Below are 57,671 nucleotides of genomic sequence, written 5' to 3'. Positions count from 1 at the left end.
GTCGCTTTGTGCTCGCAAGGGCTGCCGCTCCTCGGCGGTGTCCTAGCCTCACCGGGAGATCAGAGCGAGGAGAGCCCGCAGCATGAGTTTCCTTCCCCCGCCCGGCCCCGCCCGGCTCCTCACCGTCATCACCATGGTGATGTCGCTGGGACAGGGCCTGTGGATGGCGCTCAGCGCGATCTACGCGGTGACGGTGCTGCGTCTGACGCCGGGCCAGCTCGGTATCAGCGTGAGTGTCGCCGCGGCGATCGTCCTCGTGTTCAGCATTCCGCTCGGGCACCTCGCCGACAGGAGCGGGCCGCGCACGGTGCAGATGTGGTCGTTCCTGATACTGGCCGCGCTGACCGTGGGGCTTGTGTTCGCCGACGACTTCTGGACGTACCTCGCCATCGTGTCCGCCCAGGGCATCGCCTACCGGGCGGGCCGCAGCGCCCGCAAGGCCATGATCGCGGGACTCGTCCCGGCCGCCGACCGGGTGAGCGTGCTCGCCTACGTACGGGCCGCCAGCAACGCCAGCGTCACGGTCGGCGCGGGGCTGGCCGGGCTCGTCCTGGCGGTCGGAACTCGGCCGGCGTACCAGGGGGCCGTGCTCTTCATCGCCTTCACCTTCCTGCTCACGGGCCTGCTCACGGTGAAGGAGCCGCGCGTACCGCCGGTCCCGCCGAAGCCGGGCCCCGCTCTCGCGGTGCTGCGTGACCGGCCGTTCCTCACGTTCGCGGTCCTGGACGGGCTGCTGACGACGCACGGGATCCTGCTCGATGTGATCCTGCCGCTGTGGGTGCTGGAGCACACGGGCGCGCCCCGCTGGATGAGCGCCACCATCCTCCTCGTCAACACGGTCCTGGTCGTGGCTCTCCAGACCCGGGCAGCCCGCGGTACGGACACGCCGGTGGCCGCGGCGAGGGCGAGCCTGCAGGGCGCGGGGTGCGTCGTGGTCGCGTGTCTGGTGTTCGCCACGAGCGGCGGGGCGGAGCTGCTGCCCGCCTGCCTGCTCCTTCTGGCCGGTGCGGTCGTGCACGCCCTCGGTGAGGTGCGGCAGGCCGCGGGCAGCTGGGGCGTCGCCTTCGACCTGGCCCCCGACGACGCCCAGGGCCAGTACCAGGCGACGCACGCGATGGGCACGGACATCGGGAGGATGTTCGCCCCGGCGCTCTTCACCTGGCTGGTCCTCGACCACGGGGCGGTCGGCTGGATCGTCCTGGCCGTGGGATTCGCCGTGATCGGTGCCGCGATACCCGCGGTCGTCTCCCGTGGCGTGCGTGGGCGCGCCGCCGCCGTTTCCAAGGACGTGACCACAACCGGATGAGCGGCCGGCGCCGTTCGAGCGGAAGGTCTGACAGGGGTTCGCTATGACGACATGGAACATCGCCCCGCGGAGTGTGAACCTTCAGGGCGTCTGCCTGGTGGACGACGCCCACGGGTGGGCCGTCGGTGACGGCGGCATGATCCTCGTGACCTGCGACGGCGGAGCCCGGTGGCTGTCGCAGGGGCATTCGGAGAAGGATCTGCGGGCCGTGTGCTTCGCCGACACGGAGCGCGGCTGGATCGCGGGCCGCGACGGGACGCTTCTGCGGACCGTGGACGGGGGCGCCCACTGGGAGGAGCGGCCCTCCGGCACCGCGCGGAACCTCTACGGGATCGCGTTCGCCCCTTCCGGCCGTACGGGCTGGGCGGTCGGTGACGGCGGGACGATCCTCGTGACGACGGACGGCGGACTGACGTGGCGGCCTCAGGAGGCCCCCGGCGACGCGGACACGCACTTCACCCGGTGCTGCGCGGTCGACGACCGGGTGGCCTGGATCGTCGGCAAGCGCGGCAGGATCCTCGCCACGACGGACGGCGGGGCGACGTGGACGGCCCTCCCCTGCGGCACGGACGCCGACCTGCGGGGCGTGTACGCGGTCTCCACCGAGGTGTGCTGGGCCGTGGGCCGCGCGGGCACCGTCCTCCGTACCCGGGACGCGGGAGCCTGCTGGGTCCGGGCGGAGAGCGGCACCGGGCTCGACATCTACGGGGTCTGGGCGTCACCGGACGGGCGCGCGGTCAGGGTGACCGGCGACGACGGCACCGTACTCGCGTCCGACGACGGCGGCGACACATGGGCGCCGCAGTCCGTCGGCACGGGCAAGGACATCGTGTCCCTCGCCTTCGCGGCGGACGCCCGCCACGGGTGGGCCGTCGGCGACGACGGCCTCGTCCTGGCCTCCCCGGACGGCGGTCGTACATGGGCCGCGCAGCTCAACGGCATGCACAAGGACCTTGTGGGCGTCCACGGCGCGGGCGCGGCCCGGTGGGCGGTCGGCCAGGACGGCGCGCTCGTGGTCACCACCGACGGGGGCGCCACCTGGCAGGGCGGCATCACGGGTGCCGACGCGCTGCTGTGGGCGGTGCACTGCCTGGATGACGGACTGCGCGGCTGGGCGGTCGGCGCGGAGGGCACGGTGGTCGCCACCGAGGACGGCGGCGTGACCTGGGAGCGGGCGGACTCCGGTACGTCGGAGGACCTCTTCGCCGTCCATTTCGACGCCCGCGGCGAGCGCGGCTGGGCGGTCGGCGCCAAGGGAACGATCCTCATGTCGCGGGACGGCGGCACCACATGGCGGACCGGCGACAGCCCCACGGCCGAACACCTCTTCACCGTCCACTTCGACACCCGCGGCGAGCGCGGCTGGGCGGCCGGCGCCGACGGGACGATCCTCATGTCCTGGGACGGCGGCACCACATGGCGGACCGGCGACAGCCCCACGACGGAACACCTTCTGGGGGTGCACGCCGTGGACGAGGACCGGGCATGGATCACCGGCCGCTCCGGCACCCTCCTGGCCACGTTCGACGGGGGCGCCACATGGTCCCGCCGGAGCAGCGGGACGGATGTGGTCCTCTGGGCCGTCACGTTCACCGCGGCGGGCGACCGGGGCTGGGCGGTCGGCGACTCGGGCACGGTACTGGCGACCCGCGACGCGGGGGCCGAGTGGCGGGTCCTGCGCACGGAGGTGCCCAACAGCCTCAAGGACGTGTGGACATCGCCCGACGGCAGGAGCGTGTACGCCGTCGGCGACGGCAGCCTGATCCTCTCCACCGAGGACGACGGCGGGACATGGCGGCCGCATGTCTCCGGCACCGGCAAGAACCTCTACGGCGTCCATGTCCTCCCGAACGGGCGGGACGGCTGGGTGGTCGGCGACGGCGGCACCGTCCTCGCGTCGCGCGGCCGCTCCCGGTGGACACCGCGCCCGAGCGGATCGGTCACGAACCTGTACGGGATCGCCGCACCCGACGCCACGACCGCCTGGGTGGCGGGCCGCGCCGGAACCATCATGGTCACATACGACGCCGGCGCCTCCTGGCGGCCCCAGGACAGCGGGACGGACAAGGACCTGCTCTCGGTCCACGTACGCCCGGACGCCCGCACGGGGTGGGCGGTCGGTGACCGCGGCACGATCGTCGCCACGCGGGACGGCGGCGCCACCTGGGAACAGCGGTCGGGGGCGCCGGCCGGCATCGCGCTCTGGACCGTGGGGTTCGCGGACGCGGACACCGGCTGGGCGGTGGGCACCGAGGGCACGGTCCTGGCCACCCGGGACGGCGGCGCCACCTGGGAGGTCCAGGACAGCGGCACCGTGGACGACCTGCTGGGCCTGCACGTCGTCGACTCCCGTACGTGCTGGGCCGTGGGCGACGGCGGCACTGTCCTCCGCACCGGGGACGGCGGGCGGACCTGGCACCACCGGGAGAGCGGCACCGCCCAGAACCTCACCGCCGTCCACTTCTCCCCCGACGGTCTCGTCGGCCGCGCGGTGGGCCGCAGCGACACCGTCCTGACCACCCACGACGGCGGGCGGACCTGGCGGACGGACGCCACGCGGTCGGGTATGTCCCTGTGGGCCGTGCACGTCTCCTCGTCCCGGCGCTCGTGGATCGTGGGTGACGAGGGGACCGTACTGTCGACCTCCGACGACGGCGCGACCTGGGACCAGCACTTCCACAGCCCGGAAAAGGACTCGATCGTCGTCCCGTTCTCCGAGGGCGGGGCGCCCGAATGAAGAAGGAAGAGCAGCAGAAAATGACCGACGTCACCGGCTTCAAGGACATCCCCCCGACCACCCTCGCCGACCTTCTGGGCCGCGAGCAGGTCATGGACATCGGCATCCGCCCGCTGTGGCCCTCGACCCCGCGCGTCGCCGGCCCGGCGTTCACCGTGAAGTGCCCTCCCGGAGACAACCTCATGCTGCACGCGGCCATCCACCGCGCGGAGCCCGGCTCGGTCGTCGTCGTCGAATCGGGCGACGTCGACCACGCGCTGGCCGGCGGTAACGTCTGCGCCGTCGCCCGACGCCGGGGCATCGCCGCGTTCGTGGCCGACGGCGTGATCCGCGACCTCGCGGAGGTACGGGAGATGGGCTTCCCCGTCTTCGCGCGAGGCGTCATCCCCATCCCCGGCACCAAGAAGGCCGTCCACCCCCTCAACGCCCAGGTGCGCTGCGGCGGCGTGACCGTGGACGCGGGCGACGTCGTGGTGGCCGACGAGGAGGGCATCGTGGTCGTACCCGGGGCGCGCCTGGACGAGGTCCTCGCCGCCGCCCGGAAGAAGCTGGCCAAGGAGGCAGGCGAGACCCTCGACGTATGGGAGGAGACCCACCGCGCCCGCATCGACAAGATCCTCGCCGAGAAGGGCTTCGAAGGCTGACCGCGTTTGCCGCGCGTCCTGGGTGCAACCCGTGCTGTGGCAGGCACGCGCCGGAGTCCGGCCCCCACAGGGCCGGAGCGGGACGAACGGAGTGGTGTCCGTGGTATGCGAGCCGGAACGTCCACGAGCGGGTCTTCCGGGCGCTCGGCGCGGCCGGGGCGGTGAGCACGATCATGTTCCGCGCGACGTACTGACAGCGGGTGACACCCATGGAGAAGACCACCCCCACGCTCGCCCCGGGCGCCGAGCCCGGCGCACCGGACGAGACGACGGACCTGGTCCGCCAGTACCTCGCCCAGATCTCCACGACCGCGCTCCTCACCGCCGACCAGGAGGTCGAGCTGGCCAAGCGCATCGAGGCGGGTGTGTACGCCGACGAGCTGCTGCGCGAGGCCGAGGCCGACCGGCGTGAGCTGCCACCGGAGTACGAGCGGGACCTGGAGGCGGTCGCCCGCGACGGGCAGCACGCCAAGGACCACATGGTCCGCGCCAATCTGCGTCTCGTCGTGGCGGTCGCCAAGCGGCACAGCCGCCGCGGCCTGCCCTTCCTCGACGTCATCCAGGACGGCAACCTCGGCCTGATCAGGGCGGTCGAGAAGTTCGACTACGCGAAGGGCTACAAGTTCTCCACGTACGCCACGTGGTGGATCCGCCAGGCCATCGAGCGGGGCCTGGCCCAGCACGCCCGCACCGTGCGGCTGCCGGTCCACCTCGTGGAGGAGCTGTCCAGGCTGGGCCGCAAGGAACGCGAACTCCAGCTGGCCCTCGGCCGCGAGCCGACCGCCGAGGAGGCCGCCGAAGCCGCCGGGATGCCGACCGAGAAGGTCACCATGCTCCGCCATGTGGGGCGCGACGCCATCAGCCTGGACACCCCGGTCGGCACGGAGGGCGACACCGTCGTCGGCGATCTGATCGAGGACGCCGAGGTCCTCCAGGCGCCGCACGTCGCGGAGTACCACGCGCTGGTCGAGCAGCTCCGCGAGACGATCGGGACCCTCGACCCGCGCGAGGCGATGGTCCTCACGCTCCGCTACGGGCTGCACGACGGTCGCGCCCATACGCGCAAGGAGGTCGCCGAGCGTGTCGCCCTGACCCCCGAGCGTGTACGCCAGCTGGAGAACCGCGCCCTGGCCCGGCTCCGCGCCCCTGAGCGGCGGCTGCCGCTCAGGGAGTGGGCGAGCTGAGCACCGGGCGCACAATGCCTCCCTGCTCCCGACCCTGCCCGGCTCCGCGCTGCCCGGCTCCCGGCCCGCACCCGGTCCTCGCTGACGGGAAGAAGGTCAGCGACTTCATGTCCACCGCGGACAACCTCGCGCCGAAGCAGACCTTCACGGACAAGGAAGCCGGCATCCTCGTGAGCACGGAGAAGCTTGAGGGTGCCAAGAAGGTGGAGTGCAAGGTCGTCACGGCCAGCCGCAACGACCTCTGACGCGGCACCCGGGCGCAACGCACGCTGCCCCCGGCCAGGAGTACTGGCCGGGGGCAGCGTGCGTGCGGGGGAGAGGTACGCCGGACCTGTCATACGGCTCAGGCCGACAGCCGGCCGCCCTTCACCGCAGCGACGAAGGACGCCCAATCGCCTGCCGGGAAGACGAGCACGGAGCCGCTCGGCGTCTTGCTGTCACGTACAGGAACAACAGCGGCGAAGTCGTCGGAGACCTCGACGCACTCGCCACCGTCGGAGTTGCTGTAAGAGCTCTTGCGCCACGTCGCGGCGCTCAGGTCGATGAGTCGCACGGTACTTCCTCCAACTGGGCCAGGACGAACCTTCGAGACTCGGCTGGGGAGAGTGCCCGGTCGCGCACCACGTCGTAGGCACGCTGCATGCGCTCAACCAGCGCGCTTTCCTCGATGAGTTCGCCACGGTATGCGTTCTCCGTGTAGGCCACGGTACGCCCGTCCACCAGCCGCAGGAACATCAGAGCCGTGCTGTCCAAGCCGTGCACCCCCGCACTCTGGAGCAGCACCTGAATGGTGACGTTCGGCCGCTCCGCCATCATCACCACGTGCTCCAACTGCTCCCTCCACGCCCTCACGTCTTGCAGCGGGGTCCTGAGCACTGCCTCCGACAGAATCGACCGGAACGGCGGCGCGTCGTCCCCCTCCAGCTGCTCCTGTCGCCCGATTCGCGCCTTCACTTGCTGCTCCAGCGCTGCACCCTTGAACCCTCCGGCCTCCAGCAATTCCGTCGCGTACCCCGGTGTCTGCAGCAACCCTGGCGGCACGGTCACGGCAAAGTGGCACAAGTTCACCGCCTCCGCCTCCAGCGCCATGTACCGCCGGTACTGCTCCTTGAACTGCGTACGGTCCCCCGCCGCCAGCTCCCACAGCGTCAGCAGCAATCCCGGCGTGCCGTAGTGCTGGTCCAGCGCCTGGACCACGTCCGGGCTGCCCAGGGTCTCTCCCTTCTCCATCTTCCCGAAGAGGGACCAGTCCCAGCCCAGCCGCTCGCCGAGCTGGCGCAGGCTCTGGCCGCGCTCCGTGCGCAGGCGGCGCAGCTCCTCCGCGTACCGCTGCCGGGGTTCCTGACTCCTGCCCGTGATCACTCGCCGCTTCCCCATGACTCTCCCCTCCGAGCGGACTCGGTCTCTGTGGAACGTGTGGAACGAACGCGCTGCGGCGGGGAATCGCAGCCCGCCGACGGGGCCGGCAGCTCCTTCCGGCGCGCATGCTCGTAGTGCCCGGACCACGCACCGTAATCCCAAGTACGTTCCATGCATGTGGAATTCAATGGAAATACACCGAAAAGGGCCACTTGCACCCTCGATGAAGACGGCGCGCGTTCTTGATCACGCGAGAGACAGCTGTCGCAAGATCAGTACAAAATTCGCCGGATGGGGTTTCGTACGACGGGGATAAGACCTCGGAGCAGCACACAGAGGAGGCAGCCTGGTGCGAGGTTTGGTAGGGGCCGTGATTCATTGGGCGGGTGGGAGTCGGTGAGCGCGTGGGGGTGGCTGCGCCGGATCGGTACTTGGGCACGGGTCGCCGGGAAGGTGGCGGGCGGAACGGCCGTGGCAGTTGTGGCGGTGTTTCTCACCGTCCTCGGGTGCGGGGTCTTCCTCGGGGGAGTCGAGGGCCTGCGCGAAGCCTCCACGGTCGCCGAGCGTGGGCGATCGGCCGACGGGATCATCCTGGAGAAGAAGAAGGTGAAAGGGCCGCCGCAGGCCGGCACCATCGAGAGGATCAAGGTACGTTTCACCATGGTCGACGGCACGTCCCACCAGTTCTGGTCAGTCGGCGACGCGAAGGTCGGCGACACGGTCCGCGTGCACTACGTGCCAGGGCGTCCTGAGACGGCGAGTACCCGCTCCGTGGCAAGCAACAGGTTCGGACACGGCTTATTGGTCTTCGCCGGGCTCGGGCTCATGATCCTCATACCACTGTTGGTACTCACGCCGGTCTGGGAAAGTCTCCGCGACCGTCGACGGGCGATGCGGAGACGGTCGGCCACGAAATGATGCCGCTGACCGGAACATCCGCGTTCTGGCGCCTCCAGGCGCCCTGCACCCCCCGCATCGGCACCGTCCCGCGGATGTGAACGCCCGATGCCGGCAAGGCGCCTGCCGCCGGCGCTTGGCCGGCGCGTCCGTCCAGGGGATCGGATGGTTCGAGAACGGCTGGAGCGGCCCGTAGTCGGCCGCCGTGCTCGTCCACCACAGCCGGGCGTCGGAGATGTCGGCGACCCTGGGCGAGAACCGGCGACCGCGACCGGTCCTGGCCTCTGATTCCGAACCAGGAGCCGCCGCCGACCCCTCCATTCACCCAGGGCGCTCCCTCCAGGCGGTACCGCCCATTACGCTCATGGGCCACATCATGGACAGGGGTGTCGCCCACCTGTACGGTGCAGCAACGCATGGCCGAAAGCTGCAGCCCGCGGACCGGCGGGCGAACCGTGTGTCGACATTCCGGCAGAGGGGGCCGTAGTGCGTGTCGCGACATCCGGTAAGGACGTCGGCGGCGGCATGGGTGCCGTCGACGCCCTCAGCCGCTCCGCCCTGGCCGTCCTCCATCTGAACGGCCGGTTCATGGCGTTGCTCAACCAGGTGACGCAGCCGTCCGGGTTGAGCGCCGCCCAGTGGCAGGTCCTCGACGCGGTGGGGGGCGGGCCGCAGTCCGTTTCCGGAATCGCCCGGCTCCTGGGCATCACGCGGCAGAGTGTGCAGCGCCTCGCCGATCTGCTCGTGCGGCAGGGGCTGGCCGACTACCGCGACAACCCCGCGCACCGGCGCGCCAGGCTGCTCGTGGCCACCGAGCTGGGGGAAGCGGCGCTGCGCGAGGTCGGACCCGGTCACGCCGAACTGGCCCGGCAGTTGTGCGGTGAGCTGGGCGGTGAGGAGGAGTTCCACCGGGCAACCGAAGCGCTGCGCGAGCTGTCGCGGGCGCTGTGCACCGTCGCTCCGCACGTCTCGTCCTGAGGTCGCTCGCCGGCCCGCCGTCTGACCACCGAAGCGGCGCCGGCAGGGCCCGTGCACGGCTCCAAACCGCTTTGGCCGAGCGCCGGTTGCGCCCGATCATGGCCATTTCCCTGTTGTACCGTTACCGACCTGACTCAGGTCGCAGTCCGGGGGGACCGTTGAACCAGTTCGTCTTCAGAATGCTCGGCCCCCTGCTCGTCCAGGCCGACGGGGTGCCGCTGCGCATCAAGGGCAGACGGCAGTCCACCGTGCTCGCGATGCTGCTGCTCTCCGCCGACCGGATCGTGTCCGTCGACACGCTCGTCGACGCCGTGTGGCCCGACTGTCCTCCGGCGACCGCGCGCAACCAGATCGCGATCTGCGTGGCGACGCTGCGCAAGACGTTCAAGGAGGCCGGGGAGAGCGAACTGCTGCTCACATCTCCGCCGGGTTACGTCCTCGCGCGCGGCGAACACCGCATCGACGTGGTGGAGTTCCTGCAGGAGGCCGAGCGCGGCCGGGACGCCGCCCGGCACGGCCGGGCCGAGGACGCCTGCACCCTGCTGGAGGAGGCGCTCAGCAAGTGGCGGGGCGCGGCCCTCGACGAACTCCCCGGGGCGCGGATCGAGGCCGAGGCGGCCCGGCTGGAACAGCTGCGGCTCGATCTGATCGAGGAGCGCGCCGGGCTGATGCTGGAGCTGGGACGGCACCGGACGCTGACCGGGGAGCTCGGCGAACTGGTCGCCCGGCACCCGCTGCGCGAGCAGTCCCGCGAGCACCTGATGCTGGCGCTCTACCGCTCGGGGCAGCGCGCCGAGGCCCTGGAGGTGTTCCGGCAGGGCCGCCGACTGCTGAACGAGGAGCTGGGGATCGAACCCGGCCCCGCGCTCCGGCAGTTGCACGACCTCATCCTGCGCGACTCACCGGAGCTGACCCGGCCGCCCGCCGCGACCGCGACCGCCTCGGTCACCGTCCAGACCGTTCCGGCCCAACTGCCCGCCGATGTCCGGAGGTTCACCGGACGGCAGCAGGAGCTCGCCGCCCTAGACCGGCTGCTGAAGGAGCCGTACCATCCGCACGCCCCCGCCGTGGCGACCATCGTCGGAGTGGGCGGCGTGGGCAAGACCGCCCTGGCGGTCCACTGGGCCAGCCAGGCGGCCGAGCGCTTCCCCGACGGCCAGCTCTACGCCGATCTGCGGGGCTACGACGAGGAGAACCCGCCGGTCTCGCCCTCCGCCGTGCTCGACCGCTTCCTGCGCGCCCTGGGGACGCCCGCCCCGCAGATCCCCGAGGAGCCGGACGAGCGGGCGGCGCTCTTCCGCAGCCTCCTCAGCACCCGAAGAACCCTGATCGTCCTCGACAACGCGCGGTCGTTCGCCCAGCTCAGGCCCCTGCTGCCGGGTGGCGGCCGCAGTGTCGTCCTGGCCACCGGGCGCGAGGCCCTGGACGACGTCACCGGCGACTACACGGCGCTGCGGATCAGGCTGCGGGTCCTCCCGCCGGCCGAGGCCACCACCCTGCTCACGAAGATCGCCGGCGCCGACCGCTTCGGCAGCGACCCGGTCGCTCTCGAACAGCTCAGCGCGCTGTGCGACTGCCTGCCGCTGGCACTGCGGATCGCCGGGGCGCGGCTGGCCGCCAAGCCCGGTCTCACCGTGCGCGGGCTGGTGGAGCGGCTGCGCGACCAGCGGCGGCGGCTGGACGAGCTCAGTCCGGAGGAGGGCGGGGTGCGGGCGGGCTTCCGGCTGACGTACCGCGACCTGACCCCGGAGGCGGCCCGCATGTACCGCAGGCTCGGGCTGCTGCGTACCGCGGACTTCGCGGCCTGGGTGGCCGCGGCCACCGTGGACACCGACCTGTGGCACGCCGAGGAGCTGCTCGACCAGCTCGTCGACGCCCAGCTGCTGGAGACGGTCGACCCGGTGGCGGGCCAGGCTGCCCGCTACCGGTTCCAGGACCTGCTGCAGCTGTTCGCCCGCGAGCGTGCCGAGGCGGACGAGACGGAGGCGGAGTGCCACGCCGCGCTGGAGCGCACCTTCGCCGCCTGGCTCTGGCTCGCCGAGGAGGCCCACCGGCGCCTGGCAGGACGTGAGTTCCCGGTCGGCCGGCCCGCGCAGCCGGCGCCCGCCTTCCTGCTCGGCGCGACGGACGAACTGCTGGCCACGCCGCTGGACTGGTTCGAGTCCGAGCGTGCCGCCGTCACAGACGTGGTGGTGCACGCGGCCGAGACCGACCGGGCACGCTACGCGTGCGCTCTGACCGAGAGCGCCGTGCCCCACTTCGAGACCCGAAACTATCTGGAGGACTGGCAGCGCTGCGCCGAGGCGGCGCTGTCGTCGGCCCGGCGCACCGGCGACCGGTCGGGTGAGGCCACCATGCTGCGGCTGCTGGGCTCGCTCGCCATCTACCAGCGGCTCTACGAGCAGGCCGAGGGGTGGAACATGGCCGCTCTGCGGCTGCTCCGGGGGACCGACGACGTGCACGGGGCGGCGCTCGCCCAGCGGAACCTGGCCATGTGCGCCCGGTTCCAGGGCGACTGGGACCGGGCGCTGGAGCACTGCCGGGCCGCGCTGGACGGCTTCTCGGCGGCCGGGGACACCTGCAACCAGGCCCACCTGCTCGGCTACCTGGCCCAGATCGAACTGGACCGCGGTCAGGTGGAGCGGGCGTTGCCGCTGGCCGTGGAGGCGGTGGCGCTGAGCCGGCGTGCGGGATCGGTCCGCGCGGAGACGCAGAGCGTCTACCGGCTCGCCGAAGTACGGCTGTGCGCGGGCGAGCTGGACGAGGCCGCCGAGTCCTTCCAGGAGGTGCTGGAGCTGTCCCGCAAGGAGGGCGACCGGGTCGGCGAGGCCCACGCGCTGCGCGGGCTCGGCGAGGCCCAGTGGAGCCAGGGCCTGCTCGCGGCGGCCGGACGCACGCTGCGGCAGGCCCTGGAGATCACCGAGGAGCTGGCCGACCGCTTCCTGTACGCGCGGGTGGAGACCGACCTGGGGTGTGTCGAGGCGATCGGCGGCCACCACGCGGCGGCGGCGGAGAGGTTCGAGCGGGCCTATGCCTCGCTCGGGGAGGTGGGGGCCCAGCCCTGGCGGGCCGGCGTGCTGAGGCTGATGACCGCGGTACGCGGGGCGTCCGGCGGGCGCGGCACGGCAGGCGCGGTCGGCACGGGCGACGCGGGCGGCGGCACCCGAGCGGAACGATCCCTCACCCCCCAGGCCCTGCGGCTGCTGCTGGCGGACCGGTCGGAGTGAGCGTCCGCCGGTGACGCGGGGGTCACCCCCACGGCATGTCGTCGTCCGACGCGACCGGTGTCTCCAGGGGCTTGACGATGCCCCAGGGCATGTCGTCGCCGTTCGTGAACGTGGCGGAGTGGGCGGTGGAGCCCAGCCCGGCGCCGGCGCTTGTCATGAGTCCGGCCAGTACGGCCAGACCGGCCATCGTCGCCCGCTTCGTCGTCCGAGTGCTGCACATTTCGATTCCCCCTCATCGGCGGACCGTCATTGCCGCTTGCTGCGGTACGAACGGACAGTAGGGACGCCTCCTTTCAATCCCTTGTCCCACCGATTTCGCGCGCCGGGACCCTCGTGAAACCGACACGACATCGAGAGAATAGCGGCTCCATCTAGCGTCGTTCGTAGATTCTTCGCATGCATCACGAACGGGGCTGCCATGGAATTTCGAGTGCTCGGGCCGGTCGAGGTGCGTGACCGCGGACGCAGGGTGCCCATCTCCGGAACCAAGCTGCACACCGTGCTCGCGGCACTCCTGCTGGCCCGTGGCGAAGTCGTCTCCGACGACCGGCTCAGCCGGCTGCTGTGGGGCTGGGCGCCGCCGGTCACCGTGAGCGCCCAGCTCTACACCTACGTGTCGAGACTGCGGAAAATACTCGGCGACGACATACTCATCGACCGCAGGCCACCCGGATATGCCATGGCCATAGGCAATTCCACACTCGATTTGATCGAATTCGAGGAACTGGCGCGCGCGGGCCGTGAAGCGCTGTCCGCACAGGACCACGAAAAGGCGGGCGACCTCCTCAGGGACGCGCTGGCGCGCTGGAACGGGCAGCCCCTCGCGAACACCACGGAACACCTGGCGGAGGCGGAGGTCCCCTGTCTGACGGAGGCCCGCGCCGCGATCCTGGAGCACCGGATCGCGGCGGACCTGGCGCTCGGCCGGCACGAGCAGATCACCGTCGAGCTCACCGGTCTGGTGGCCGAGTTCCCGCTGCGCGAGCGCATCCGCAGCCAGTTGATGACCGCGCTGTGCCGGTGCGGGCGGCAGGCCGACGCGATCCATCTATACCACCACGGCCGTGCGGCGCTGGCGGAAGAGCTCGGTGTGGACCCCGGCGAGGAGCTGCAGGCCACCTACCGGGCGCTGCTCGACGGCTCGCTCATGCGCCTGCCGCGGGTGCGGGCCGGGACGCACGCCGCGCCCGGGGAGGGTCCAGGCGCACCGGCCGAGCCCGCCCCGCAGGACACCCACGCCGTCCCGGCCACGCTGCCCCCGGACACGGTCGACTTCACCGGCCGCGAGCACGAACTCGCTCTGCTGTACCGGGCGCTCGCCCCGGACACGGCCACGGCCGACCGCCCGCGCCGGGTGCTGGTGACCGGGATGGCCGGGGTCGGCAAGACCGCGCTGGCCGTGCACGCGGCGCACCGGTGCAAGCGGCACTTCCCCGATGGGCAGCTGTACGCCGATCTGCGCGCACCGGACGGCACGGCGTGGCCCGCCGGCCGGGTGCTCCTGCATCTGCTGCGGGCACTCGGACTGCCCGTCGGCGCGGGGGCCGCCGAGGATCTGGACGAGCTGATCCGCCTCTACCGGGAGCGCACCGGCGGCAGGAGACTGCTCATCCTGCTGGACAACGCCGCGAGTGCCGCGCAGCTCGGTCCGCTGCTGCCCAACACCCCCGAACCCGCGGTCCTCGTCACCGGACGCACCGCGCTGCCCACCGTGGCCGGGGCGCACACCGTGGCCCTGGAGCCGCTGGAGGACGGGCCGGCGCTGCGGCTGCTGGCCGCCGCCGCGGGACCCGACCGGATCGCCGCCGCCCCCGGCGCCGCCGCTGTCATCGTGGAGCAGTGCGCCGGGCTCCCGCTCGCCCTGCGGATCGTGGGCACCCGCATCGCCGCACGCCCGCACTACGCGCCGGACCGGCTCGCCCGGCGGCTGGCCGACCCCGCCACCCGCCTGCGGGAGCTGCACTCCGGCGACCTGGATGTGCACGGCGCGCTCCTGCCTTCCTGGCGGGCGCTGCGGCCGGAGGCCCGCCGGGCGTTCCCGGTGCTCGCCGGGCTGGGGCCCCAGCCGTTCCCCGCGGTGCGGGCGGCGGTGCTGCTCGGGCTGCCCGAGGGGGACGCCGAACTGCTGCTGGAGGCCACGGCGGACGCGGCACTGCTGGAGGTCAGTGGCGCCGACGAGTGCGGCCGGCCGTGCTACCGGTTCCACCCGCTGGTGCGGCTCTTCGCCCTCTCCCTGCCGGACGGGCGGGCGACGAGCGAACCGGCGGGACAGTCCCGTGGGGCGTAACCCGTGGCTAACCGGCCCGCCCTAGCCTCGCTCTGCCCTGCGGCGCGATGTCCCCGCGGCACCCGGCCCCTGAATTTCCGTTACTGCGAGTGGAGTTGGACCATGACCGAGCTCTTGCAAGGCCCCGCCGGCAGCGCCGCCCCCTTCGCCGCGCCCTTCCCCATGACCGAGACGCAACAGGCACTGATGATCGGGCGCGGAGAGGGGGTCGAGCTGGGCAGCGTCGGCTGTTACGGCTACTTCGAGTGGGAGCGCGCCGCCCTGGACCCGGAGCGCTTCGCCACGGCCTGGCGCCGGGTCGTCGCCCGTCACGACATGCTGCGCGCGGTCGGCCGGTCCGACGGCACGCAGCATGTGCTCGCCGAGCCTCCGCCGTACGACATACCGGTCGTGGACCTGCGGGGGACCGACGGGGCGGAGGCCGGGCGTCGGCTCGCGGAGCTGCGGACGGAGATGAGCCACCAGGTGTTCCCGGTGGGCAGCTGGCCGCTCTTCGACCTGAGGATCGTCCGCCTGCCCGGCGAGGGCGACCTCAGCCGCATCCATCTCGGCATCGACCTGCAGGTGCTCGACGCGTCCAGCGCCTTCCAGGTGCTCTTCCCGGACCTGATCGACCTGTACGAGAATCCGTCGGCCGAACTGCCCGAGCCGGGGATCACATTCGCCGAGTACGCCCGCTGGCGCGCCGACGCCATGCCCCACACCGAGACCTTTCGCGCGGCCCGGGACTACTGGCTGGAGCGGGTGTCGCAGCTCCCGCCGGCGCCCTCGCTGCCGACCTGCGGCGCCCGCGACGGCGGCGCCCGCGACGGCGGGGTCCGCTTCGAGCGGCACGAGCACCGGCTGTCCCCCACCGACTGGCAGCGGTTCCAGCGGCTGGCGCGGGAAGCGGAGCTGACCCCGTCGGTCCTGCTCACCGCCGCGTTCGCCGAGGTCGTGCGCTGCTGGGCGGAGGAGACCGACTTCACCCTCAACTACCCGGTCTTCCAGCGCCCCCCGGTGCACGAGGACATCGACGGGGTGCTGGGCGACTTCACCAACGCCGTCATGCTCACGGCGGACGGCTCCGGCACCACGTTCCTGGACCGCGCGCACGCCCTGCGCGACCAGCTGCACCGGGACATGGAGCACGGCTGCTTCAACGGCGTCCGGGTGCTGCGGGAGCTGACCCGGCTGCACGGTGCGGGCGCGCAGGCCGGGATGCCGGTGGTCGTCACCAGCCTGCTGGACTACCCCGCCCGCCGCCCGGTCACCGACCTGGGACGCGAGGTCTACTCCATCTCGCAGACCCCGCAGGTCTCCCTCGACGTCCAGCTGCGCGAACTCGGCGGCGAGCTCCGCGTCATCTGGGACTACGTCGACGGCGCCTTCGCCCCCGGCTTCACCGAGGCCGCCTTCGGCGCCTACACCGCCCTGCTCCAGCGCCTCGTCGACGATCCGCGGAGCCTGCGCAGCCGACGCTTCGACCTGATTCCCCCCGCCGAGCGGGAACTGCGCCGCCGGATCAACGACACGGCGGGACAGATCCCGTACACCACCCTGCACGACCTGTTCGCCGAGCAGGCCGCCCGCACCCCCGACGCCGAGGCCGTCGTCGACGCGAGGCGCCGGCTGACCTACGCCGAACTCGCCGCGTACGCCTGGCGCATCGGCAACCGGCTGCGGCAGCAGGGCGCGAAACCCGGCGAGCTGATCGCCGTCGTGATGGACAAGGGCTGGGAGCAGTACGCAGCGGTGTACGGCGTCCTGGCGTCCGGCGCGGCCTACCTGCCGCTCGACGCCTCCGTGCCGCCGGAGCGGCTGCGCAGGCTGCTCGCCCAGGCCGGGGTGGACAAGATCCTCACCCAGTCGTCGCTGGAGTCCCGGATCGGCTGGCCGCCGAACGCCCGGCGCTACCGGGTCGACCAGGACTTCGAGGTCGGCGACGCCACGCGGCCCGCGACCGCGCAGACCCCCGCGGACATGGCGTACACCATCTTCACCTCCGGCTCGACGGGCGAGCCCAAGGGCGTGATGGTCGACCACATCGGTGTGGTCAACCTGGTCCACGACGTCGCGGGGCGGTTCCGCGTCGATGCCTCGGACCGGCTGCTGGCCATCTCCGGGCTGCACTTCGACGCCTCGGTCTACGACGTGTTCGGCGTACTGACACAGGGCGGTACGGTCGTGGTGCCGCCGCCGTTCGCACATGCCGAGCCGGATGTCTGGGCCGACCTGGTGGCCGCGGAGCGCGTCACCTTGTGGAACTCCGTACCGGTGCTCATGGAGCTGCTCGTCGGCGAGGCGGAGGTGCGCGAACGACGGGGCGGCGGCCGGCCGCTGGAGTCGCTCCGGCTGTCGGTGCTCTCCGGCGACTGGATTCCGCTGACGCTGCCGGACCGGCTGCGGGCGCAGGCCCCGCGCGTCCAGGTCGTGGGCTCCGGCGGCCCGACGGAGACGATCTGCTGGTCGCTGTTCCAGCCGATCGACGAGGTCGACCCGGCGTGGACGAGCATCCCGTACGGCACGCCCATCACCAACCAGCGCTACTACATCGTCGACGCCACCGCCCACGAGCGGCCGCTCGGGGTGGTCGGCGAGATGGCCGTGGCCAGCGACGTCGGTCTGGCACTCGGCTACCGGGGCGACGAGGAGCGCACCCGCAGCCGCTTCATCCACCTGCCGGAGACCGGCGAACGGGCCTACCTGACGGGGGATCTCGGCCGTTACCTCCCGGACGGCGGCATCGAGATCCTGGGCCGGGACGACTTCCAGGTGAAGATCCAGGGTCACCGGATCGAGCTCGGCGAGATCGAGGCCGCCCTGCGCCAGGACGAGCGGGTCGCCGCGGCCGTGGTGGTCGCTCCGGCCAGCGCCCACGGCATCCGGCGGCTGCACGCCTATGTCGTCGCCCGGAACGGCGCTTCCGGCGAGCAGATCCTGGCCCGCCTCTCGGAGCAGCTGCCGACGTACATGGTCCCCGCCGGGCTCACCGTGCTGGAGGAGCTGCCGCTCACCCGCAACGGCAAGGTGGACCGGCTGTCGCTGGCATCCGCCGCCGGCGCGCAGCAGACCGCCGAGGACTCCGCGGCGGCGGACGCGGCCACGGAACCCGGCGACGCGCTGGAGCTGGTGCTGTGCGCGGCCGTGGGGGACATCCTCGGCCTCGACCACGTGGGCCCCGGCGACAACTTCTTCAAGCTGGGCGGCGATTCGCTCAGCGGCACCCGGCTGGCCGGCCTCCTCCAGGAGCTGCTGGGGGTGCCCGTGCCCGTCAAGAACGTGTTCCGCACCCCGGTGGTCGCCGAACTCGCGGCCAGGATCGCCGCCGACGAGGAGCACGGCGCCGGGGCGGTGGCGGCCGCGGAGGCGCTCAGCGAGCTGTCCCCGGAAGACACCGCGGACGGCACGGCCGATTCACACTCCAGGAGGGGACAGTCATGACGTTCACCCTGCCCGCGCCGCTCGGCGCGCCGGCCGAGGGCCGCGATCTGCCGGCCGCCGCGCCACAGCCGGACGGACCCGATCCGATCACCTTCGCCGGCCGCGCCGCCGACCGGCTCCGACAGACCGACGCCGCGCTGTACGACCTGCTGGCCCGTGAGGCGGCGCGGCAGAACCAAACCCTGATGATGGTCGCCGCCTCCAGCGTCGCCGACCCGTCGGTGCTGGCCTGCGGCGGCAGTACGCTCGGGAACCTCACCGCCGAGGGCTTCCCGGGCGGCCGTTACCACGCCGGCTGCGGGGTGGCCGACGAGATCGAACAGCTGGCGATCGAGCGGGCCCGCGCGGCGTTCGGGGCCCAGGACGCGATCGTCCAGCCGCACTCCGGGTCGTCCGCGAACCTCGCCGTGCTCACCGCACTGCTCAGCCCCGGCGACACACTGCTCGGCCTGGACCTCGACTGCGGCGGTCATCTCACCCACGGCTCCCCCGCGTCGGTCAGCGGCCGCTACTACAACGCGAAGGGATACCGGGTCACACCCGAAGGGCTGCTCGACTACGACCAGATCCGTGAACTCGCCCTCACCCACCGGCCCAAGGTGATCGTGTGCGGTGCGAGCGCGTACCCCCGCGCGATCGACTTCGCCCGGTTCCGCGAGATCGCCGACGAGAGCAACGCCTACCTCCTCGCCGACATCTCGCACATCGCGGGCCTGGTCGCCGCAGGACTGCACCCCAGCCCCATCGACCACGCCCACATCACCACCACCAGCACCTACAAGCAGTTGTACGGCCCTCGCGGCGGACTGATCCTGCTCGGCCGCGACGCCCGGCAGGCGGGCCCCGAGCGCGGCACCCTCGCCGGAACGATGCGCCGGGCCGTGTTCCCCTTCACCCAGGGCACCCCGGACCTGGCGTCCGTCGCCGCCAAGGCACGGGCGCTGGACTACGTGGCGGGGCCCGACTTCGCCGAGTTGGCCAAGCGGCTGGCGGACGGCGCCCAGGCCATCGCCGAACGGCTCTCGGAGCGCGGCATGCGGCTGGTCACCGGCGGCACCGACACCCATATGGTGCTCATCGACCTGCGTGGCACCGGACTGACCGGTGACATCGCCGAAGAGGCCCTGGAGTCCTGCGGCGTCATCGTCAACCGCAACCGCGTCCCCGGCGACACGACACCCGTGCGCACCACGAGCGGCCTGCGGCTGGGCAGCAACACGCTCGCGGCCCGCGGGATGGACCGCGGTGCCGCCGCCGCGTGCGCGGACCTGGTCGCGGACGTGCTCGACGCGCTGCAGGCCGGCTCGGGAGTGCTCCCCGGTGCGGTGCGCGCCGCGGCCCGGGCCCGGGTCGTCGAGCTGTGCGCCCGCCACCCGCTGCCGGGGTACCTGTCGTGACCTTCAGCGGCTTTCCGCCGTCGGCGCCGTACCTGTACGAGGAGCTCGCCGCCGACAACACCAAGGAGGCGTGGCGGCTGCGGCACCGCGCGGTGTACGAGAGAGACGTGCGGACTCCCATGGAGGAGCTGGCCGCGGAACTGTCCGCGCACTTCGCACCGTACACCGACGGGGTGCGCCTGCTCGGCCCCGTCAGGGACACCCGGACGTCCCACGACAAGTCGCCGTACAAGACCTACCAGGGCGCCTACCTCGACGTGCTGCCCGCTCTCGGCTTCTGGGTCCACCTGGACCGGGACGGGCTGTACGCCTCCGGGCGCTGGTACCCCTACGGGGGCGCCGAGGTGGCCCGTTACCGCGCCGCCGTCGAGGAGGAGGACGGCGGCGCGGAACTGGCCGCGATCGTCGCCCGGCTGACCGGCCTGGGTTTCACGATCGGCGGCGACCGGCTCGTCTCACGGCCGCGCGGGGTCCCGGCGGACCACCCGCGGCTCGACCTGCTGCGGCACCGCAAGATCGACGCCGGGCGGCGGCTCGGCCCGGGGCCCGGCTCTGACCTCGGGTCGGTCCGCGCCGCCGGATTCGTCCGGGAGACCTGGGAGCTGGTGCGCCCGCTGCTCGACTGGGCCGCGGACCGCAAGCTCACGCCGGAGCCACGCGACCGAGGAGCTGACACCGCATCATGAGCCGGCAGACCGTCGATCTGCGCAGCGACACCGTCACACGGCCCACGCCCGGCATGCGCAGGGCCATGGCGACCGCCGAGGTCGGCGACGACCTGTTCGGGGAGGACCCCACCGTCCGGGCGCTGGAGGACCGGGCGGCGGCCCTGTTCGGCTTCCCGGGCGCGCTGTTCGTCCCGTCGGGCGTGATGGCCAACCAGATCGCGCTGCGCCTGCTGGTCGCGCCCGGCCAGGAGGTCGTCTGCGACACCGAGGCCCACATCCTGGCCCACGAAGAGGGTTCGCCCGCCCGGTACGGCGGGATACAGACGCGCACCGTGTCCGGTGAACGGGGGCTGCTCACCGCCGGGGCGCTGGCCGGGATCCTGCGACCGGGCAATGCCTACACCGTCGGCACCCGGGCGGTGGCGGTCGAGCAGACGCACACCCGAGCGGGCGGCTCCGTGTACCCCTTGGAGACCCTGCGCGCGATCCGGCGGCTGACCGCGCGGTCGGGAATCGCGGTGCACATCGACGGCGCCCGGATCTGGAACGCGCACGCCGCGACGGGCACGCCCCTTTCCGCGTACGGGGCACCGGTCGCGGACACACTGGCGGTGTGCCTGTCGAAGGGGCTGGGCGCGCCGGTGGGGTCCGTCCTGCTGATGGCCGCCGAACACCTGCCGAGGGCACGGTCGTTGCGGCATGGTCTGGGGGGTGGCATGCGGCAGTCGGGCATTCTGGCGGCCGCCGGCCTGCACGCGCTGGACCACCACCTGGAGCGGATCGCCGAGGACCACGCCCATGCGGCACTGCTCGCGGCAGGGCTGCGCGAGGCGGGGTGTGCGGTGCGGCCCCAGGAGACCAACATCGTCCTCGTCGAGACGCCCGGCGCCGAGGACGTCGTGGCACGGGCGGCGCGGGAGGGCGTGCTGGTGACCGCGCCCGGACCGGACCTGGTCCGGCTGGTCACCCATCTGGATGTCGGACGACAGGCGTGTCGCCGTGCCGTTGAGGTCCTGGCGGCCGTTGTCGGTGCAGGCCGCCGGAGAACGGGCGGAACCACCGCAGCGGAGCACGCACCATCATGGAAAGAGAGCGAAGTAGCCCGATGACATTGGAAGTTCTGCCGGCGACCGCCGAGCGATGGAACGATCTGCAGGCGGTCCTGCAGCCCCGCAAGAGCGCGCACACCTGCTGGTGCATGGCCTGGCGGCTGACCACCGGCGACTACGGGCGGATGACCGCCGACGAGCGGGGCGCGCACCTGCGGTCCCTCGTCGAGGCGTCCGACCCGCCGCCCGGGGTGCTGGGTTACCTGGACGGGGAGGTGGCCGGCTGGTGCAACGTGGCGCCGCGCAAGCAGCTGGACCGGCTCGCGTCGTCGAAGACGATCCCGGCGGTCGACGACGCCCCGGTCTGGTCCGTGACCTGCTTCGTCGTACGCAAGGAGTTCCGCGGCAAGGGCGTCGCGTCCGGGCTGCTGGAGGGCGCGGTGGCGCACGCCCGGGCCAACGGGGCTCCCGCGGTGGAGGGTTACCCGGTGGACCCGGAGGGCGGCCGGGTGAACCCGACGCTGGCGTACGTCGGCACGATGGAGATGTTCGAGCGGTCCGGCTTCCGCCGGGTGCGCAGGACGGAGGCCAAGAGTGACAAGCGGTACCGCTGGGTGATGCGCCGCGACCTCGACTGAGCCGACGGAGCCGTCTCCCGGGCAGGGGGCTCCCGCCAGGCGGGAGGCCCCTGCCCGCGTCCTGCTCAGCCGGTGTGCGCGGCGATGTCCCACAGGTGCGTGGGCCGGCCGCAGCGCAGCGCCTCCCAGGCGGCCCGCCGGTAGCACCCGGCCACGAGCCCGTCGCGCACCAGCCCTGAGGCGCCGTGCAGATGGACCGCGTCGCGTGTCACGTCCAGGGTGGTCTCGGCGGTCAGGGCGATCAGGCCGGCGGCCTCGCCGGGGGTCAGCCGGTTCTCGTCCAGGTCCTTGGCGGCGTCCCCGACCGCCCAGCGGACCGCGTCGAGGCGGGCCAGGAGACCGGCGACGCGCAGCCGCGGGCCCTGGTGCCTGACCAGCGCCTGCCCGAACTGCTGACGGCTCCTGATCCGGGACACCACGGCCGTCAGCGCCGCGGCGGTGATGCCGGCGAGCAGCGACGCCTGGTGCACGGCCGCGCGCAGCCCCACCCGGGTCAGGGCCTGCTCGGCGGCCATCCCCCGCAGTACGACGGCCTCGGCGGCGACACGGGCCTCCTCGAAGACCGCGCCGGCGACGGCGCCACCGCCGTGGTCGCGCAGCGGGCGCAGCGTGACCCCGGCGGCGGGCAGCTCCACGAGGGCGACGCCCGGCCCGTCCGGCCCGGAGGCCGGGACGAGGAGCGAGCCCGGTCCGACCCCGGCGGCGAACGGCCCACCGGTGCCGTTCAGCACGATGCCGCCGCCGTCCCCGTCGGGTTTCCATGTGATGCCGGGCGGCACGGCGCCGCGCGGGTCGGGCAGCCGGCCCGGCACGGCGATCGGGTGCGCACCGTCCCTTACCCGGTCGAGGAGGCCGTCGAGCCCCGCGGGAGGGAGCGGGCCGAGCCCCGACAGCAGGTCGAGGGCGAGCAGGGTGTCGGTCAGCGGGACGGGCTGCATCGCGTTGCCGCCCTCCTCGCACACCATGGCGACGACGGCCTGTCCGAGGTCGAGGCCGTCCATGCCGATGGGCAGGGGGAACTCCCAGGCGCCGACCTGGGTCAGGGCCTCCCACGCCTGGGAGGGGGTACCGGCGTCGATCTCCAGCCCTTGGCGGACGGTGAGCCGCAGCTGCCGGAAGAGGGAGTCCTCCTCCTCCCGCTCCCGCCACCGCTCGGCGGGTGTCCCGCCGCCGGCCTCCGTCTGCGTTCCGAGTGTCACGGCCGTACCTCCGCCCCTGAGTCGAGACGCAGCCGGGCCAGCGTCTCCAGCATCATTTCGGCGGTGCCGCCGGATATCCGCATCCCGGGGGCTTCACGCATCGCCGAGTCCAGTGGGTGTGCCACCCCGTCCGTCCCGGGGTCGTCCAGGGTCATGCTGTGGTCGCCGTCGAGTTCCGCGGCCCACCAGGCGACCTCGGCGGCCAGCTCGGTGGTGTACCACTTGGCCGCGGCCGCCTCGTCCTCGTTGAGCTCGCCCCGGTCCAGCCGGGTCAGCACACGGCGTACGAGGGTGCCGGCGGCGAGCAGCCGGGCGTTGAGCCTGGCCAGGCCGATGTGGTCGTGCTGGCCGGCCTCCAGCCGCTCGGTGTGGCCTTCGAGCCGTTCGACGGCGGCGCGGTACCAGCGCAGCGCCTTGACGTAGTAGTCCAGTCCGGTGCGTTCGAAGGCGAGGGTCTTGACGACGATGGCCCAGCCCTGGCCGATGGTGCCGACCACGTCGTCGGCGGTGACGGCCACGCCGTCCAGAGTGACCTCGTGGAAGGCGTCGTCCCCGATCCCGGGGATGGCCCTGATGCCGACGCCCTTCTGGGCGAGGGGGACCAGGAACAGGCTGAAGGCGTCGTTCTCGCCGCGCGCCAGGCACAGCCCGTAGTCGGCGAGCCCGGCGAACAACGAGTGGACCTTGGTGCCGTAGAGCTTGTAGCCGCCGTTCCCGTCGGAGACGGCGCGGGTGGACAGGATGTTGAGGTCGGAGCCGGCCTGCGGCTCGCTGAAGAGCACACAGCCGAAGGCGGTCCCGGCCGCGAAGCCGGGCAGGTGCCTGGCCTTCATCGCCGGGCTCGCCACGTTGAGCAGGGTGGAGCCGACGATCTGTACGGTCAGGGTGTGCAGCAGGTCGGGTACGTCGTGCATCGCCAGTTCCTCGACGAGGACGGCGGCGGCGACCTGGCCGACGCCGCGGCCGCCGTACTCCTCGGGCCACTGCGGGGCGAGCAGCCCCGCCTCGCCCAGGGCCCGGTGGACGGGGCGGGGGTCCCTCGTGCGACGGGCGGCGGCGACCGGCGCGGACACCAGGACGTCGTGGATCTCCTCGCGGAGGGCGCGCATCGGCGTACGGGGCACGCCGTCGCCGGAACGGACGAGCCCGCAGTCGGCGGGGGCCCGGTAGAACTCGGTGGTGAGCAAGGGTTACTCCCAGGGGCTAGAAGGTGATCCCGGGGGCGGCGGGTGAGGCGGCGGCCCGTCGCAGGACGTCTTCGACGCCGGTGAGCAGCGTGGTCACGTCCTCCGGAGCGGCGGCCCGGCGGTTGAACTCGGCGGTACCGCCGATCTCGCCGTCGCGTTCGACGAGGCCGACGCAGGCGAAGGTGGCGGCGGGGTCGGGACTGTACAGCTCCAGGTGGCGCGCGGGGGGTCCGGGCAGTGGGCTCACCTCGATTCCGGGGAGTCCGAAGGGCACGGCGGGGTAGTTGTGGAGGGCGAACAGGACGCTGTACGGCTGGGTCCCTCCGGTGAAGAGTTCGTCGACGGGGAGCCGCTGGTGGCTCAGCGCGTCGGCGACCGCGGCGCGGGTGCGGTGCAGCAGCTCTTCGAAGGACGGCCGGCCGGCCAGGTCGATCCTGATCGGGACCACCGTGGTGAACTGGCCGACGGCGCCCTCGAGCGGTGCGGCGAAGCGGCCCGCGGCCGGGGTGCCGACGACGACGTCGGGGGAACCGTCGCGGCGGCCCAGCACGACCGCCAGGGCTGCGAGCAGCGTCATGAAGGGAGTGGCTCCCCGCGTGGCGCCGAGGGCCAGCCCCGCGTCGAGCGGGCTGCCGGGCCCGCGGTCGAGGCGTACCGGCAGATGGCCCCGCTCGAATCCGCCCGGTGCGGCCGGCGCCGCAGGAGCCGCCGCGAAGTCGCCTCGCCGAGCGGCCAGTTCGGCGACTCCGTCGGGTGAGGCCAGCCAGCGGCGCTGCCAGTCGGCGTAGTCGGTGAACTGCAGCTCCGGCGCGGTGAGGGTGTCCGGGCCGTCCCGGTAACCGGCCGCGAGGTCGGTGAGGAACACCCCGGACGACCAGCCGTCGAAGACGCCCAGGTGCGAGGCGAGCACGAGGACATGCTCGTCGGGAGCGAGCGTCAGCAGCCGGAACCAGCTGGTGCGGCCGGTCTCCAGGGACAGCGCGGTCCCGGCGCTCTCGGTGATCTGGCGCCGCACGGCCTCCCGCCGCGCGGCCGCGGCACGGTTCGAGAGGTCGGTCCGGGTCAGCCGCAGGCAGGGCGCGTCGTCCACGGTCAGCCGCGGCCCCGCACCGTCCGGGGAGTCGGTGATCCGGCAGCGCAGCGCATCGTGCCGTGCCAGGACGCCGGTGAGCGCCTCCCGCAGCCGCCCGTGGTCGAGACGGCCGGTGAGCCGTACGGCGTACGATCCGGTGCCGGTGCCCGGATCGGTGTGCCGTTCGCGTCGGAGCAGCCGGGCCTGGAGCGCGGTGGCCGGGACCGGCCCCGCGCCGGAGCGCGGAGCCGGGCGGGCCGGGACGGGACTGCGGGCGGCGAGGAGCATCCGGGCCAGTTCCCGCTTGGCCGCCGGGAGGGCGGCGAGCGCCCGGTCGGTCCCGGAACCGGTGGCGGCGGACGCGGCGGGCGCCCGGTCGGCCCCGGCGCCGGTCCGAGCGGCCATCACGCGCCCTCCGGGTTCTGCAGGGAGCTGAGCAGCGCGGCCGCCTCGTCGTCGCTCATGTTCTCGATCTGGTCGAAGACCGCCAGCAGCCGGTCGTGTTCGCCGGCCGCCTCGGCCTGCGCGCCGCGGACGAGGTCGGCGAGGCCCGCGACGGTGGGGCGGCCGAAGAAGTCGGCGAGGGCGATGTCGATGCCGAACAGGGCGCGGACCCGGGACACCACGATGGTGGCCTGGAGCGAGCTGCCGCCGAGCGCGAAGAAGTCGCCCTCGACGTCGGGACTCGACCACTCCAGCAGCGGCGTGAGGATGTCGCGGCAGATCTGCTCCTCGACGGCGTCGCGCGGAGCCGTACCGCCGGCGGTCTGGTCGACGGGCAGCGGCAGCGCCGCCGTGTCGACCTTGCCGTGCGGGGTGAGGGGCAGTTCCTCCAGGACCATGACGACCGGCACCATGTATCCGGGGAGTCGGGACGCGGCGTAGGCACGCAGTCCCTCGGCGTCGGCGACCTCGGAGGCGTAGGCGCCGACCTGCTCGACGGTGACGTACGCGACGAGCATCCGCTCGCCGCCGGCGGCCGGCTGGGCGACGGCGACGGCCTGCTGCACCGAGGGGTGGCCGACGAGGACGGCCTCGACCTCACCCGGTTCGATGCGGTGGCCGCGCAGCTTCAGCTGGCGGTCGGTGCGGCCGAGGAACTCCAGGTTCCCGCCGGGCAGCCAGCGCACCAGGTCGCCGGTGCGGTAGAGGCGCTCGGTCTCGGGGCCGTCCGCGTACGGGTTGGTGACGAACCGTTCGGCGGTCAGCTCGGGCCTGCCGAGATAACCGCGGGCCACGCCGGGCCCCGCGACACACAGTTCGGCGGGCACTCCGGGCGGCACGGGACGCAGCCGCTCGTCGAGCACGAACGCCTGATGGCCGGGCATGGGGCGGCCGATGGGCGGATTGCGGTCGTAGCTGCCGGTGCAGTCCATCAGGGTGACGGCGACGGTGGCCTCGGTGGGGCCGTAGCCGTTGACGAAGCGGCGCTCCCCCGCGGTCCACTCGGCGACCAGCTTGCCGGGGAACGCCTCGCCGCCGACGGAGACCAGCCGCAGGTCGGGCAGCCCGGCCTGGTCCAGCAGCGGCAGCAGGGCGGGGGGCAGTTCCGCCACGGTCACCGCGTCGTCGCGCAGCCGGGCCTGGAGGAGGGCCGGGTCGCGGCGTTCGTCGTCGGTCGCGATGACCAGTTCACCGCCCGCCAGCAGGGTGGTGAAGATCTCGAAGACGGACACGTCGAAGGTGAGCGGCGCGAAGTGCAGGACGCGGTCGCCGACCCCTATCTCGTACGCCCGGGCGATGGTGCGGGAGAAGTGGGTGACCGAACGGTGCTCGATCATCACGCCCTTGGGAGTGCCGCTGCTGCCCGAGGTGTAGAGCACATAGGCGAGGTCGGCGGGGGTCGACGTCGGTGCGAGCGACGGCACTTCGCGCACCGGCGCGTTCGCGCCGGCCATGACGAGCTCCAGCGGCCCGGGCAGCTCGGCCGTGTCGTCGACCAGGGCGTGCCGGACGCCGGCGTCGGCGAGCACGGTCCTGGTGCGCTCGGCGGGTGCGGCCGGGTCGACGGGTATGTAGTGGGCGCCGGCCTTGAGAGTGCCGAGCAGTGCCGCCACGGCCGCGGGGCCGCGCCCGAGGCAGACGGCGACCGGGTCACCGTGCCGTACGCCCCGGTCGCGCATGCGGTGGGCGATCGCCTCCGACCAGCGGTCCAGGGCCGCGTAGTCGAGCGTCGTGGTGCCGTGGCGGACGGCGACGGCGTCCGGCTGGATGGTGGCGCGCTCACGGAACGCGCGGTCGAGTGTGGTGGTCCAGGCCGCCTCGTCGACGGGGCCGCCCCGGGAAAGCTCGCGGGCGTGCCGGGAGGCGGCCGGTTCCTCGACCAGGCTGAGTTCGCCGATCCGGACGTCGGGGTTCTCGGCGACCTGCTCGATGACACGCCGGAGGGCGGCGAGGAGGGCGGCGGCCGTGCCGTGCCGGTAGAGCGAGGTGTTGTACTCCAGGGACAGCTCCAGCCCGTCGTTCTCGCCGACGAGGAAGCTCATGTCGAACTTGGCCGCCCCGTCGTGCAGTTGCTCGACGGCGAACTCGACCCCGGCGGCCTCGGCGGTGTGTGTGCCCCAGCGGCCGAGCGAGGTGAACTCGATCTGGAACAGCGGGTGGCGCAGCGGGTCGCGGACCGGGCTGACCGCGTCGACGACCTGCTCGAAGGGCAGCTCGCTGTGCGTGAAGGCGTCCATCACGGTGCCCGCGGTGCGCGCGACGAGCTCGCGGAAGGTGAGGTCGTCGCCCACCTCCGTACGCAGGGTGATCATCTGGACGAAGCAGCCGATGACGCGTTCCAGGTCGGGGTGCGGGCGCGAGGCGCTCGCCGTGCCGACGACGACGTCCTCGGTGTGTGTCCAGTGCCGCAGCAGCGCGTTGAAGGCGGCGAGGACCGTGGTGAAGACGGTGGTGCCGGAGCTCTCGGCCACCTCCTCCAGCCGGTCCAGGACTTCCTGCTCCAGCGTGAGCGTCAGACCGCGGCCGTCGCCGCGGGTCTCGGGGCTGCGCGGGTGGTCGGGCATGACCTCGGTGGCCTCGGCGCCGGCGAGCAGCTGCCGCCACTTGTCGGAGAGCGCCCTGCGGTGCTCGGCGTTGTCGAGCTTGGCGCGCTGCCAGGCCGCGAAGTCGGCGTACTCGACGGGCGGGGCGGCGGCCTCCGGGCGCCTGCCCTTGGCTGCGTCGGCGTAGCAGGAGGTGAGCTCCTCGGTGAAGATGCGGGTGGAGCCGGGGTCCCAGACGACGTGGTGGACCACCCACAGCAGGATGTGCCGCTCGGCGGCGAGGCGCACCAGATGGGCCCGTACGGGCGGGGCGGCGGCCAGGTCGAAGGGCGCCGACGCGCAGGAGGCGGTGAGCTCGGCCAGCTCCCGGTCCGGGTCGTCGCTGTCGGCGAAGTCGCTGGTCTGGACGCCGAGCACGAAGGCGGGCACGGGCTCCTGCCAGGGCACCCCGTCGACCTCGACGAGCTTGCTGTGCAGCACCTGGTGGCTCGCGACGACCGCGTTGAGCGCCTCGTGGAGCGCGGCCCGGTCGAGCGGACCGTCCAGGCGTATCGCCAGGGCTATGTTGTTGCGTGCCTTCCCCGCGCCCAGCCGGTCGATGAACCACATCTGCTCCTGCTGGAAGGAGGCGCGGGAGCGCGGGCCGTGGTCGGCGCGCTGGAGTTCGACCCGGTGACCGACACCGGCGGTCATCTGGTTGCGCATCCGGCCCAGCAGCCGGGAGCGCTGCCCCTGGGGCAGCCGGCCGAGCCGTTCGGCGAGATCAGACATGAGTTCCTCCGTTGCGGTGCAGGTCGGCCAGGAGTGCGGCGAGCCGGTCGGGCAGATGCTTGGCGAAGTAGTGGCGGCCGTCGGGGATCACGGCGAGCCGTAGGTCGCGGGCGTACCGGCCCCAGGCCCGGTGGCCCTGCTCATAGCCCTGCGTCGCGTCGTCGGCGTCGCCGATGACGCAGGTGAGCGGGGTGACGAGCGGCTGTTCGTAGCCTTGGGGGGTACGGGCGAAGAACCGGGCGGCCTCCGTCATGTCGTGCCGGACCATCCGGAGCACGGCCGTCAGGTCGCTGTCGTCGAGGACGCCGTCGAAGCCGTCCATGGTGCTGAGGTAGGCGACGAGGTCCTCGTCGGTGGAGCTGCGTTCCATCCGCAGGGCGAAGTCCGGGTCGTCCTCCGGGAGGGCGGCCGCGAGGTGCAGGGCGACCGGACGCAGGCCGTCGCGCTCCAGGACGCGTGTGGCCTCCAGGGCCGTGACTACTCCGGCGCAGTGCCCGTAGACGGCGAACGGTCCGGTGACGGTACGGGCGATCTCGCGGGCGGCGCGTTCGGCCAGCTCGGTGACCGGGAGCATGGGCCCGGGGGCGAGCGGGTCGTGCCCGGGAGGAGACACTGCCAGCAGCTCGATGTGCGGCGGGAGATGGGCGGCCAGCGGCTGGTAGGCGATGGCGTCGCCGCCGCCGTGCGGGAAGCACACGAGGGTGAGCGGGGCGGGTCCGGCCGCCGGGCTCGGGGACAGCCGGTGCAGCAGCCGGTGCGCCGCGCGCCCGTCGGCGGAGCGGTCGGCGAGTTCGGCGGCGCGGGCGGCGAGGCCGGCGGGGGTGGGGTTGCTGAACAGGTCGACCACGCGCAGGGCACCCGCCCCGGGCAGGGCGTCGGCGACGGCACGCACCGCGCGGACGGCGGCGAAGGAGTCGCCGCCCAGGGCGAAGAAGTCGTCATCGGCTCCGACGGCCGTCAGGCCGAGGACATCGGCCCAGACGGCCGCGACGCCCCGGGTCGCGGGGTCGCCGGTGCCGGCCTCGCCGGGTGTGCCGGTGCCCGGTGCGAGGGTGCCCGGTGCGAGGCCGGCGGGCGTGCGGCCGACGGGCGTGACGGGGCCTGACTCGCCGCTCCCGGGTGCCGCCGGGGGCCGCGGCGCCGCGGTGCGCGGCTCGGGCAGGGCGGTGCGGTCGACCTTGCCGTTGGGGCTGAGCGGCAGCCGGTCCAGCACGACGAGTTCGGCGGGCACGCAGTGCGGCGGGAGCACGCCGCCCAAGGCGGCGCGCAGCGCACCGGGGTCCGGGGCCGCGGCGCCGTCCTCGGGGACGACGTAGCCGACCAGGCGGGCAGAGCCGGCGACCTGCCGGGCGACGACTACGGCCTCACGGACGCCCGGCCGTTCCCGCAGGGCGCTCTCCACCTCGCCGGGCTCGATGCGCAGGCCGTTGAGCTTGATGCGGAAGTCGGTGCGGCCGAGGAGCTCGATGGTGCCGTCGGACCGGTAGCGGGCGAGGTCGCCGGTGCGGTAGAGCCGTTCGGTACGGCCGGGCTCCAGCTCGACGTGGACGAACTTCTCCGCTGTCAGCTCGGGCCTGTTGAGGTATCCGCGCGCCAGCCCCACTCCCCCGAGGTGGAGCTCGCCGGGCACACCGACCGGGACAAGGCGGTCGGCGGGGTCGAGGATGTAGGTGCGCTGGTTGGCCATGGGGCGGCCGTACGGCAGCTTCGTCCAGCCCGGCTCGACGCGGCCGACCCGGTACTCCACGGAGTGGATGGACGCCTCGGTCGCCCCGCCGAGCGCCGCGAAGGCCAGCTCGGGGGCGAAGGCCCGTATCCGCTCCGGGTGGGTGACGGGAATCCAGTCGCCGCCGAGGAAGGCGACGCGCAGCCCGGGCAGTGCCGGGCCGGCGGCGTGCTCCAGCTGGTCGAGCAGGAGGCCGAGCAGGGCCGGTGCGGAGTTCCACACGCTGACGCCGTGGCGCTCGACGAGGTCGGCCCAGTGCGCCGGGTCCTTGGCCGCGGCCGGGTCGGGCAGGACGATCGTGCCGCCGGCGGCGAGCATGCCGAGCGTCTCGTACACGCTCATGTCGAAGCTCGGCGACGACAGCGCGAGCACCGCGTCGCCGGGCCCGATGCCGTAGGAGCGGTTGAGGTCGAGCAGGTTGTTGACGACGCCGCGGTGCTCCAGCGCGATGCCCTTGGGAGTGCCGGTGGAGCCCGAGGTGAAGATGACATACGCGAGGTCGCGGGAGGTGACGGGAACGGCGGGCCGGGTCGCGGGCAGCTCCGCCGGCCGCCGGTCGGTGTCGAGCAGGATGCGGGTGGTGCCGGGGTCCAGCGGCAGCCGGCCGATCAGCTCCGAGTCCGAGATCACGATCGGCGGTGCCGCGTCCCGCAGCAGCAGGCGCAGCCGCTCGGCCGGGTAGTCCGGGTCGAGCGGAACGTAGGCGGCGCCCGCCTTGAGCACGGCGAGGATCGCGGTGACCAGGCCGGGGCCGCGGCGCAGACAGAGTGCGACGGTCCGGTCGGGTCCCGCCCCCGCCTCGGTGAGCCGGTGCGCGAGCCGGTTGGCGCGCTCCTCCAGCTCGCCGTAGGTGACGGTCCAGCCGCCCATCCCGCCGCAGACGACGGCCGCGGTGCCGGGGCGCCGGTCGGCGTGCTCCTCGAACAGGTGGTGGAGGCAGGCGTCCTGGGGAAAGGGGGCGCGGGTGGCGTTCCAGTCGTCCAGGGCGGCGCGCCGTTCGGCCTCCGTGAGCAGCGGCAGGGCGGAGAGGGGGTCCGTGGGCCGTTCGACGGCGGCTTCCAGGGTGGCGAGGAAGTGGCCCAGGAGCCGGTCGACGGTCGGGGCGTCGAAGAGGTCGGTGGGGTACTCCACGAGGGCGCGGACGGCGCTGCCGGTGTCGTGGACGCTGATCATCAGGTCGTACTTGGTGGCGCGGGAGGAGAAGTCGAGGGGCTCGGTGGCGAGTCCGGTGAGGCCGGGCGCGGTGTCGGGGGTCTCGTCCAGCAGGAACATCACGGAGGTGAGGGGCGGGCGGCTGGGGTCGCGCGGCAGCCCGACCGCGTCGACGATCAGATCGAAGGGGAGCTCCTGGTGCGCGTACGCCTGGAGTGTGGTGTGCCGGGTGGAGCGGACCAGCTCGGCGAAGCCCGGGTCGCCGCCCGTTCTGATGCGCAGCGGCAGGGTGTTGACGAAGAACCCGACCAGGTCGCCGAAGGCGGGGTGGTCGCGGCCGGAGACGGAGGTGCCGACGACGACGTCCTCCTGGCCGGTCCAGCGGCGCAGGGTGGCGGCGAAGCCGGCCAGCATCGTCATGTAGAGGGTGGCGCCCTCCGACTTGCCGAACTCCCGCAGCCGCTCGATGAGCCGCGGGGGCAGCTCGATGTACCGGGAGGCCCCGGCGTGGCCGAAGACGGGCGGCCGGGGCCGGTCGGTCGGCAGGTCCACGGGGGCGGCGCCGCTCAGCTCCTCGCGCCAGAAGCCGGTGAGCTCCGCGAGGCGGTCGCCGCTGATACGGCGGCGCTGCCAGGCCGCGAAGTCCGCGTACTGGAGGGCGAGCGGGGGCAGCGGCTCGGCGTCCGCTCCGGTGCGGGCCGCGTAGGCGCGTTCGAGCTCGGTGGTCAGCAGCCGCATCGACCAGCCGTCGGTGACGATGTGGTGGAGGTTGAGGACGAGGACGTGGTCGGTGGCGGAGAGCCGGGCGAGCGAGGCGCGCAGCGGCACGGCGCCCGCGAGGTCGAAGGGCGCGGACGCGTCCGCGTCGTAGAAGGCGCGGACGGCGGCCTCGTCGGGCAGCTCGGTGACGGGCAGGGGCAGCCGGTAACCGTCGATCACCCGGGGCACTGCCTCGGCGGCGCCGGGCACGTCCCGGTAGACGGTGCGCAGGACCTCGTGCCGGTCCACTACGTCCTGGAGGGCGCCGTGCAGGGCGGCGACGTCGAGGGGGCCGCGGATGCGGGTGGCGACCGGCACGTTGTAGGCCGGGCTGCCCGGCTGGAGCTGGTCGACGAACCACAGGCGGCGCTGGGCGAAGGAGAGCACCGGCGCCTCGGAGTGGTCCCGCGGTGCCGGCTGGGGGTCCTCCCGTACGGCGGCGCGCCCCCCGTTGCGGCCCGCGAGGGCCTGGAACAGTGCCCGGCGGGACTTCGGCAGTGCGGCTATTCGTTCGGCGAGGGACTCGCTCACCTTGTGCCTCCGTGCGTCTGATGGAGAGGAATACGGCGAGGGCTACGGGATTGCGGGCGCGGCCGGTACGCGGCGGATGGGCCGCGCCGGCGGGCGGGCCGCGCCGGCGGCGACGAGGCGCGGCAGCCGGTGCGCGGGGTACGGCGGTGGTGCGCGGGGGGCGCCGGGTGGTGCGGACACGGCCGCGATACTGCGGCCGGAGCGCGGGGTGCGCGTGCGGAGCGGGTGCCGAAGAGTCGGCACCCTCTCCGACGTGCCAGGTCGCCCTACGCGCCGACCTTCGCGTCGTCCGCGCCCGCGGAGGACTCCGCCGGATCGGCGTCGCCCGGGGCGTCCCCGCCGGGCATCTCCTTGATCGAGGCGACCGGGCCGCGGAGCAGTGTCAGACCACCGACGATGGTGATCGCACCGGCGACCGCCAGGGCTCCGGTGAGGCCGAGCGTCTCCCCCAGCGCGCCGCCCGCGAAGTAGCCGAGGGACAGTGCGCCGTAGACCGCCGAGAGGGCGGCACCGCTGACACGGCCCATCTGCTCGTTCGGGGTGACGCCCTGGACCAGGCTGAGGACGTGGATGTCGAACATCGGGGACACGAAGCCGATGACGGCCTGGACCACGATCAGCCCGACGAACCCGGCGACCGCGCCGCCCGTCGGCACCAGGATGTAGCCGGCGCCCAGCACGACCGCGGTCAGGACCAGGGTGCGGCCGACCGTGAGCACCTTGGTGACCTGCTCGGACAGGACCGCGCCGACGATCACGAAGACCGACATCACGGCGAAGGCCGCGCCCACCTGGCCGGGGCTCAGGTCGAGGACCTTGTACGCGTACACGATCAGCAGCGCGTCACCCATCGCGGCACCGAGGTTGACCACGACGTTGGCGGTGAACAGGCCGCGCAGGACCGGGTTGCCGAAGAGGGTCTTCAGACCCTCCTTCATCTCCGCCTTGGCCGACGCCTTCGTCTCCTCGACCCTCGCCCGGGTGTCCCGGTGCCGGATGATCAGCAGGGCGACCAGGGAGATCAGGAAGGTGAACGCGTCCACCGTGATGGCGCGGGCGGCGCCGAGCACCTGCATCAGCGCACCACCGGCGCCGGCGCCGACGGCCTCGGCGAGGCTACGGCTGATCTGGAGCTTGGTGTTGCCCTCGACCAGGTTCTCCGTGCCGATCAGCTGCGGCAGCCAGGACTGGTACGAGACCTCGAAGAAGGTGGTCAGGATGCCGGAGAGGCCGGCCACGATGTAGACGTGGACCATCGTGACGGAGTCCAGCGCGAAGGCCAGTGGGATCGAGCCGAGGGCCACGAAGCGGCCCAGGTCGGCCACGATCATGACCGTGCGGCGCGAGACCCTGTCGGCGATGAGCCCGGCTACGGGGGCCAACAGGAGGAAGGGGAGGAACCGCAGTGCGCCGAGGACGCCGACCTCGAACGCTCCTCCGTCGAGGAAGACGACCGCGAGGGTGGGAAGCGCGAGCAGTGAGATCTTGTCGCCGAAGTTGCTGACGGTCTGCCCGAACCACAGGCGGTTGAAATCGGAATGCCGACCGAGTGCCATGTCGACGCCCTTTTCTGGTTGGGGACGGAATTGTCGGACGGCACTCAACGTAGGGAGAGCGGGTTAGCGGCCGGTTACGTTTCCGGGCTATGACAGCTCTGGTGTAGAGAGCGTATGAGAGGCGTTGTAGAAGCGTGCGATGTCGGCGCTCTCGCGGGCGATCCCCGCCGTGGTCCGGGCGTCGAAGGGCTCGCCGCCGGGGAACGGCTCGACCACAGGATCGCTGCCGCGCCGGCCGCCCGACCAGGTGCCCACGGCCCACCCGTCGACCACGACGGTCGGGCGGATCACGCCGCCTCCGGGCCGGACGCGGCGCTCGTGCTCCGCGGGCACCGACAGTTCTCTGCCGCGGTATCCGACGAGATAGTTGTCGTACGCCGGAATCAGCCGCACATCCCCCAGGGGGATGCCTTCGGCGTCCTCTCGCGGCGCTTCGCCGGCGGCCGCCCACGCCTTCTTGCAGGTGCCGGCGCGCAGTCCCGACCATTGGGCGAAATCCATCGCGTCGGAGGGCCCGTGGGCCACGCGGTAGCGACGGGCGAGTTCGGTCTCGGCCGCCGCCCCCGAGAAGGGGAGGGGCCCGGTGCTCGGCAGCCAGTCGTCGAGCGGCACGAAGGTGGCCTCGCCCGCGCGCTGGGGGCCGTGGCAGATCAGCCCGGACAGCGCCGTGCGCCGGATGAGATGGAAGGCGGACTGGCCCTTGGGCTCCACTCCCAGGGTGGCCAGCCGTTCGGTGAGTTCGGCCCGGGTGAGCGGGCCCTCGCCGTCGACGGCCTTCACGATCAGCTTCGACGCCCGTTCGCTCAGGGCCTCGTCCAGGCCCAGTTCGCGCAGTCGGCGGGCGCCGAGCGCGAGGTGGACCGGGCCGAACAGGGCGAGCAGCCAGCGCGCGTCCGCCGCCGCGACGAGCTGGAGCGTGCCGCGCATGAACCAGCCGCGTACGGCGGTCCGTTCGATGTCGGTGGCGCGCTGGACGTCGTCGGCGGTCAGGCCGGTCACGCGGGCGCGCAGGCCGAGGCCCGCCGCCGCGAGGTCCTGCGCCTGGACGGCGAGGACCCGGTCCAGGGCGGCGGCGACCGTCGCCTCGCGGGCCCGCCCCCCGATCGCCTGTGCGCGTGCTCTGAGCAGCCGGTCGGCAGTTCGTCGTTCCACGGTCTCCAGTCTTTCACCGAGAGCGTACGGTGCGGCCGCCGGACACCGTCCGGCGGCCGCGTCTGTTCCTGTGCGGTCCGGCACAGGGCCCGATCGGGGCGTGCGCGGCGACGGGCCGTCCCGGTCGGCGGCGGGGACCGCGGGGCGCCGTCAGCGCCTGCGGCGCAACACCGCGTAGTAGCCCGGGAGCAGCAGCGCCTCCGCGTCCGACCGCGGGTCGATGGCGTGCAACCGGATCGCCCGGTCGTCCAGGACCTCCCAGTCGTCCGCCGGGAAGGCGGCGGTGAGTTCGGGCCGGGTGAAGCGCTGGGAGTGCCGCACACCGGCGGCCTCCAGCGGTCCGACCAGGTCCTCGGCCCGGCCGCGCTTTCCGCCGACGAATCCGAGGTAGCCGAAGGAGTTGTCGGAGTAGTCGGGCTCGTGGACGATCAGCACCCCGTCCCGGCCCAGCAGCCGGCCGGCGACGGCCGCGAGCCGGGCCCGGGCGGCGCTGTCGAGTACGTGGAAGACACCGCGGACGAAGATGTTGTACGGGCCCTCGCCCAGGGCGTCGGCCTGGTCGGCGTCGGTCATGTCGACGGCCAGGTACTCGACGTTCGCCACCCCCTCCGCGCGCGCCTCGCGAACGGCGTGCTCGACGGCGCTGACGGACACGTCCACACCCACCACCCGCGGGTAGTGCGGGGCGAGTTCGCGGCTGTAGCGGCCGTTGCCGCACCCGAGGTCGATGACCGGCAGGTCGTTGCCGAAGTGCCGGCGAGCCTGCCCGAGCAGCCACTGGAACTCCTCGCCGCTGTCGGCGTCCCAGATGACGTCGCCACCACGGCCGGTGCGCTCGATCCCGGCCCAGTAGCGCTCCCAGGCGTCGCCGGTGTCCCGCTCCTCGACGGACTCGGCGGCGGCGGTGCCCTCCTCTCCGGGCGGCGGCGAGAAGCGCTCCCAGGTCTCCTCCTCGCCGAGCGCCTCGAGCAGGGCGACGAAGTCCCGGAACATGGACTCGACCAGCCCGTCGGGGTAGACCGCCGGGAGGTGGTCCCAGTTGAAGGTGAGGCCGCCGGCCTTCTCGAAGACCTGGAAGTCCAGCGAGACCTGCGGGGTCTGGGAGATGCCGTACACCGGCACGCCCAGCTCGGTCTCCTCGTACTGCGGCGGGTGGCCGGCCAGGCTCGTCATCACCACGGGCATGGCGGGGGCGAGCGAGCCGCGCAGCCTGGTCAGCTCCCGAAGCACCTGTACGCCGCTGAAGTACCGGTGCTCCAGGTCGGCCCACAGGCGCCGCTGCACGGCCTGGGCGCGCCCGGCGAAAGTGGTGTCCCGCTGTTCGACGGCGAGCAGCAGCGTGGTCGTGGTGTCCGCGAGCAGGGCGTTGACCTGCGGGTGCAGGGGAAGCCGGTTGAAGAGCGGGAAGTTGATGGTGAACCGCGCCTGCCCGGAGGCGCTGCCGAGGATCTCGGCGTAGGCGGCGGCGAGCACACCGGACGGGGTGACCCTGCGGTCACCGGCCCGCTCCTGGATGCGGTTCCACAGCTCGGCGGGCACGACATGGCTGAGCCGCTCGAAGCGGACGGGCAGCTCCGGGGCGTCGGCGGGGCGTGCGGGGAGCTCGGGTGCCGGCGGCAGAGTGGCGAGGCGGTCCCGCCAGTACCACTCGGAGCGGCGGTAGAGCTCGCTGTCGCGCAGGGAGCTCCCGACGGACAGCACGTAGTCGCGGAAGGTCAGTTCCAGCGGCGGCAGTTCCGCACCGGGCTCGGTGTAGTAGGTGACGAGGTCGGGGATCAGCACCTGGAAGTAGCTCCACGCGTCGGCGACGAGGAAGTCCAGGGAGAGGTGGATACGGGCGCGGCCGCCGCCGAGCAGACTGATCCGCACGTCGAACAGCGGCCAGCTGTCGGCGTCGAGCACCTGGTGGGACAGCCGCTGCCGCAGGGCGGCCAGTTCCGCCTCCCGGGCGGCGGGGTCCAGGCGGCCGAGGTCGGTGACGGGGATGTCGTAGGCGGGGATCTCCTCGTACACCTGCTGGGTGCCGTCGGGCAGGATGCGGGTGCGCAGCGCGTCGTGGCGTTCGACGAGCCGGCGCCACGCGGACTCGAAGCGCGGGACGTCCAGGTGCTCGCTCTCCCACTCGAAGTAGCCGTGGCAGCCGACGTTCCCCAGCTCCACCAGTCCGCCGCGGCCGATCCACAGGGCCTGCTGGCTCTCGGTCAGCGGGAAGGGCTCGAAGCGGGCTGCCGGGTCGGGGACGATGGCGGCCAGTCCGCCGAAGTCGCCCCGGCCGTCGGCGCCTTCCGCGACGACGAGCGTGCCGAGCTCGGCGACGGTCGGGCGGGACGACAGATCGGAGAGGCTGAGTTCGACGCCGTAGCGGCGGCGGATCTCGTCGATGAGCTGGAAGGCGAGCAGCGAGTGGCCGCCCAGTTCGAAGAAGTTGTCGTGGATGCCGACGCCCTCGGTGCGGAACGCCTCGGCCCACAGGCGCGCCAGCCCGTCCTCGACCTCGTTGCGCGGGGGCTCGTAGCCGGCGGTGACGCCCTCGTGGGGCTCCGGCGGCTCGGGCAGGCTGCGCCGGTCGACCTTGCCGTTGGCCAGGCGCGGCAGGGCCGGCAGGACGACGACGGTGCCGGGGACCATGTAGTAGGGCAGGGTGCGGGCCACGGCGGCCCGGATCGCGCCGGTGTCCGGGGCCGTGGCGCCGTCGGCGGAGACGTATGCGACGAGCCGCTTGTCGTCGGCTCCGCGCTCCTGGGTGACGACGACGGCCTCGGCGACGCCGTCGACACGGGCGACATGGGTCTCGACCTCGCCGAGTTCCACGCGGAAGCCGCGGATCTTCACCTGGGCGTCGGAGCGGCCGAGGAGCTCGACGGCGCCGTCCTCCCTGCGGCGGGCCAGGTCTCCGGTGTCGTAGAGCACCGGATACGGGTCGTCCGCGACGACACCGGAACGGAACTTCGCCGCGGTCAGCTCCGGGCGGCCGTGGTATCCGGCGGCCACTCCGGCGCCCGAGACATGGAGCCGGCCGACCTCGCCGTCGGCGACCGGGCGGTCCTCCTCGTCCAGCAGGTGCACCCGCATGTTGGCGATCGGCACGCCGACGGGCACCTGGCGCGTGGCGCGGATCTCCTCGGGGGTGGCCTGGCTGGTGAAGTCGACGCCGGCACCGAGGTCGAGGCAGGTGAGGACGTTCGTCGTCTCCGTGGTTCCGTACGTCATGACGACCCGGAACGGCGTGTCGGTGAGCGGCCAGCTGTGCACCCGCTCCGCCGTCGTCACCAGGATGCGCAGCGCCGTGTCCCGCGGCCAGGCCAGCCCCCACACGGGCTCGGCGAGCGCGGCGACCAGCATGGTGTGGGTGATCCGCTCGGTGGTGAGCCAGTCCCGGATCTGCTCCGGGGTCTGCGCCTGGCCCGCCTCGGGGATGTGGATCGCCGCGCCCAGGGGCAGATACGGCAGCCACTCCATGATCTGGACGGCGAAGCCGGGCGTGGACATCCAGGACGCGCGGTCGCCGGGACGCACTCCGTAGGCACGCCCCGTCCAGTGCACCAGGTTCGTCAGGGCGCCGTGGCGCTCCAGGACGGCCTTGGGCGTGCCGGTGGAACCGGACGTGTAGATGAGGTGGCTGATCGTGTCCGGGCCTGTGGGGACGCCGGTCGGTGTCTCCGGCATGCCCCGGCCGGCGGTGGCCACGTCGGCTCGCGCCACACCCTCGGGCAGCCGCGGGGCGATGCCGGGCGGGGTGAGCACGAGCAGCGGGCCCGCGTCGGCGATCATGGCGGCGAGCCGGTCGTCGGGGTTGACCGGGTCGAGCGCCACGATCGCGGCGCCGGTCTTCAGGATCGCGAGGGAGCCGATGACGTATTCGGCACCGCGCGGGTAGCACAGGCCGATCCGCTCGCCGGAGGCCGCGCCGTGGGCGATCAGTGCGTGGGCCAGCCGGTTGGTGGCGGCCTCCAGCTCCGAGTACGTCCAGGAGCGGTCACCCTGGACCAGCGCGGGCGCGTCCGGGGTCCGGGCGGCCTGCTCGGCGAGGAGTCCGGGGTAGCCGGTGGCGGGGAAACCGGTGTCGGTGCGGTTGAAGTCGATCAGTGCGGTGGTCACAGCGCGGCCCTTTCTCGGTGTGCGGAAACCCGGCTGCGCAGCAGCCGCACCGGGAGACTCTTGATCCCCCACGTGAAGTTGGACGAGTTGAAGAGGGCCGGACCGGTGAGTTCGAAACCGTCCAGCGTGGCGAGCATCTCGGTGAGCAGGGCGCCGAGTTCGAAGCGCGCGAGCCGGGCGCCGAGGCAGAGGTGGCGCCCGTGGCCGAAGGCGACGTGGCGGTTGGGGCGCCGGTCGACGCGGAAGTCGTGCGGGTCGGTGAAGACGTCCTCGTCGCGGTTGGCGGAGACGTTCCACAGCGTGACGCGGTCGCCGGCGGCGACGCGCGTCCCGTTGATCTCGGTGTCGCGCAGAGCGGTGCGCATGGCGTGCACCCCGGGGGTGGTCCAGCGCAGGATCTCCTCGACGGCCGGGGCGACTCCGGCGGGGCCGAGGCCGCGCAGCAGCTCCCACTGCTCGGGGAGCCTGGCGAACATATGGACCGCGCCCGCCGCGGAGTAGCGGGTGGTCTCGTTGGCTCCGGACAGCACGCCGTTGCAGTTGAAGATGATCTCCTCGTCGCTGAGGGGCCGTTCGGTGCCGTCCCCCTCGTCGACGAGCGTGTCATGGGCGATCTGGCTGACCAGGTCGTCGCCGGGGCGGGCCCGGCGCTCGTCGAGGAGCTCCATGAAGTAGAGAAAGATCTCGGAGTGCGCGTTGCTGCGCACGGTCTCGTCCGGGGAGTCGAAGGCGTCGGTGGTGAGCGCCCCGATCCACGCCCAGTCGGCGCGGGGGATGCCCATCATGGCGCAGACCACCCGGTTGGGGAGCTGCTTGGCGAGGTCGATGAAGTCCATTTCGTCGTGCTCGGCGGCCTCGGCCACCAGCTCGCCGACGACCGTCCGGACGAGGGCTTCGAGCCGGGGCATCTGCTGCGGCCCGAACGCCTGGTACAGGGCCCGCTTCAGCCGGGCGTGGTGGGGCGCGTCGGAGACGATCAGCATCCGCTGGGCGACTGCGGCGACGGCGGCCGGGTCGGTGTCGAGCCGCATGCCCCGCGCGGAGCTGAAAGTGTCGCTGTCGGCGTAGACGGAGACGATGTCGCGGTGCTTGCTGAGCACCCAGAAGCCGTCGCCGCCGGGCTCGGGGTGCCAGTGCACGGGCGCGTTGGCGCGCAGCCAGGTGAACGTGGACCAGAAGTCGTTACGGCCGAAGGGGGCCGGATCGAGCAGGTCGATACGCATCTCAGGCTCCTTCGTCCCCGCGTACGGGGGCGGCCGCCGCGGCGCGCACGCTGCGGGGGCGCGTGTCGGTCCAGTGCGCGTCCAGGTGGGCGGCGCACTCGTCCTCGGTGCCGCTGAACCCGGCCGGCGTCCAGCCGTCGGGCAGCTCGCGCGCCGCGGGGTACAGCGCGTACTGCTCCTCGTGGTTGACGAGGACCTGGTAGGTGGTGGGCACGACGTCCTCCGGGCTCGGTCACATGGGCTTCGGGCGGGTCAGGCGGTGCCGGACGGCAGGTGCGCGTCGTCCCGCAACAGCCCGGCCAGGTGGTCCAGGAGCGTTTCGGGGCGGCGCAGTACGGCGTGGTGACCGCCCTCGACGCGGTGGACGCGGAAAGCCGCGGTGGTGACCGCTGCCCAGCCGGCCACGTCCTGCTCGGTGACGGTCTCGTCGCCGTCGGCTCTCCAGGCGTGCAGCGGTACGGAGAGCGGGGCGCTGTGGGAATGGGTGTAACTGAGCGACAGCACGGCGTCCTTGCGGAGCATCGCGACCATCAGCGCTCGGGTGTCCGCGTCGAGGAAGGCGGGGTCGAGTCCGGCGGTGTCGAAGAGCTTGTCGAGTTCCTCGTCGTCGTCGACGATGCCCCGTCCCGCGCCGTCCCAGTGGCCGGGGGCCCGGCAGGCGCTGACGACCAGGGCGTCGGGCCGGACGCGGCGGGCGACTTCGTAGCCGAGGAGTCCGCCGAAGCTGTGGCCGAAGACGACCAGCCGGCGTCCGGTGCCGACGATCGGCCGCAGCTCGTCGGTGATCGCCTCGACGGCCGCGTCGAAGGTCTCCGGCATGGGCTCGCGCCAGCGGTTCTCGCGGCCCGGCAGCTGCACGCCGTAGACCTGCCCGACCCCGGCCAGGGCCGGCGTCCAGGCGCGGAACTGCTGGCAGCCCGCGCCGGCCGGGGGCAGGCAGAGCAGCGCCGGAAGGTGGGCGTCACCGGGGCCGGCCGGCCACGTGGAGAGCCAGGAACCCATGGCTTCAGGCCCCCTCGGCGGTGAGGACGGGTGCGGCCGGTGTCCCGGGTGCGGCCGGTGTCCCGGGTGCGGCCGGGAGCCGGTCGGAGTCGGCCGCGGGCCGGTGGGAATCGTCGGCGAGCCGGTCGAGTTCGGCGGCGACCTCCGCGACGGTGGGCCGGGCGAGCAGCTTCCCCAGGGTGATGCGGAGGCCGGTGGCCCGGCGCAGGTCCGCCACGACACGCGCGGCGGCCAGCGAGTGCCCGCCCAGCTCGAAGAAGTCGGCGGCCGGTCCGGGCACCTCGCGCTCCAGGACGGCGGCCCAGACGGCCATCACCTCGCGCTCCCGCGCCGTGGCGGCGTCCGGCCCGGACTCCGGCGCCGGCGCGGTGAGTTCGCGGGCGAGAGCGGTGCGGTCGGCCTTGCCGGTGCCGAGGGTGGGGATGCGGTCCACGACGCGGACGGTGGTGGGCACCGCCGCTTCCGGAAGGAGCTCGGCGCAGTGCTCGGCGACGGTGGCGGCCAGTTCCGCGGACGGGCCGCTGCCGGGCGCGGCGACGACCGCGAGCCCCAGCGACTGGCCCGAGGCGAGCGGGCAGCACGCGGCGGCGACCACGCCGGGGAGCTCGGCGGCGACGCGTTCCACCTCGCCCAGTTCGATACGGTGACCGCGGATCTTCACCTGGTCGTCGCGACGGCCGCGGTACTCCAGCGTGCCGTCGGCCCGCCGGACCACCACGTCCCCGGTGCGGTACATCCGGGCGCCGCCGCCCTGGAACGGGTCGGGCAGGAACCGGGTGGCGGTGAGGCCCGGCCGGTTGCGGTAGCCGCGGGCCACGGCGGGCCCGCCGAGGTACAGCTCCCCCTCGGTGCCGGCGGGCACCGGGAACAGATCGTCGTCCAGGACGTACGCCCGGTAGTCCGGCAGCGGTCGTCCGATGCTGCTCACGTCGTCCCCCCGCTCGCTGTCGGCCCAGGTCGCCGCGATGGTGGCCTCCGTCGGCCCGTACACGTTCAGCAGCCGGCGGCCGCGGGAGAACCGCTCGGCGAGTGCCGCCGGGCACGTCTCGCCGGCCACGACGACGACCTCGGCCTCGTCCAGCCCGCCGCCGTGGGCGGCCAGCAGGGACGGGGTGAGGGAGGCTGTGCGCAGCCCGGCCGGGAGCGGTTCGCGGTCCTCGGCGGCGGCGCGGCGCAGGCCGTCGAGGGACAGGTCCACCAGGGCGACGCCCTGGCCGTGGACGAGATAGAGCAGCGTGCACCACAGCCAGCCGTCGAAGGCGGGTGAGACGGCGTTGAGGCCGAGGCCGCCGGACGGCAGCCCGAGTCCCGCGAGCGCGCCGACGAAGGTGTCCAGGCCGCGGTAGGTGACCTCGACCCCCTTGGGCCGTCCCGTGGTTCCGGACGTGTAGATGACGTAGGCGCAGGTGTCGGGTACGGGGACGGTCACGGCGAGCGCGCCGGAGGGCTCGGGGTCCGGGCCGGCCACCGGGCCGGCCGGCTGGACCGTGCGCAGCCCGGTGACGTCGAGCCCTCCGGGCACGCCGACGGCGACCAGGACGGAGACCCGGGCGTCCCGCAGCACGGACCCCAGTCGTTCGACCGGGTGGCCGGGGTCGAGCGGCACGGCCGTGGCGCCGAGGCTCCACACGGCGAGGAGCGCGGGCACGCTCTCCCGGGACCGGCCGAGGAGCAGCCCGACGGCGCTCTCGGGCCCGACACCGGCGGAGGCCAGCGCGGCCGCGGTCCGGGAGGTGCGCGCGGTCAGTTCCGCATAGGTCAGGACGCCGTCCTCGGCCCTGACGGCGTCGTGGTCCGGCTGCTCGCGGGTCCAGCGCTCCAGCGCGGCGAACAGCGGCGGGAGGGTCTCACCCGACTGCCCGCCGACGGGCCGGGGCGCCGGTGCGGGACCGGCAGGCTGGGCCGTCATCCGTCGTTCCTCTCCTGGTCGCGGACAGCGGCCGGCGCGGTGGCGCGCAGGCGCGGGCCGACGACCTGGTTCTGGGAGCCGCCCTGGGGCAGCTGCATCGACTTGGTCTCCAGGAACGCCTCGAGTCCGGCGTTCCCGCACTCGCGGCCGATGCCGGACTGCTTGAAACCGCCGAAGGGCGCGGCCGGGTTGAACGACCCGCCGTTGACGTCGACGAGGCCGGTGCGGAACCGTCGCGCGACGCGCTCGGCCCGGTCGTCGTCGCCGGACCAGACCGCGCCGTGCAGCCCGTAACGGGTGCCGTTGACGATCCGTATCGCCTGGTCCTCGTCGTCGTACGGGATGACGCACAGCACCGGGCCGAAGATCTCCTCCTGGCCGATGGTGCTCAACGGGTCGACGTCGGCGAAGATCGTGGGCCGGACGTAGTACCCGGCGGAGAGACCGGGGGGACGGCCGGTGCCGCCGCGCACCAGGCGGGCGCCGCCCTCGGACGCGCCCCGGCGGATGTAGTCGGTCACCCGGGCATGGGCCGCGGCGGACACCAGCGGGCCGAGGTCGGTCGCGGGGTCGCGCGGGTCGCCGGTGACGTAGCCGTCCATGGCCCGACCGGCCAGCTCCACCGCCTCGTCCTGGCGGTCGCGGGGCACCAGCAGCCGGCTCCACTGCAGGCACGTCTGGCCCGTGTTGAACAGGACCTGGTCGACGGTGGCGTCGACGGCGGCCGGCAGGTCCGCGTCGTCGAGGACGAGGGAGGCGTTCTTGCCGCCGAGCTCAAGGTGGACGCGCTTGACGCCGTCGGCGCCCAGCGCTGACACCTGGCGCCCGGCGCGGGTGGACCCGGTGAGGGACACCACGTCGACGAGCGGGTGGGAGACGAGGGCGGCGCCGAGGGTGTCGCCGGTGCCCACGGCCATGTTGACGACGCCGGGCGGCAGATCGGCCTCGGCGAACACCTCCGCCAGCAGCCGGGCGTGCAGCGGCGTCAGTTCGCTGGGTTTGTGGACGACGGTGCAGCCGGCCGCGAGCGCGGGCAGCAGCTTCTGCACCGTGAGCAGCAACGGCGTGTTCCACGGCGTGATGCAGGCGGCGACGCCGGCCGCCTCGCGCACCACCAGCGAGTGGCCCACCCGCTCCTCGAACCCGTACGACGCGGCGGTCTCCACGCAGTGCCCCGCCATGCCGATGGACAGCCCGACATGGACGCGCAGGGCCACGCGGGAAGGCGCGCCCACCTCGGCCGTGATGACCTGGGCGAACCGTTCGGCGTTGTGCTCCAGGCCCTCGACCACCCGGCGCAGCAGGGCGGCCCGTTCCCGTACGGGCGTGGCGGCCCAGCCGGGGAAGGCCGCGGCGGCGGCGCGTACGGCGAGGTCGGCGTCCCGGGCGGTGCCCGCGGGCACCGTGGCCAGCGGCGCTTCGGTGCTGGGGTCGGTGACGACCAGTCGGCGGTCGGCGTCGGACGCGGTCCAGCGGCCGCCTATCCACTGGTCGTCGTAGCGGGGCGGCAATGGGCCCGGGGACGGCTCGGCCGCCGGTGCGGCGGAGCCCTGCGGCACGGTCAGCACAGTCACGGTGGGTTCCTCACTGAGTCGCTCGGTCACTGGATTCGCGCCGGCGTCGGGACGATGCCCGGAGCCGGTCCGGGGCGGGGGACGGCCCAGGCTCCGGTCGTGGGGGCGGCGGCGCCGACTGCGGCCCGGGCGTCGGGCCGGGCGCGGCGCACCGAACACGGCCGGAGTCCGGGAGGTGTCCCGTCCGGCGCGGCGGACGTCAGGGACGGCCGCGCGGTGCGCGGCGGTCCCCCGGCGGGGGCCGCCGGGGCGGGGAGCATCGCGCGCAGCAGGCGGTCGGTCTCCCGGGACGGAGCCACCGCGAGATCGTCACGGAGCCGGCGCGCGCACAGGTCGTACCAGCGGCGCACGCAGGCGTGTTCGCCGCGCCTGCCGTGCGCCGTCATCAGCGCCCGGTAGGTCTCCTCGTGGTGACGGTCGATGCCGAGGGTGCTCCGGCAGACGTCGATGAGGTCGGGGAAGTCCTCGCGCTCCGCGGCGTCGGCACGCAGCACCTCCAGGGCACGCAGCGCCAGGGAGCGCAGGTACTCGCGCTGTTCGACGACCCAGTCCGCGCTCTCACCGCGCAGGAACTCGCCCGCGTACAGCGCCACGGCGGACCGCAGCCGTTCACGGGCGAGTACGGGGTCGCCGGATGCGGCCGCCCGCAGCCCGGAGTGCACCAGCTCCTGGAAGCGGTCCACGTCCGACCAGAGCTCCGCGATGTCGAGGACGTAGCCGAAGTCGCGGTAGTGCAGCCGGATTCCCGACGGGCAGGGGCTGTCGGGGTGGGCGTCCAGGACCCGGCGCAGCGCGTGCGCGGCGACCTTCAGCGAACTGTCGCCCGCGGACCGCTCGGAGCCCGGCCACAGCGCCTCGTACAGCCGGTCGCGGGTGAGCGTCTGCCCACGGTGGATCACGAGGTACTGGAAGAGCCCGCGGGCCTTGCCTGCCCGCCAGCGCCGCACCGGGGTGCCGTTCACGGTCAGCTCGAAGTCGCCCAGGAAGCGGATGCGTACCGCCTGCCGTGCAATTCCGGTCACCGCGGTCGTCATCGCTTCCTCCCGGGGTCCGTCGTATGCCGCTCTGCCTGCGGCGAGTCTGTTCCCCCGCTCTACACGCGGCCTATACCGGCCGGATCGCGCCTCTGTAGGTCCGTCATAGAGCGGTTCTCCACTCTGGGAGCGACGGTCCGGGCCGACACCGCCGGTGGTTTCCGGCCCGGTCCGCGCCCCGGTGGTCTCCGGCCTCGATCCGCCGGACGCGGCCGGCGGACGGCCCGGCCTCCTCCTCCCGTCGGCTCCGCCTCTCCTTCCAGCTCCCCGGCTTCCGGCCGTGACTCCCGACTGACGAAATGAGGGCTGCTCCATGACCAGCACCGACACCCGATTGAAGAAGGTCGTCATCCTGGGCGGCGGCACGGCCGGCTGGATGACCGCCGCGTACCTCGGAAAGGCTCTCGAAGGCACGGTCGACATCACGGTGCTGGAAGCGCCGTCGATTCCGCGGATCGGCGTCGGTGAGGCGACGGTGCCCAATCTGCAGCGCACGTTCTTCGACTACCTCGGCATCGCCGAGGACGAGTGGATGCGGGAGTGCAACGCCAGCTTCAAGATGGCGGTGCGGTTCGTGAACTGGCGCACGGAGGGCAAGGGAGAGGCGTCGGCCCGGCAGCTCCCCGACGGCCGGCCCGACCACTTCTACCACCCGTTCGGGCTGCTCCCGGACTACGACCAGACACCGCTGTCGCACTACTGGTTCAAGCGCAAGTACGAGGGCCGCACCACGGAGCCGTTCGACTACGCCTGCTTCCGCGAGCCCCCGGTGATGGACGCGATGAAGTCGCCGCGCTGGCTCGACGGCCGCTCCGCCACGCGCTACGCCTGGCACTTCGACGCCCAGCTCGTGGCGGACTTCCTGCGCCGCTTCGCCACCGAGAAACAGGGGGTCCACCACGTCCAGGACGAGATGACGGAGGTACGGCAGGACGCGCGCGGCTACGTCACGGCGCTGCGGACCAAGAGCGGCCAGGAGCTCGCCGCCGACTTCTTCGTGGACTGCTCCGGCTTCCGCGGGCTGCTGATCAACAAGGCGATGGCCGAGCCGTTCATCGACATGAGCGACCACCTGCTGTGCGACAGCGCCGTCGCCACCGCCGTACCGCACGACGACGAGGCGGGCGGTGTGGAGCCGTACACATCGGCGATCGCGATGTCCTCCGGCTGGGCCTGGAAGATCCCGATGCTGGGCCGCTTCGGCACAGGCTACGTCTACTCCAGCGCGTTCACCGAGAAGGACGAGGCCACCGCCGAGTTCGCGGCCATGTGGGGCCTCGACCCGGAGAAGACGGCGTTCAACCACATCCGGTTCCGGGTCGGCCGCAACCGCCGGGCGTGGGTGAAGAACGTGGTCAGCATCGGCCTGTCGTCCTGCTTCCTGGAGCCGCTGGAGTCGACCGGCATCTACTTCATCACCGCGGCGATCTACCAGCTGGCCAAGCACTTCCCGGACAAGACCTTCAACGAGGGCCTGATCGACAGCTTCAACCACGAGATCGAGGTGATGTTCGACGACACCCGCGACTTCATCCAGGCGCACTTCTTCTACGCGCCGCGCAACGACACCCCTTTCTGGCAGGCCAACAAGGAGCTGACCCTCCCCGACAACATCCAGAAGAAGATCTCCGCGTACCGGGCCGGGCTGCCCATCAACTCGCCGATCACCGACGAGTCGACGTACTACGGCAACTTCGAGGCCGAGTTCCGGAACTTCTGGACCAACGGCAGCTACTACTGCATCTTCGCGGGCATGGGCCTGGAGCCGGACGCCCCCCTGCCGGCGCTGGCGTACAAGCCCGAGTCGGTGGCGGCCGCGGAGCCGCTGTTCGAGACGGTCAAGCGCCAGCAGCGGAATCTGCTGGAGACGCTGCCCAGCGCCTACGAGTATCTGAAGCAACTGCACGCGTAGGCCGCACGGGGCGGGGCCGCGCGGGACGGTGGCCGCCCGGGGCGGGGCCACGCGCCTCCGCCCCGCCCCGGCCGGCCGGTTGCGGGCCTCCCCGGCGGCAGCACATGAGCGCGGGCCGGGCGCCGCCCCCGCCCCCCGGGGCCCCGGACCTGCCGCCGCTCCCACGGCCCGGCACCGGCGCGATCCGCCGTGTGCCGGGCCTCACTGCTTCGTCACCACAGGGAGTCAGACATGCCCAACTCCGCTCCGCTCCCCCAGGACAGAACGGGTAGCGACGACCACGAGGGGACGCCGGCGGCCGAGTGCGCCGCCGCCGTCCACCGGGAGGCGGACCTCCGCCCGTTCATGGCCGCCTTCCCCTCCGGGGTGTCGGTGGTCACCACGCTCGACGCGGACGCCGTGCCACGCGGCCTGACGTGCAGTTCGCTGGCGAGCGTCGCGCTGGCCCCGCCGACTCTGGTGGTGTGCATACGGACGGCCAGCCCCACCCTGCGGGCCCTGCTCGACCAGGGGCTGTTCGCCCTCAATCTGCTGCACGAGCGGGCCAGGGCGACCTCGGACCTCTTCGCCTCCGGGGCGCCCGACCGCTTCGACCGCACCGAGTGGCGGCTGCCGCTCGGCGCGAGCGGACCGCACCTGACCGCGGCCGCCCACGCCATCGCCGACTGCCGGGTCGTGAAGACCGTCTCGTTCGGCGACCACACGGCCGTCTTCGCGGAGGCGGACCGCGTGACGGTGCGCCCCACGGCGCACCCGCTCCTGTACGGCCTGCGCCGTTACGCGGGATGGTCCGACGCCGCGTCGGCACCGCAGCCGGCGGCGGCACCGCCCCCGCCCCCGGCGCTGCCGTCCGAAGGAGCCGCCGGTGTCCGCCGCTGACCCTATGCCGGCGCTGCTGGTCGCCGTGCCGGTGGTGATCCTCGCCTGTCAGGCGGGCGCGACGCTCCTCAGACGCCTCGGCCAGCCGCCGGTGATCGGCGAGATCGCCATGGGAATCATGCTCGGCCCCTCGCTGCTTGGCCAACTGTGGCCCGAGGCGCAGCACTGGCTGTTCCCGGCGGCGGTCCTGCCGTACACCTCGGTCCTGGGCCAGCTCGGCCTGCTCGCCTTCATGTTCCTCGTCGGTCTGGAACTGGACCTGGGCGCGCTGCGCGGAAGGTCCCGGACCGCGATGGCCGTCAGTCAGGCGGGGATGCTGGTTCCCCTCGGGCTCGGCGCGCTGCTGGCCCTCGCCATGTACGGGCAGCTGGCGCCGGACGGGGTCGGGCAGGGGCCCTTCACCCTGTTCGTCGCGGTGGCCATGAGTGTCACGGCGTTCCCCGTACTGGCCCGGATCCTGGTGGACCGTGGCCTGTACGGGACACCGGTCGGCGCGCTGGCGATGGCGTGCGCGGCGGTCGACGACGTGGCCGCGTGGTGCCTGCTGGCGCTGGTGGTGGCCCTCGCCACGGCGGGGTCCCCGCTCGACGCCGCGACGACGGCCGGGCTCACCGTGTGCTTCGGCCTCGCCATGGTGCTGGTGGTCCGTCCGCTGCTCGCGCGGTGGGCGGCTGCCCGGGCGGACCGGGCGAACGAAGGGGTGATCCTGGTCCTGCTTTTCAGCGGGCTGAGCCTGTCCGCGCTGGTGACGGACCTGATCGGGGCGCACACACTGTTCGGCGCCTTCCTGTTCGGCGTGGCCGCTCCGCGCGGCCACCGCCGTATCGAGGCTTCGGCCACCCGGTTCCGCGCCGTGGCGGTCCCCCTGCTGCTGCCGCTGTTCTTCGTGCACACGGGCCTGCGCACGGAGGTCGGGACGCTGGCCGCCGACCCGGTGCAGTGGCTGTGGGCGGGGGCGGTGCTGGCGGTCGCGGTGCTCGGCAAGTGGGGCGGAGCGGCAGGAGCGGCCCGCGCCTGCGGCCACTCCTGGCGGGAGGCCATGTCGGTCGGAGCGCTGATGAACTGCCGGGGCCTGACCGAGCTGGTGGTGCTGAACATCGGCCTGGAGCTCGGCGTCATCGGACCGGAGCTGTTCACCATGCTGGTCCTGGTGGCTCTGATCACCACCGCGGTCACCTCGCCGGCCGTCAGTCACTTCCACCGCCACCGGCCACCACCGCCCCCGGCCCCGGCGACGGCCCCGGCACCCGCACCGGCACCCGCACCGGCGACGGCCCCGGCGACGGCCCCGGCGACGACGGCCTCGTCCCCGACCTGAGACGGCCGACCGCCGCCCGGCCCAGGTCAGGAGCCATTGCCGCCGGCCACAGAAGGAAACGGCACCGGCCTCGACGGCCGCGGGACGTGGGGTGCCAGGAGAGGCCGTTGTCGTGCGGGGCCGCACCCCGGCGGCGTCCACGGTCGCGTACGCGCATGGGGTCCGGTGGGCGGACGCGCCGACCCGAGAGGGTCATGCGGTGTTCACGATGTCGTTCTGATCGCTTCGCAGGGCTCCCTTAGCGTCCAGGCGTCCACAGCCCTACTAAGGAGTAACGTGAGCGCCTTCGCTCTCAGCGCCCTGACCGCACTCGCCACCGCGTTCGCTCTGTCGACCGGCCCCGCGGTCCCCGTGAGCCTCCCGGCCACGGTCGAGACTCCCGCGGTGTACGACGACGAGGCGGGCGGCAACGCCGACGCCGACGACCCGGCTGTGTGGGTCGACCCCGAGAACCCCGGCCGCAGCATCGTCATCGGCACCCTGAAGGAGGCCGGCCTCGACGTCTACGGTCTCGACGGCCGCCGCCTGCAGCACATAGCCGCCCCGGAGGCACCGGGCCGGGACGCCAAGCCCGGCCGCTACAACAACGTCGACATCGTCTACGGGTTCGAACTGGACGGCGAAGAGACGGACCTGGCCCTCGTCAGCGACCGGGGCCGCGACCGCATCCGCGCCTTCGCCATCGACCCGGACGCCGTCGCGGCAGGCAGGCCGCCGCTGAAGGACGTCACCGCCCCCGACGTCGCCCCGGTGTTCGCCGCCGATGAGGCCGAGGTGGACGACCAGCGCACCGCCTACGGCCTGAGCGCCTTCAGCGACGATGACGACGCCTACGTGGTGGTGTCGCAGCGCGAGGAGACACGCCTGCGCCTCCTCAAACTCAAGGACGAGGACGGGCTCGTCGGCTACGAGGCCGAGGACACCCTCGACCTGCCCGGCACCTTCACTCTGCCCGACGGCACCGACTGGACGCCGTGCGCCGACCCCGGTGAGCGCCCGCAGGTCGAGGGCATGGCCGTCGACCAGGAGGAGCGCGTCCTCTACGCCGCCCAGGAGAGCGTGGGCCTGTGGCGCATCGAGCTCGACGACGAGGAGTTCGAGAAGCCGGAGCTCCTCGACCGCGTCCGTGAGTACGGTACCCCCTGGACGTACGACCCCGCGGAAGAGGAGTGCGTCCTCGACACGGACAACGACCCCGGGTTCGGCGGCGAGCACCTGAGCGCCGACGCGGAGGGCGTCACGATCTACCACGCCGAGGACGGCACCGGATACGTTCTCGCCTCCAGCCAGGGTGACGACACCTTCGCCGTGTACGAGCGGAACGGCCACAACGACTTCGTGGGTTCCTTCCGCGTGGGCGACGGCGCCACCGACGGCGTGCAGCACTCCGACGGCTCCATGGTGGTCAACGTCCCCCTGGGCCGGTCCTTCCCCAAGGGCCTGCTGATCACCCATGACGGCGAGGCCACCCCGGCCGACGGCGACCGGGAAGGCACCAACTTCAAATTCGTCCGCTGGGACGCCGTCGCCGGCGCGTTCCCCGAGCCGCTGACGATCGACACCGAGTCGTTCGACCCTCGCGACGTGCACTGGCGACCGAACCGAACCACCGATCCGGCCGCACCGGTGGCCGGATCGGCCCGGTCGCACCGAGCACCCGTCGTCCGGTCGTGACCGGGACCGGGGGCGCGTTGCGGCTACCGCGAGCCCGAGTGGTGCCGCTGGCTGCTCCTCAGTCGGCGGGCCGAGGAGATCTTCAGGGAGAACACCCGGCATGCTGCCGGCTCGCTCCCTGGAGCGGTACGCCCGCCCCGGCGTCGACGCGGTCGCCTCGGTGTCGACGCGGTCGCCCGGCCCGTGGCCCAGCGCGACCATCCACCCGCCGACGGGGCCGAGCCAGGCCCCCGGCCGGGGCCTTGTCCAGGGTCTTGACCATCCCCACCGGGAGGCTGCAAGCCGATGCCGGGGGCGGTGGCCAGGGTGCACTGCCATGGACGCTGCTGATCTTGACTACCGGACCCGGACCTTGTCCGGCTGCCTTGTCCGTCGGGGTACCGGGCCGGGCGAGCTGCGCCGAGATCCCCAGCAGCGAACAGGCGGAGGAGAACGTGTCGGAGACGAACACCTTGCCTTGGTCGATCACGATGGTGTCCGGGACGATGACCGGCTCGGCCGCTGTCGTCCAACCCGGTCGACGCCGCCGGCGTCGCCCCGCAAGGGCCTGTGCAGGAGGCCACTTGGACAGGGAAAACGCAACTTCGACATGGCCCGCAGAGGCAGCTACCTTCACCTGGTCTTCGGCGGTTGCCCACGGTCGCACAGGGGTTTCTTCAGGCTGAGCCACCCGCAACGGGATGAGTTGGTCACGCCCCACGAATCCTCGCCCCCATGCGTCGTAAGCCACCGAACCGGGTCCCCATCAGGCACCCCCAACCAGGGAGAGACGCATGACCCATCTTGCTCTGTACACATTCGGCGTCCTGAAGTCACCTCTCGCCGATCCCGCACCTCTCACGAGCGAGTTCTACGACATCGGTGAGGCCGTCTACCGGACGTTCAGTCAGCACCCCGGATACCTCGCGCGTGCTGAAGCGGAAGACGGCGACCGGGGCGCGCTCTTCGAGGCGGACTGGGGTGCATGGGGAGAGTTCGTCGTACCGACCTGGTACGGCAAGGGCCATACCCTGGAAACCACCGCCCTGGCCGCGACCCTCTCACTCTGGACCGACCTGCGCCCCGCCTTCGACGCCGTCTACACCGGTCTGCACCGTGAGGCGCTGAACAGGCGTTACGACTGGTTCGAGAGGACAGGGCACCCGAATTACGTGTTCTGGTGGGTCTCCGACGGCGTGATACCCACCTGGCAGGACGGGGTTTCCAGGCTGGAGCACCTCCACGACCACGGCTCCGCGCCGCACGCCTTCACCTTCCACCACTCGTTCGCCCCGGACGGAACTCCGACCAGGATCAAAGGCATCGGGCCGAAGAGCGACCAGGTTCGCTGAAAAGGAAGCCTGAACGACTGGGTTCGCTGTCAAACTCCTCGATTGAATGACGGCGAACATCGCTCAGTCTTCGAGCAGCGTCCGGACTTCGGTCAGGCCTCCGGCTCCCCGCCCTGCCACACCCGCGCTCCTCCGCACCAAGCCGTGATCACTCGTTCAGCTCAGTACGCCGCGACCGCGCACGCCACAGCCGTAACCACCCGCGCGCCGCTGCCGACCCGCCGGGAGTACGAACACCGGCGCTCCCGACACCGGCGTCTCGACCTGCTCTTGGGGCACAACAATCATGCGAGCAGCGCGTGGCGTCGTGTTCCCTGACGCCACTCGGGTGAGCATGTACGGACCCAGCCCTCTTCCCGCACCGAGGCGATGCGATGTCCGACCGCGCCGACCACGTCCACCCCGAGAGCGTCGCACCAAGGTGGGCCTCGCGGCACCGGCCGCCGGAGCAGTCACTGTTCAGCGGCATCTACGGACTGGTGCTGGCCAGCGCCCTGGTGGCCGCGCTGGACGCGACGGGCGAGAAAGCCGATCCCGGTCTGGACGCGCTGTGGGTCCTGCTCACCGCGATGGCGTCGGGCGCTGCCCATGGATACGCGCGCGTCATCGCCCAGCGGGCGTCCGTCGACAGGGCAGCCATCACAAGCAGAGGGCGGTTGGTGCTCGCCGAGTGGCCACTGGTCGCAGCCGTGCTGCCCACGGTGGGGATACTGCTTGCCGCGGTAGCCGGGTGGTGGGCAGAGACCACGGCTGTGGACGCGGCCCTGCTGTTCAACACCGTCGCCTTGTTCGGCTGGGGCGCCTGGGCCGCCCGCGCCGCCGGGCACGGATGGCTTTCCTCGTGCCGGGCAGGGTTCCTCGACATGCTGATCGGCTTGATGATCATTGTCGCGAATGCCCTGATCAAGTAGGCAGGCGATCGGGTGCCATGCCGGCGAGAAGGGCCGCGAGTCCTTGATCCATGGGCACCCTCCCCTTTCCCGCCACTGCCGTCGTCGACAACCTGCGTCGCCTCGTCTTCACCCCGGACCGCGGATCGGAGGAGCGCGACGCCTCCCGGGCCTTCGGTGGTGGCGAGGGCGAGGACGGCACTGCGGGTGGCGTCCCACCACAGGGGTTCGGAGCGGTGGCGGGCAGGTGTACGGCGGGGCGGCGGGCGCGGCGGCGCTTGGCGTTCTTCGAAGTGGCCTGTGATCCACGTTCGCCAGTTCCAAGTGGGTCATACGGCCGTATCACGGAGCCGAGTTGAGAATCACGCACGCGGACAGCGAGGAAACGTGGGACCGCCTACGAACGCGAGTCCTATGGCGACGGAGGCCCCGCAGGCAGGCAGAGCGTGGGCCCCCTGCGAGACGCGGGTGCGGCAACCGACATTGTCCGGCTCCACGACCGCAGTGCGCGAACTCGAGGTCATGCGAAACGCGGGACAGTGATTCGCTCGCCCTGGTCCAACGATCAGCCGGTGCCCCGCCCCTGTGCCGACGCCACGGCCGCGCGCCTTGAGGACACCTCGTCGCCTCGGTCTCCGGGGGACCGCTTGTCGAGAACTTCGACGAAGGCCGAGGCAACGAGTGCGACAGCGCGGTCGCCCTCGTGGGCCAGTTGGCGCAAGACCTCCTGCGCGGTGGTCCCCGACAGCTCGACCAGGGCCTGGGTCAGTCGGATTCGCGTCGCGGAGTCCGCGGTGGGCGCTGCGAGTTCGTCGACCAGTGCGGTCATGATCCGGTCCGCGCACCCGGGGTCCCGGGACAGCGTTCCCAGGACCTCCGCCGCGTCGACGTCGTTGGAGCCCTCGACCACCATGCCGACAAGTGTCGGCACAGCCGCGGTCACGCCACGACTGCCCAACGCCAGAGCGGCGTGCCTGCGCACCGTCTTGTCCGGGTCCCCGAGCGCGTCTTCGAGCACCGCGGTCGCCCCCGGGGCCTCGGACATCTCGGCGATCGCCAGCACCGCGCGCCGCCGGATGTCGGCGTCCTCCGAGTGCGCGCCGGCGGCCAGTGTCGCCAGGCCGTCGCCGCTCGACCGGGCGAGCGCCCAGCGCAGGGCGCCCGCGACGTTGGGGTCGGATTCGGCCAGGACCGCCCCGGCCAGCAACTCGGCGGGAATCGACACTCCCTCCGGGCGGGCCAGGACGGCCTGCTGCCTGCGCGCGGCGCTGGTCGAGTTGAGCCCCTGTATGAGCTCCACGAGGCGCAGGACGTCCTGCCAGCCGGTGGGCGCCGACGCATCGATCGCGCGGAGCCGTTCGAGCAGCTCCTCTTCTCGCTCCAAGCGGTCTTCCGTCCACCGGATGAGGTCACTGACCAAGGCGGACGGCGTGAAGGCCGGGTCCTCCAGCGCGCGCCCGATCTGCCTGAGCGAGAGCCCGAGGGACCGCAGGCTCTCCACATGGAAGATCCTGCGGACGTCCTCGGCGGAGTACTCGCGGTAGCCGCCGACGGTGCGGCCGGTCGGCCGCACCAGCCCAAGGGCGTCGTAGTGCCGGAGCATCCGGGGGCTCACCCCCGAGTGGCGGGCCACCTCGCCGATCAGCACTCCGCGGTCTCCGCAGCCTTCGCGGCCATGGCAACCTCCGTGGGCTCAGTGGTCTCCGTGGGCTCGGCGGCCGCCGCGGCGCCGGTGGTCTCCGCGGCGCCGGTGGCCTCCCTGGACTCGGCGACTCCCGACGCAACCGCGGCGGAGGCAGCGGCTCGTTCGGGGCCGAGTGTGACGACTCGCTTCACCTCGTGGATGGCCGCGTCGAAACCGGCCTCCGGGTTCTGCCGGAGCAGCTCTGTGGCAAGAGCGTGCGCGGCCACCGCCGGGTCAGGGTTCGCCGCGGCTCTCTCCAGGGCGGGCTCGGTCACCTCACCGAGGTCGACGAGGGCCCGGCTCAGGCTCAGCTGCAGATCGCGGTCGCCGCGGCCGAGCTGCGCGACCAGTTCATCGGCCAAGTCCTTCTTCTCGTCCTCCGGTACGAGGACGACCGCGACGCGCCACGCGGTCCGCGCGACCTCGTCGTCGGCGTCGCGCAGCATGTCGCGCGTGATCCAGGCCCACGCGCTCCTGTCGCCGATCTTGGAGAGCGTGTGCAACGCCTGGCTGCGGGCCTGAGCGCGCTCAGAGTCGAGTTCCTGGCGAATCCGGGGCAGGGTGATCTCCGACGAGAGGCGGGTCAGCGCCCAGGACAGCATGTCTCGTACGAAGAACTCCGGCTCGACCGCGCACCGCTCGACGAGCGTCTCCAGGAAGCCGGGGTCGGGGTTCGAGCCGACCGCCAGGGCCGCCTGAAGCCGGACCGACGAGTCCTTGGCTCTCAGGGCGTTGGCCACGCGGGTGTTCTGCGGGTCTCCGTCTGTCGTCTTGATCGGGACCACCTCCTGCGCCCAGGGCACACCTTATCAACGTGTCAAGGTCAAGCCCGCGACCGGAGATTCGGAGAATCCGCTGGTCACGAGCGCGGCCCGGTCCGCGCCATCCGGTGAGTGTCATGGTCCGGCCACTCGGGGATCGGCCGGAGGAAGAGGAGAAGCGCGAACACGAGGGGGAGGAAGGGGCCGCCCGTACCCGCAAGTCGAAGTCGGCGACGTCGCCGACCGGTCAGGCGCCCTGGGGCGGCGGCCGGCGCCGCCGGCGTTCCCGCAGGGCACCCGGCCCGGCATACAGCTACATGTTCGTGGAGCATCCAGCGGTCACACCCTGCCTGACGGGTCCGCACGGATCGTGGCGCCCGGCCGGTCACGGACGCAGGACGACCAGGGCGGTGTCGTCGTCAAGAGAGCGCTCCCAAGACCGGAGGGCGGACGGTACGTCAGGCAGGGTCTTGGCTGACGAGCTTGGGGCCACAGC

At 72.9% G+C, this 57,671-nt stretch carries 39 protein-coding genes; 20 read left to right on the top strand and 19 right to left on the bottom strand.

Annotated features, from left to right (window positions below; translation table 11 throughout):
• Window positions 1-82 precede the first annotated feature (82 nt).
• From FVS66_RS26195 to FVS66_RS35230, 5 genes are all read left to right on the top strand, one after another.
• Window positions 83-1,306 (top strand): MFS transporter, encoded by a 1,224-nt coding sequence (locus tag FVS66_RS26195; protein ID WP_149183689.1) that lies wholly within the window; start codon window positions 83-85, stop codon window positions 1,304-1,306.
• A gap of 43 nt (window positions 1,307-1,349) precedes the next feature.
• On the top strand, window positions 1,350-4,043 hold the full coding sequence (locus FVS66_RS26190) for a YCF48-related protein (protein ID WP_149183688.1): 2,694 nt from the start codon (window positions 1,350-1,352) through the stop codon (window positions 4,041-4,043).
• Window positions 4,044-4,063: 20 nt separating this feature from the next.
• On the top strand, window positions 4,064-4,687 hold the full coding sequence (locus FVS66_RS26185) for an RraA family protein (protein WP_149183687.1): 624 nt from the start codon (window positions 4,064-4,066) through the stop codon (window positions 4,685-4,687).
• 209 nt (window positions 4,688-4,896) lie between these two features.
• Window positions 4,897-5,871, top strand: coding sequence for a sigma-70 family RNA polymerase sigma factor (locus FVS66_RS26180; RefSeq protein WP_149183686.1), 975 nt, complete (start codon window positions 4,897-4,899; stop codon window positions 5,869-5,871).
• Window positions 5,872-5,978: 107 nt separating this feature from the next.
• The gene (locus FVS66_RS35230; protein ID WP_187645701.1) at window positions 5,979-6,116 is read left to right on the top strand and encodes a hypothetical protein; all 138 of its coding nucleotides are present in this window, start codon (window positions 5,979-5,981) and stop codon (window positions 6,114-6,116) included.
• Between the two features lie 98 nt (window positions 6,117-6,214).
• Here the strand turns inward: FVS66_RS35230 and FVS66_RS26175 are convergent, their stop codons facing one another.
• Window positions 6,215-6,424 carry a DUF397 domain-containing protein gene (locus FVS66_RS26175; RefSeq protein WP_149183685.1) on the bottom strand — a complete coding sequence of 70 codons (210 nt, stop codon included), beginning with the start codon at window positions 6,422-6,424 and terminating at the stop codon, window positions 6,215-6,217.
• Window positions 6,406-7,248, bottom strand: a complete 843-nt coding sequence (locus tag FVS66_RS26170) for a helix-turn-helix transcriptional regulator (protein ID WP_149183684.1) — start codon at window positions 7,246-7,248, stop codon at window positions 6,406-6,408. Before FVS66_RS26170 ends, FVS66_RS26175 begins: the two co-directional genes overlap by 19 nt.
• Before the next feature lie 453 nt (window positions 7,249-7,701).
• Here FVS66_RS26170 and FVS66_RS26165 point away from each other — a divergent pair, with 453 nt between their 5' ends.
• The 3 genes from FVS66_RS26165 (at window position 7,702) to FVS66_RS26155 (ending at window position 12,332) form a co-directional block, all read left to right on the top strand.
• Complete coding sequence (locus FVS66_RS26165; RefSeq protein WP_149183683.1) at window positions 7,702-8,148, top strand: DUF3592 domain-containing protein; 447 nt, start codon at window positions 7,702-7,704, stop codon at window positions 8,146-8,148.
• 465 nt (window positions 8,149-8,613) lie between these two features.
• Window positions 8,614-9,105: a MarR family winged helix-turn-helix transcriptional regulator gene (locus FVS66_RS26160; protein WP_399226332.1), complete on the top strand. Its 492-nt coding sequence runs from the start codon at window positions 8,614-8,616 to the stop codon at window positions 9,103-9,105.
• Window positions 9,106-9,263: 158 nt separating this feature from the next.
• Window positions 9,264-12,332 (top strand): BTAD domain-containing putative transcriptional regulator, encoded by a 3,069-nt coding sequence (locus FVS66_RS26155; protein ID WP_187645700.1) that lies wholly within the window; start codon window positions 9,264-9,266, stop codon window positions 12,330-12,332.
• A 22-nt stretch (window positions 12,333-12,354) separates the two neighbouring features.
• On the opposite strand, the gene FVS66_RS26150 is transcribed toward FVS66_RS26155, so the two are convergent.
• Window positions 12,355-12,552, bottom strand: coding sequence for a hypothetical protein (locus FVS66_RS26150; protein WP_149183681.1), 198 nt, complete (start codon window positions 12,550-12,552; stop codon window positions 12,355-12,357).
• 249 nt (window positions 12,553-12,801) lie between these two features.
• Between FVS66_RS26150 and FVS66_RS26145 the strand changes: the two genes are divergently transcribed.
• The 6 genes from FVS66_RS26145 (at window position 12,802) to FVS66_RS26120 (ending at window position 21,794) form a co-directional block, all read left to right on the top strand.
• Window positions 12,802-14,619 (top strand): BTAD domain-containing putative transcriptional regulator, encoded by a 1,818-nt coding sequence (locus FVS66_RS26145; protein WP_262387218.1) that lies wholly within the window; start codon window positions 12,802-12,804, stop codon window positions 14,617-14,619.
• 102 nt (window positions 14,620-14,721) lie between these two features.
• Window positions 14,722-18,042: a non-ribosomal peptide synthetase gene (locus FVS66_RS26140; protein ID WP_149183679.1), complete on the top strand. Its 3,321-nt coding sequence runs from the start codon at window positions 14,722-14,724 to the stop codon at window positions 18,040-18,042.
• Complete coding sequence (glyA, locus tag FVS66_RS26135) at window positions 18,039-19,439, top strand: serine hydroxymethyltransferase (protein WP_149183678.1); 1,401 nt, start codon at window positions 18,039-18,041, stop codon at window positions 19,437-19,439. The genes FVS66_RS26140 and glyA overlap by 4 nt, the downstream gene beginning before the upstream one ends.
• Entirely contained in the window at window positions 19,436-20,125 is a 690-nt protein-coding gene (locus FVS66_RS26130) for a DUF2461 domain-containing protein (protein WP_187645699.1), read from the top strand. The genes glyA and FVS66_RS26130 overlap by 4 nt, the downstream gene beginning before the upstream one ends.
• Complete coding sequence (locus FVS66_RS26125; protein WP_149183676.1) at window positions 20,122-21,216, top strand: GntG family PLP-dependent aldolase; 1,095 nt, start codon at window positions 20,122-20,124, stop codon at window positions 21,214-21,216. Before FVS66_RS26130 ends, FVS66_RS26125 begins: the two co-directional genes overlap by 4 nt.
• The gene (locus tag FVS66_RS26120) at window positions 21,213-21,794 is read left to right on the top strand and encodes a GNAT family N-acetyltransferase (protein ID WP_149183675.1); all 582 of its coding nucleotides are present in this window, start codon (window positions 21,213-21,215) and stop codon (window positions 21,792-21,794) included. The genes FVS66_RS26125 and FVS66_RS26120 overlap by 4 nt, the downstream gene beginning before the upstream one ends.
• A gap of 65 nt (window positions 21,795-21,859) precedes the next feature.
• Here FVS66_RS26120 and FVS66_RS26115 read toward each other — a convergent pair whose 3' ends face one another.
• From FVS66_RS26115 to FVS66_RS26050, 14 genes are all read right to left on the bottom strand, one after another.
• Window positions 21,860-22,993, bottom strand: a complete 1,134-nt coding sequence (locus FVS66_RS26115; protein ID WP_149183674.1) for an acyl-CoA dehydrogenase family protein — start codon at window positions 22,991-22,993, stop codon at window positions 21,860-21,862.
• Window positions 22,990-24,180, bottom strand: coding sequence for an acyl-CoA dehydrogenase family protein (locus tag FVS66_RS26110; RefSeq protein WP_149183673.1), 1,191 nt, complete (start codon window positions 24,178-24,180; stop codon window positions 22,990-22,992). The genes FVS66_RS26115 and FVS66_RS26110 overlap by 4 nt, the downstream gene beginning before the upstream one ends.
• A 16-nt stretch (window positions 24,181-24,196) precedes the next feature.
• Window positions 24,197-25,657, bottom strand: coding sequence for a condensation domain-containing protein (locus FVS66_RS26105; RefSeq protein ID WP_149183672.1), 1,461 nt, complete (start codon window positions 25,655-25,657; stop codon window positions 24,197-24,199).
• Window positions 25,657-29,010, bottom strand: coding sequence for a non-ribosomal peptide synthetase (locus tag FVS66_RS26100; protein WP_149183671.1), 3,354 nt, complete (start codon window positions 29,008-29,010; stop codon window positions 25,657-25,659). The genes FVS66_RS26105 and FVS66_RS26100 overlap by 1 nt, the downstream gene beginning before the upstream one ends.
• The gene (locus FVS66_RS26095) at window positions 29,003-33,178 is read right to left on the bottom strand and encodes a non-ribosomal peptide synthetase (RefSeq protein WP_149183670.1); all 4,176 of its coding nucleotides are present in this window, start codon (window positions 33,176-33,178) and stop codon (window positions 29,003-29,005) included. The genes FVS66_RS26100 and FVS66_RS26095 overlap by 8 nt, the downstream gene beginning before the upstream one ends.
• A gap of 266 nt (window positions 33,179-33,444) precedes the next feature.
• Complete coding sequence (locus FVS66_RS26090) at window positions 33,445-34,734, bottom strand: MFS transporter (RefSeq protein WP_149183669.1); 1,290 nt, start codon at window positions 34,732-34,734, stop codon at window positions 33,445-33,447.
• An 87-nt stretch (window positions 34,735-34,821) separates the two neighbouring features.
• Window positions 34,822-35,886: a winged helix DNA-binding domain-containing protein gene (locus FVS66_RS26085; protein WP_187645698.1), complete on the bottom strand. Its 1,065-nt coding sequence runs from the start codon at window positions 35,884-35,886 to the stop codon at window positions 34,822-34,824.
• Window positions 35,887-36,036: 150 nt separating this feature from the next.
• Window positions 36,037-39,984 carry a non-ribosomal peptide synthetase gene (locus tag FVS66_RS26080; RefSeq protein ID WP_187645697.1) on the bottom strand — a complete coding sequence of 1,316 codons (3,948 nt, stop codon included), beginning with the start codon at window positions 39,982-39,984 and terminating at the stop codon, window positions 36,037-36,039.
• A complete protein-coding gene (locus FVS66_RS26075) occupies window positions 39,981-41,207 on the bottom strand; it encodes a cytochrome P450 (RefSeq protein ID WP_149183666.1) in 1,227 nt (408 codons plus the stop codon). The genes FVS66_RS26080 and FVS66_RS26075 overlap by 4 nt, the downstream gene beginning before the upstream one ends.
• A gap of 1 nt (window position 41,208) precedes the next feature.
• A complete protein-coding gene (locus tag FVS66_RS26070; protein WP_149183665.1) occupies window positions 41,209-41,421 on the bottom strand; it encodes an MbtH family NRPS accessory protein in 213 nt (70 codons plus the stop codon).
• A 38-nt stretch (window positions 41,422-41,459) separates the two neighbouring features.
• Entirely contained in the window at window positions 41,460-42,209 is a 750-nt protein-coding gene (locus FVS66_RS26065; RefSeq protein ID WP_149183664.1) for a thioesterase II family protein, read from the bottom strand.
• Window positions 42,210-42,213: 4 nt separating this feature from the next.
• Window positions 42,214-44,118, bottom strand: a complete 1,905-nt coding sequence (locus tag FVS66_RS26060; RefSeq protein ID WP_149183663.1) for a non-ribosomal peptide synthetase — start codon at window positions 44,116-44,118, stop codon at window positions 42,214-42,216.
• On the bottom strand, window positions 44,115-45,629 hold the full coding sequence (locus FVS66_RS26055) for an aldehyde dehydrogenase family protein (protein ID WP_149183745.1): 1,515 nt from the start codon (window positions 45,627-45,629) through the stop codon (window positions 44,115-44,117). The genes FVS66_RS26060 and FVS66_RS26055 overlap by 4 nt, the downstream gene beginning before the upstream one ends.
• Window positions 45,630-45,718: 89 nt before the next feature.
• Window positions 45,719-46,726, bottom strand: coding sequence for a BTAD domain-containing putative transcriptional regulator (locus tag FVS66_RS26050; RefSeq protein ID WP_187645696.1), 1,008 nt, complete (start codon window positions 46,724-46,726; stop codon window positions 45,719-45,721).
• Window positions 46,727-47,039: 313 nt separating this feature from the next.
• Here FVS66_RS26050 and FVS66_RS26045 point away from each other — a divergent pair, with 313 nt between their 5' ends.
• The 6 genes from FVS66_RS26045 (at window position 47,040) to FVS66_RS26015 (ending at window position 54,751) form a co-directional block, all read left to right on the top strand.
• Window positions 47,040-48,638: a tryptophan halogenase family protein gene (locus FVS66_RS26045; protein ID WP_149183661.1), complete on the top strand. Its 1,599-nt coding sequence runs from the start codon at window positions 47,040-47,042 to the stop codon at window positions 48,636-48,638.
• 231 nt (window positions 48,639-48,869) lie between these two features.
• Complete coding sequence (locus FVS66_RS26040) at window positions 48,870-49,517, top strand: flavin reductase family protein (protein ID WP_149183660.1); 648 nt, start codon at window positions 48,870-48,872, stop codon at window positions 49,515-49,517.
• Window positions 49,504-50,835, top strand: coding sequence for a cation:proton antiporter (locus tag FVS66_RS26035; protein WP_262387215.1), 1,332 nt, complete (start codon window positions 49,504-49,506; stop codon window positions 50,833-50,835). Before FVS66_RS26040 ends, FVS66_RS26035 begins: the two co-directional genes overlap by 14 nt.
• Window positions 50,836-51,111: 276 nt before the next feature.
• Window positions 51,112-52,509 (top strand): phytase, encoded by a 1,398-nt coding sequence (locus FVS66_RS26030; protein ID WP_187645695.1) that lies wholly within the window; start codon window positions 51,112-51,114, stop codon window positions 52,507-52,509.
• Between the two features lie 773 nt (window positions 52,510-53,282).
• A complete protein-coding gene (locus FVS66_RS26020) occupies window positions 53,283-53,840 on the top strand; it encodes a DUF3291 domain-containing protein (RefSeq protein WP_149183659.1) in 558 nt (185 codons plus the stop codon).
• Window positions 53,841-54,214: 374 nt separating this feature from the next.
• The gene (locus FVS66_RS26015; protein ID WP_149183658.1) at window positions 54,215-54,751 is read left to right on the top strand and encodes a hypothetical protein; all 537 of its coding nucleotides are present in this window, start codon (window positions 54,215-54,217) and stop codon (window positions 54,749-54,751) included.
• Window positions 54,752-55,295: 544 nt separating this feature from the next.
• On the opposite strand, the gene FVS66_RS26010 is transcribed toward FVS66_RS26015, so the two are convergent.
• A complete protein-coding gene (locus FVS66_RS26010) occupies window positions 55,296-56,378 on the bottom strand; it encodes a MerR family transcriptional regulator (RefSeq protein ID WP_149183657.1) in 1,083 nt (360 codons plus the stop codon).
• A complete protein-coding gene (locus FVS66_RS26005; RefSeq protein ID WP_262387224.1) occupies window positions 56,372-57,154 on the bottom strand; it encodes a HEAT repeat domain-containing protein in 783 nt (260 codons plus the stop codon). The genes FVS66_RS26010 and FVS66_RS26005 overlap by 7 nt, the downstream gene beginning before the upstream one ends.
• Between the last annotated feature and the right edge of the window lie 517 nt (window positions 57,155-57,671).

Origin of the sequence: Streptomyces sp. TRM49041 (assembly GCF_008271805.1) — a bacterium.
Taxonomy (GTDB): Bacteria; Actinomycetota; Actinomycetes; order Streptomycetales; family Streptomycetaceae; genus Streptomyces.
Note: the sequence above shows the minus strand (reverse complement) of the source record. Positions and strands in the feature narration are given on the sequence as shown.

What these genes read in the sequence shown, in the direction of transcription:
- FVS66_RS26195 (WP_149183689.1), top strand. Translation starts at nt 83, where the DNA reads ATGAGTTTCCTTCCCCCGCCCGGCCCCGCCCGGCTCCTCACCGTCATC.
- FVS66_RS26190 (WP_149183688.1), top strand. Translation starts at nt 1,350, where the DNA reads ATGACGACATGGAACATCGCCCCGCGGAGTGTGAACCTTCAGGGCGTC.
- FVS66_RS26185 (WP_149183687.1), top strand. Translation starts at nt 4,064, where the DNA reads ATGACCGACGTCACCGGCTTCAAGGACATCCCCCCGACCACCCTCGCC.
- FVS66_RS26180 (WP_149183686.1), top strand. Translation starts at nt 4,897, where the DNA reads ATGGAGAAGACCACCCCCACGCTCGCCCCGGGCGCCGAGCCCGGCGCA.
- FVS66_RS35230 (WP_187645701.1), top strand. Translation starts at nt 5,979, where the DNA reads ATGTCCACCGCGGACAACCTCGCGCCGAAGCAGACCTTCACGGACAAG.
- FVS66_RS26170 (WP_149183684.1), bottom strand. Translation starts at nt 7,248, where the DNA reads ATGGGGAAGCGGCGAGTGATCACGGGCAGGAGTCAGGAACCCCGGCAG.
- FVS66_RS26150 (WP_149183681.1), bottom strand. Translation starts at nt 12,552, where the DNA reads ATGTGCAGCACTCGGACGACGAAGCGGGCGACGATGGCCGGTCTGGCC.
- FVS66_RS26140 (WP_149183679.1), top strand. Translation starts at nt 14,722, where the DNA reads ATGACCGAGCTCTTGCAAGGCCCCGCCGGCAGCGCCGCCCCCTTCGCC.
- glyA (WP_149183678.1), top strand. Translation starts at nt 18,039, where the DNA reads ATGACGTTCACCCTGCCCGCGCCGCTCGGCGCGCCGGCCGAGGGCCGC.
- FVS66_RS26125 (WP_149183676.1), top strand. Translation starts at nt 20,122, where the DNA reads ATGAGCCGGCAGACCGTCGATCTGCGCAGCGACACCGTCACACGGCCC.
- FVS66_RS26120 (WP_149183675.1), top strand. Translation starts at nt 21,213, where the DNA reads ATGACATTGGAAGTTCTGCCGGCGACCGCCGAGCGATGGAACGATCTG.
- FVS66_RS26105 (WP_149183672.1), bottom strand. Translation starts at nt 25,657, where the DNA reads ATGGCCGCTCGGACCGGCGCCGGGGCCGACCGGGCGCCCGCCGCGTCC.
- FVS66_RS26100 (WP_149183671.1), bottom strand. Translation starts at nt 29,010, where the DNA reads ATGTCTGATCTCGCCGAACGGCTCGGCCGGCTGCCCCAGGGGCAGCGC.
- FVS66_RS26090 (WP_149183669.1), bottom strand. Translation starts at nt 34,734, where the DNA reads ATGGCACTCGGTCGGCATTCCGATTTCAACCGCCTGTGGTTCGGGCAG.
- FVS66_RS26075 (WP_149183666.1), bottom strand. Translation starts at nt 41,207, where the DNA reads ATGCGTATCGACCTGCTCGATCCGGCCCCCTTCGGCCGTAACGACTTC.
- FVS66_RS26065 (WP_149183664.1), bottom strand. Translation starts at nt 42,209, where the DNA reads ATGGGTTCCTGGCTCTCCACGTGGCCGGCCGGCCCCGGTGACGCCCAC.
- FVS66_RS26060 (WP_149183663.1), bottom strand. Translation starts at nt 44,118, where the DNA reads ATGACGGCCCAGCCTGCCGGTCCCGCACCGGCGCCCCGGCCCGTCGGC.
- FVS66_RS26050 (WP_187645696.1), bottom strand. Translation starts at nt 46,726, where the DNA reads ATGACGACCGCGGTGACCGGAATTGCACGGCAGGCGGTACGCATCCGC.
- FVS66_RS26045 (WP_149183661.1), top strand. Translation starts at nt 47,040, where the DNA reads ATGACCAGCACCGACACCCGATTGAAGAAGGTCGTCATCCTGGGCGGC.
- FVS66_RS26040 (WP_149183660.1), top strand. Translation starts at nt 48,870, where the DNA reads ATGCCCAACTCCGCTCCGCTCCCCCAGGACAGAACGGGTAGCGACGAC.
- FVS66_RS26020 (WP_149183659.1), top strand. Translation starts at nt 53,283, where the DNA reads ATGACCCATCTTGCTCTGTACACATTCGGCGTCCTGAAGTCACCTCTC.
- FVS66_RS26015 (WP_149183658.1), top strand. Translation starts at nt 54,215, where the DNA reads ATGTCCGACCGCGCCGACCACGTCCACCCCGAGAGCGTCGCACCAAGG.